50 protein-coding genes (2 of these 50 only partly in view) are annotated in these 54,673 nt (G+C 67.8%); 21 read left to right on the top strand and 29 right to left on the bottom strand.

The window, feature by feature from the left end:
- The 3 genes in view from F3I62_RS07070 to F3I62_RS07060 are tightly spaced (each overlapping or abutting the next) and all read left to right on the top strand, a layout consistent with a single transcriptional unit that may run on beyond the window.
- Positions 1 to 837: the 3' portion of a SagB/ThcOx family dehydrogenase gene (locus F3I62_RS07070; protein WP_160488937.1), read on the top strand. 777 nt of this gene lie to the left of the window's left edge; the window shows 837 of its 1,614 coding nt (coding positions 778-1,614); its start codon lies off the left edge, out of view; it ends in the stop codon at positions 835 to 837.
- Positions 834 to 1,703, top strand: coding sequence for an acyl-CoA thioesterase II (gene tesB / locus F3I62_RS07065; protein WP_160488936.1), 870 nt, complete (start codon positions 834 to 836; stop codon positions 1,701 to 1,703). Before F3I62_RS07070 ends, tesB begins: the two co-directional genes overlap by 4 nt.
- A complete protein-coding gene (locus tag F3I62_RS07060; RefSeq protein ID WP_178122495.1) occupies positions 1,700 to 2,290 on the top strand; it encodes an HAD family hydrolase in 591 nt (196 codons plus the stop codon). Before tesB ends, F3I62_RS07060 begins: the two co-directional genes overlap by 4 nt.
- Before the next feature lie 81 nt (positions 2,291 to 2,371).
- Here F3I62_RS07060 and F3I62_RS07055 read toward each other — a convergent pair whose 3' ends face one another.
- Positions 2,372 to 4,198 (bottom strand): long-chain-acyl-CoA synthetase, encoded by a 1,827-nt coding sequence (locus tag F3I62_RS07055; protein ID WP_160488935.1) that lies wholly within the window; start codon positions 4,196 to 4,198, stop codon positions 2,372 to 2,374.
- A 161-nt stretch (positions 4,199 to 4,359) separates the two neighbouring features.
- Between F3I62_RS07055 and F3I62_RS07050 the strand changes: the two genes are divergently transcribed.
- Positions 4,360 to 5,394 carry an AraC family transcriptional regulator gene (locus tag F3I62_RS07050; RefSeq protein ID WP_160488934.1) on the top strand — a complete coding sequence of 345 codons (1,035 nt, stop codon included), beginning with the start codon at positions 4,360 to 4,362 and terminating at the stop codon, positions 5,392 to 5,394.
- A 62-nt stretch (positions 5,395 to 5,456) separates the two neighbouring features.
- On the opposite strand, the gene F3I62_RS07045 is transcribed toward F3I62_RS07050, so the two are convergent.
- Positions 5,457 to 6,326 carry a neutral zinc metallopeptidase gene (locus F3I62_RS07045; RefSeq protein WP_160488933.1) on the bottom strand — a complete coding sequence of 290 codons (870 nt, stop codon included), beginning with the start codon at positions 6,324 to 6,326 and terminating at the stop codon, positions 5,457 to 5,459.
- Between the two features lie 67 nt (positions 6,327 to 6,393).
- Entirely contained in the window at positions 6,394 to 6,828 is a 435-nt protein-coding gene (locus F3I62_RS07040) for a DUF411 domain-containing protein (protein WP_160488932.1), read from the bottom strand.
- A gap of 139 nt (positions 6,829 to 6,967) precedes the next feature.
- Here F3I62_RS07040 and F3I62_RS07035 point away from each other — a divergent pair, with 139 nt between their 5' ends.
- Positions 6,968 to 7,354, top strand: coding sequence for a DUF4345 family protein (locus F3I62_RS07035; RefSeq protein WP_160488931.1), 387 nt, complete (start codon positions 6,968 to 6,970; stop codon positions 7,352 to 7,354).
- On the opposite strand, the gene F3I62_RS07030 is transcribed toward F3I62_RS07035, so the two are convergent.
- Entirely contained in the window at positions 7,340 to 7,975 is a 636-nt protein-coding gene (locus tag F3I62_RS07030) for a TetR family transcriptional regulator (RefSeq protein WP_160488930.1), read from the bottom strand. The genes F3I62_RS07035 and F3I62_RS07030 overlap by 15 nt on opposite strands.
- Before the next feature lie 150 nt (positions 7,976 to 8,125).
- On the opposite strand from F3I62_RS07030, the gene F3I62_RS07025 reads away from it, so the two are divergent.
- The 3 genes from F3I62_RS07025 to adeC are packed head-to-tail and all read left to right on the top strand — an operon-like array spanning position 8,126 to position 13,836.
- Positions 8,126 to 9,265 carry an efflux RND transporter periplasmic adaptor subunit gene (locus F3I62_RS07025; protein ID WP_160488929.1) on the top strand — a complete coding sequence of 380 codons (1,140 nt, stop codon included), beginning with the start codon at positions 8,126 to 8,128 and terminating at the stop codon, positions 9,263 to 9,265.
- 12 nt (positions 9,266 to 9,277) lie between these two features.
- The gene (locus F3I62_RS07020) at positions 9,278 to 12,412 is read left to right on the top strand and encodes an efflux RND transporter permease subunit (RefSeq protein ID WP_160488928.1); all 3,135 of its coding nucleotides are present in this window, start codon (positions 9,278 to 9,280) and stop codon (positions 12,410 to 12,412) included.
- Positions 12,409 to 13,836: an AdeC/AdeK/OprM family multidrug efflux complex outer membrane factor gene (gene adeC / locus F3I62_RS07015; RefSeq protein WP_160488927.1), complete on the top strand. Its 1,428-nt coding sequence runs from the start codon at positions 12,409 to 12,411 to the stop codon at positions 13,834 to 13,836. Before F3I62_RS07020 ends, adeC begins: the two co-directional genes overlap by 4 nt.
- A 55-nt stretch (positions 13,837 to 13,891) precedes the next feature.
- On the opposite strand, the gene trmA is transcribed toward adeC, so the two are convergent.
- Positions 13,892 to 14,977, bottom strand: a complete 1,086-nt coding sequence (gene trmA / locus F3I62_RS07010) for a tRNA (uridine(54)-C5)-methyltransferase TrmA (RefSeq protein ID WP_160488926.1) — start codon at positions 14,975 to 14,977, stop codon at positions 13,892 to 13,894.
- On the bottom strand, positions 14,974 to 16,272 hold the full coding sequence (locus tag F3I62_RS07005) for an NCS2 family permease (protein ID WP_160488925.1): 1,299 nt from the start codon (positions 16,270 to 16,272) through the stop codon (positions 14,974 to 14,976). The genes trmA and F3I62_RS07005 overlap by 4 nt, the downstream gene beginning before the upstream one ends.
- 198 nt (positions 16,273 to 16,470) lie before the next feature.
- Between F3I62_RS07005 and F3I62_RS07000 the strand changes: the two genes are divergently transcribed.
- The gene (locus tag F3I62_RS07000; protein ID WP_160488924.1) at positions 16,471 to 17,025 is read left to right on the top strand and encodes a DJ-1 family glyoxalase III; all 555 of its coding nucleotides are present in this window, start codon (positions 16,471 to 16,473) and stop codon (positions 17,023 to 17,025) included.
- A gap of 79 nt (positions 17,026 to 17,104) precedes the next feature.
- Here the strand turns inward: F3I62_RS07000 and F3I62_RS06995 are convergent, their stop codons facing one another.
- Together F3I62_RS06995 and F3I62_RS06990 are read right to left on the bottom strand one after the other, a co-directional pair.
- The gene (locus F3I62_RS06995) at positions 17,105 to 18,319 is read right to left on the bottom strand and encodes an MFS transporter (RefSeq protein WP_160488923.1); all 1,215 of its coding nucleotides are present in this window, start codon (positions 18,317 to 18,319) and stop codon (positions 17,105 to 17,107) included.
- A gap of 250 nt (positions 18,320 to 18,569) precedes the next feature.
- Positions 18,570 to 18,980, bottom strand: a complete 411-nt coding sequence (locus F3I62_RS06990) for a MerR family DNA-binding protein (protein WP_160488922.1) — start codon at positions 18,978 to 18,980, stop codon at positions 18,570 to 18,572.
- Positions 18,981 to 19,042: 62 nt separating this feature from the next.
- On the opposite strand from F3I62_RS06990, the gene F3I62_RS06985 reads away from it, so the two are divergent.
- Both F3I62_RS06985 and F3I62_RS06980 read left to right on the top strand, forming a co-directional pair.
- Positions 19,043 to 19,672 carry a cation transporter gene (locus F3I62_RS06985; protein ID WP_160488921.1) on the top strand — a complete coding sequence of 210 codons (630 nt, stop codon included), beginning with the start codon at positions 19,043 to 19,045 and terminating at the stop codon, positions 19,670 to 19,672.
- Complete coding sequence (locus F3I62_RS06980) at positions 19,665 to 20,000, top strand: DUF3703 domain-containing protein (RefSeq protein ID WP_160488920.1); 336 nt, start codon at positions 19,665 to 19,667, stop codon at positions 19,998 to 20,000. The genes F3I62_RS06985 and F3I62_RS06980 overlap by 8 nt, the downstream gene beginning before the upstream one ends.
- A 98-nt stretch (positions 20,001 to 20,098) precedes the next feature.
- Here the strand turns inward: F3I62_RS06980 and F3I62_RS20225 are convergent, their stop codons facing one another.
- The 6 genes from F3I62_RS20225 to F3I62_RS06955 form a co-directional block, all read right to left on the bottom strand.
- Positions 20,099 to 20,221, bottom strand: coding sequence for a DUF2474 domain-containing protein (locus F3I62_RS20225; RefSeq protein WP_218572746.1), 123 nt, complete (start codon positions 20,219 to 20,221; stop codon positions 20,099 to 20,101).
- Positions 20,221 to 21,225 (bottom strand): cytochrome d ubiquinol oxidase subunit II, encoded by a 1,005-nt coding sequence (gene cydB, locus F3I62_RS06975; RefSeq protein ID WP_160488919.1) that lies wholly within the window; start codon positions 21,223 to 21,225, stop codon positions 20,221 to 20,223. The genes F3I62_RS20225 and cydB overlap by 1 nt, the downstream gene beginning before the upstream one ends.
- Positions 21,222 to 22,652, bottom strand: a complete 1,431-nt coding sequence (locus F3I62_RS06970) for a cytochrome ubiquinol oxidase subunit I (protein ID WP_160488918.1) — start codon at positions 22,650 to 22,652, stop codon at positions 21,222 to 21,224. The genes cydB and F3I62_RS06970 overlap by 4 nt, the downstream gene beginning before the upstream one ends.
- Positions 22,653 to 22,828: 176 nt before the next feature.
- Positions 22,829 to 23,989 carry an iron-containing alcohol dehydrogenase gene (locus F3I62_RS06965; RefSeq protein ID WP_160488917.1) on the bottom strand — a complete coding sequence of 387 codons (1,161 nt, stop codon included), beginning with the start codon at positions 23,987 to 23,989 and terminating at the stop codon, positions 22,829 to 22,831.
- A gap of 17 nt (positions 23,990 to 24,006) precedes the next feature.
- Positions 24,007 to 25,395: an aldehyde dehydrogenase family protein gene (locus F3I62_RS06960; protein ID WP_160488916.1), complete on the bottom strand. Its 1,389-nt coding sequence runs from the start codon at positions 25,393 to 25,395 to the stop codon at positions 24,007 to 24,009.
- A 54-nt stretch (positions 25,396 to 25,449) separates the two neighbouring features.
- Positions 25,450 to 26,817, bottom strand: coding sequence for a glutamine synthetase family protein (locus F3I62_RS06955; protein WP_160488915.1), 1,368 nt, complete (start codon positions 26,815 to 26,817; stop codon positions 25,450 to 25,452).
- Positions 26,818 to 27,002: 185 nt separating this feature from the next.
- Between F3I62_RS06955 and F3I62_RS06950 the strand changes: the two genes are divergently transcribed.
- From F3I62_RS06950 to dctP, 3 genes are all read left to right on the top strand, one after another.
- Complete coding sequence (locus tag F3I62_RS06950) at positions 27,003 to 27,512, top strand: TRAP transporter small permease subunit (protein WP_160488914.1); 510 nt, start codon at positions 27,003 to 27,005, stop codon at positions 27,510 to 27,512.
- On the top strand, positions 27,509 to 28,834 hold the full coding sequence (locus tag F3I62_RS06945; RefSeq protein ID WP_160488913.1) for a TRAP transporter large permease subunit: 1,326 nt from the start codon (positions 27,509 to 27,511) through the stop codon (positions 28,832 to 28,834). The genes F3I62_RS06950 and F3I62_RS06945 overlap by 4 nt, the downstream gene beginning before the upstream one ends.
- A 140-nt stretch (positions 28,835 to 28,974) precedes the next feature.
- Complete coding sequence (gene dctP, locus F3I62_RS06940; RefSeq protein WP_160488912.1) at positions 28,975 to 30,027, top strand: TRAP transporter substrate-binding protein DctP; 1,053 nt, start codon at positions 28,975 to 28,977, stop codon at positions 30,025 to 30,027.
- A gap of 244 nt (positions 30,028 to 30,271) precedes the next feature.
- Here dctP and F3I62_RS06935 read toward each other — a convergent pair whose 3' ends face one another.
- On the bottom strand, positions 30,272 to 31,396 hold the full coding sequence (locus F3I62_RS06935; RefSeq protein ID WP_160488911.1) for a class I SAM-dependent methyltransferase: 1,125 nt from the start codon (positions 31,394 to 31,396) through the stop codon (positions 30,272 to 30,274).
- Between the two features lie 279 nt (positions 31,397 to 31,675).
- On the opposite strand from F3I62_RS06935, the gene F3I62_RS06930 reads away from it, so the two are divergent.
- Positions 31,676 to 32,452 (top strand): ferredoxin--NADP reductase, encoded by a 777-nt coding sequence (locus tag F3I62_RS06930; protein WP_160488910.1) that lies wholly within the window; start codon positions 31,676 to 31,678, stop codon positions 32,450 to 32,452.
- 259 nt (positions 32,453 to 32,711) lie between these two features.
- The gene (locus tag F3I62_RS06925) at positions 32,712 to 34,265 is read left to right on the top strand and encodes a TerC family protein (RefSeq protein WP_160488909.1); all 1,554 of its coding nucleotides are present in this window, start codon (positions 32,712 to 32,714) and stop codon (positions 34,263 to 34,265) included.
- Positions 34,266 to 34,319: 54 nt separating this feature from the next.
- On the opposite strand, the gene mscL is transcribed toward F3I62_RS06925, so the two are convergent.
- The 3 genes from mscL to F3I62_RS06910 form a co-directional block, all read right to left on the bottom strand.
- Positions 34,320 to 34,733, bottom strand: coding sequence for a large-conductance mechanosensitive channel protein MscL (mscL, locus tag F3I62_RS06920; protein ID WP_160488908.1), 414 nt, complete (start codon positions 34,731 to 34,733; stop codon positions 34,320 to 34,322).
- A 66-nt stretch (positions 34,734 to 34,799) separates the two neighbouring features.
- On the bottom strand, positions 34,800 to 35,546 hold the full coding sequence (locus F3I62_RS06915; protein WP_160488907.1) for an EAL domain-containing protein: 747 nt from the start codon (positions 35,544 to 35,546) through the stop codon (positions 34,800 to 34,802).
- Between the two features lie 119 nt (positions 35,547 to 35,665).
- Positions 35,666 to 35,920, bottom strand: a complete 255-nt coding sequence (locus F3I62_RS06910) for a YdcH family protein (RefSeq protein ID WP_160488906.1) — start codon at positions 35,918 to 35,920, stop codon at positions 35,666 to 35,668.
- Between the two features lie 160 nt (positions 35,921 to 36,080).
- Here F3I62_RS06910 and F3I62_RS06905 point away from each other — a divergent pair, with 160 nt between their 5' ends.
- A complete protein-coding gene (locus F3I62_RS06905) occupies positions 36,081 to 36,359 on the top strand; it encodes a YdcH family protein (RefSeq protein WP_160488905.1) in 279 nt (92 codons plus the stop codon).
- A gap of 13 nt (positions 36,360 to 36,372) precedes the next feature.
- On the opposite strand, the gene F3I62_RS06900 is transcribed toward F3I62_RS06905, so the two are convergent.
- The 3 genes from F3I62_RS06900 to F3I62_RS06890 all read right to left on the bottom strand — a co-directional run bounded on the left by F3I62_RS06900 (position 36,373) and on the right by F3I62_RS06890 (position 38,068).
- A complete protein-coding gene (locus F3I62_RS06900) occupies positions 36,373 to 37,026 on the bottom strand; it encodes a CHAP domain-containing protein (RefSeq protein WP_160488904.1) in 654 nt (217 codons plus the stop codon).
- 123 nt (positions 37,027 to 37,149) lie between these two features.
- Positions 37,150 to 37,647 (bottom strand): GNAT family N-acetyltransferase, encoded by a 498-nt coding sequence (locus F3I62_RS06895; protein WP_160488903.1) that lies wholly within the window; start codon positions 37,645 to 37,647, stop codon positions 37,150 to 37,152.
- A gap of 1 nt (position 37,648) precedes the next feature.
- Entirely contained in the window at positions 37,649 to 38,068 is a 420-nt protein-coding gene (locus F3I62_RS06890; protein WP_160488902.1) for an N-acetyltransferase, read from the bottom strand.
- A 61-nt stretch (positions 38,069 to 38,129) separates the two neighbouring features.
- Between F3I62_RS06890 and radA the strand changes: the two genes are divergently transcribed.
- Positions 38,130 to 39,497, top strand: coding sequence for a DNA repair protein RadA (gene radA, locus F3I62_RS06885; RefSeq protein WP_160488901.1), 1,368 nt, complete (start codon positions 38,130 to 38,132; stop codon positions 39,495 to 39,497).
- Positions 39,498 to 39,512: 15 nt separating this feature from the next.
- Here radA and F3I62_RS06880 read toward each other — a convergent pair whose 3' ends face one another.
- The 4 genes from F3I62_RS06880 to F3I62_RS06865 all read right to left on the bottom strand — a co-directional run bounded on the left by F3I62_RS06880 (position 39,513) and on the right by F3I62_RS06865 (position 42,970).
- A complete protein-coding gene (locus F3I62_RS06880) occupies positions 39,513 to 40,196 on the bottom strand; it encodes a VIT1/CCC1 transporter family protein (RefSeq protein WP_160488900.1) in 684 nt (227 codons plus the stop codon).
- 82 nt (positions 40,197 to 40,278) lie between these two features.
- Entirely contained in the window at positions 40,279 to 40,650 is a 372-nt protein-coding gene (locus F3I62_RS06875) for a PilZ domain-containing protein (RefSeq protein WP_160488899.1), read from the bottom strand.
- 306 nt (positions 40,651 to 40,956) lie between these two features.
- Positions 40,957 to 41,583, bottom strand: coding sequence for a response regulator transcription factor (locus F3I62_RS06870; RefSeq protein ID WP_160488898.1), 627 nt, complete (start codon positions 41,581 to 41,583; stop codon positions 40,957 to 40,959).
- Between the two features lie 10 nt (positions 41,584 to 41,593).
- Positions 41,594 to 42,970, bottom strand: a complete 1,377-nt coding sequence (locus F3I62_RS06865; RefSeq protein WP_160488897.1) for a cache domain-containing protein — start codon at positions 42,968 to 42,970, stop codon at positions 41,594 to 41,596.
- Positions 42,971 to 43,191: 221 nt separating this feature from the next.
- Between F3I62_RS06865 and F3I62_RS06860 the strand changes: the two genes are divergently transcribed.
- The 3 genes from F3I62_RS06860 to yjiA all read left to right on the top strand — a co-directional run bounded on the left by F3I62_RS06860 (position 43,192) and on the right by yjiA (position 46,631).
- Positions 43,192 to 45,249: a carbon starvation CstA family protein gene (locus F3I62_RS06860; RefSeq protein ID WP_160488896.1), complete on the top strand. Its 2,058-nt coding sequence runs from the start codon at positions 43,192 to 43,194 to the stop codon at positions 45,247 to 45,249.
- 54 nt (positions 45,250 to 45,303) lie between these two features.
- The gene (locus tag F3I62_RS06855) at positions 45,304 to 45,507 is read left to right on the top strand and encodes a YbdD/YjiX family protein (protein WP_160488895.1); all 204 of its coding nucleotides are present in this window, start codon (positions 45,304 to 45,306) and stop codon (positions 45,505 to 45,507) included.
- Between the two features lie 149 nt (positions 45,508 to 45,656).
- Complete coding sequence (gene yjiA, locus F3I62_RS06850) at positions 45,657 to 46,631, top strand: GTPase (protein WP_160488894.1); 975 nt, start codon at positions 45,657 to 45,659, stop codon at positions 46,629 to 46,631.
- 13 nt (positions 46,632 to 46,644) lie between these two features.
- Here yjiA and F3I62_RS20135 read toward each other — a convergent pair whose 3' ends face one another.
- The 4 genes from F3I62_RS20135 to F3I62_RS06810 all read right to left on the bottom strand — a co-directional run.
- Positions 46,645 to 50,496, bottom strand: coding sequence for a M10 family metallopeptidase C-terminal domain-containing protein (locus F3I62_RS20135; protein ID WP_178122494.1), 3,852 nt, complete (start codon positions 50,494 to 50,496; stop codon positions 46,645 to 46,647).
- Between the two features lie 368 nt (positions 50,497 to 50,864).
- Positions 50,865 to 51,503 (bottom strand): 3'-5' exonuclease, encoded by a 639-nt coding sequence (locus F3I62_RS06820; protein ID WP_160488893.1) that lies wholly within the window; start codon positions 51,501 to 51,503, stop codon positions 50,865 to 50,867.
- 100 nt (positions 51,504 to 51,603) lie between these two features.
- Entirely contained in the window at positions 51,604 to 52,857 is a 1,254-nt protein-coding gene (gene glyA / locus F3I62_RS06815) for a serine hydroxymethyltransferase (RefSeq protein ID WP_160488892.1), read from the bottom strand.
- 140 nt (positions 52,858 to 52,997) lie between these two features.
- Positions 52,998 to 54,673: the 3' portion of an EAL domain-containing protein gene (locus F3I62_RS06810; protein WP_218572779.1), read on the bottom strand. Its footprint extends 2,431 nt past the window's final position; 1,676 of the gene's 4,107 nt are visible here — the last part of the coding sequence; its start codon lies beyond the right edge, outside the window — the gene reads right to left on this strand; it ends in the stop codon at positions 52,998 to 53,000.

Here is a 54,673-nt window from a genome sequence, read left to right as displayed (position 1 = left end):
CTGGCCGCGCTGGAGCTGGCCGGGCAGCCCAATCACCTGTCGCGCCACTACCGCGACTGGCCGGAGCTGGCGCGGGTGCAGGCGCTGTGCCGCGCCCCGGCGCTGCCGCCGGCCGGCTGGACGGCGCCGGCGGGCTTGCTGGTCACGGACAACCCTGGCCTGCCGCTGCGGCCGATCCTGCACCGGCGGCGCAGCGCCCAGGCCTTCGACGGCCGTAGCGGCATCCACGCCGAGCTGCTGTTCGCCTGGCTGCGCCGCCTGCTGCCGGGCCACTCGCCGGTGCCCTTCGCCGTGCTCGGCGAGCCGACGCGGGTCGATTTGCTGCTATTCCTCCACCGCGTGCAGGGCCTGGAGCCCGGCCTGTACTGGCTGGCCCGCGGCGACGGCCAGCCGCAGCCAGACGGCCTGCGCGCGGATTTCCTCTGGCAGCGTGCGCATGCCGAGCTGCCGCTGTACCGCCTGCTGCAGGGCGATGCCCGCGGCCTGGCCGGCTTCCTCGCCTGCGGCCAGGACATCGCCAGCGACGGCTGCGTGGCCCTGGCCATGCTGGCGCGTTTCGACCAGGCCCTGGGCGAGGGCGCCTGGCACTACCCGCGGCTGTACCAGGAGTGCGGGCAGATCGGCCAGCTGCTGTACCTGGAGGCCGAGGCGGCGGGCCTGTCCGGCACCGGCATCGGCTGTTTCTTCGACGATCAGGTGCATGAATTGCTCGAACTGGCCGACAGCCGCTGGCAAAGCCTTTACCATTTCACCATTGGCCGCGCGGTGTGGGATGAGCGTCTCTCCTCGCAACCGGCTTACCCTGTATTGCGTCGCCCCGAGGGAGGGATGTCATGAGTCAAGTGCTGGACGATCTGGTGGCCCTGCTGAGCCTGGAACCGATCGAGGAGAACCTGTTCCGCGGCCTGAGCCAGGACCTCGGCTTCCGTCAGCTGTTCGGTGGCCAGGTGCTCGGCCAGTGCGTGTCGGCCGCCAGCCAGACCGTGGAGGAGGCGCGCCATGTGCACTCCATGCACGGCTACTTCCTGCGCCCCGGCGATGCCAGCCTGCCGGTGGTCTACCAGGTCGAGCGGGTGCGCGACGGCGGCAGCTTCAGCACCCGACGGGTCACGGCGATCCAGAAGGGCCAGCCGATCTTCACCTGCGCGGCGTCCTTCCAGTTCGACGAGCAGGGCTTCAGCCACCAGCTGCCGATGCCCGACGTGCCCGGCCCGGAAGGCCTGCCCACGGAAACCGAGCTGGCGCGCCAGGTCGCACAGCTGATCCCGGAACGCATGCGCGAGCGCATGACCAGCGACAAGCCGATCGAGATCCGCCCGGTGACGCGCATCAACCCCTTCGCCCCGCAGCCCTGCGAGCCGGTCAAGCACGTATGGTTCCGCGCCGCCGGCCCGCTGCCGGCCGAGCCGCAGCTGCACAAGTTCCTGCTGGCCTACGCCAGCGACTTCAACCTGCTGACCACCTCGATGCTGCCCCACGGCGTGTCGGTGTTCCAGAAGTTCATGCAGGTGGCCAGCCTCGACCACGCCCTGTGGTTCCACGGCGACCTGCGCATGGACGACTGGCTGCTGTACTCGATGGACAGCCCCTGGGCCGGCAACGCCCGCGGCTTCTCGCGGGCCAGCATCTTCAACCGCGCCGGCCAGCTGGTGGCTTCGGTCAGCCAGGAGGGGCTGGTGCGCCTGCGCGAGGACTGGAAGTGAGGCTGCGGGACGCGCGCCACTGGGTGTTCGACATGGACGGCACCCTGACCATCGCCGTGCATGACTTCGAGGCGATCAAGCGCGCCCTAGAGATTCCCGCCAGCGACGACATCCTCCATCACCTGGCCGCCCTGCCCGCGGCCGAGGCGGCGGCCAAGCATGCCTGGCTGCTGGAGCACGAACGCGAGCTGGCCCTGGCCGCCCAGCCGGCGCCGGGGGCCGTGGCGCTGGTGCGCGAACTGCAGCAGCGCGACTGCCGCCTCGGCATCCTCACCCGCAACGCCCACGAGCTGGCCCTGCTGACCCTGCAGGCGATCGGCCTCGGTGACTGCTTCGCCAGCCACGACGTGGTCGGCCGCGGCGAGGCGCCGCCCAAGCCGCATCCCGGCGGCTTGCTGCAGCTGGCCGCGCAGTGGCGGGTGGCGCCGCAGCAGCTGGTGATGGTCGGCGACTACCGCTTCGACCTGGACTGCGCGCGCGCCGCCGGTGCCTTCGGCGTGCTGGTCAACCTGGCGGAGAACCCCTGGCCGGAGCTGGCCGACCACTTCGCCGTGGACTGCCACGCCCTGCTCGGCCACCTGCAGTAGACGATTCTGTAGGGTGCGCCGTGCGCACCAGAGACCTGTGCGGTGCCGGTGGTGCGTACGGCGCACCCTATGAGGCACTCTTCAATAGCGATAGGCACCGGCGGCGATGGCCGCCTGCAGCTCGGAGGTCAGCGGCACGTAGCGGTCGCTGCCGGGTAGCCAGGCATACAGCGGGTCGCGGCAGCGTTCGAGGTCATAGGCCTGCTCCTTCAGCGGTGCCTTCTTGTGCTTGAAGGTGCCAGTGGTCTCCATCTGCGTGCTCAGACGCAGGAACAGCGGCACGGCATAGGCCGGCAGTTCCTGGCGCAGGTGCGTGAGCAGGGCGCGGAAGTCGAAATCCTCCGGCGCACAGCCAAGGCGGATGCAGGCCATGCCGGCGCGGCCGTTGGTGTTGGCTATCTCGACGCCGTAAACCACGGTTTCGCTGATCTGCGTAACACCGTCGAGTACCGCCTCGACCTGGGTGGTGGAGACGTTCTCGCCCTTCCAGCGAAAGGTATCGCCCAGGCGGTCGACGAACTGCGCATGGCGAAAACCCATGTCACGCATCAGGTCGCCGGTGTTGAACCAGGCATCGCCGGGCTCGAACACGTCGCGCAGGATGCAGCGCTCGGTGTCGCGTGCATCGGTATAGCCGTGGAACGGCGATTTCTCAGTGATCTTGCCCAGCAGCAGGCCGGCCTCGCCCTTGGCCACGCGCTGCAGATGGCCGTTCTCGCGCAGCGGCGCCTCGCGCTCCTGGTCGTAGCGGACGATGGCATAGGGGTAGGGCGAGAAGCCCACCGTATTGTCCAGATTGAGCAGGTTGGTGAAGCCGATGTTGCCCTCGCTGGAGGCGTACAGCTCGACCACTCGCTCGACCGTGAAGCGCTGCTTGAACGCCTGCCAGATGCTCGGGCGCAGGCCGTTGCCGACCATCACCCGGATCGGGTTGTCGGCGTCGGCTGGGCGCGGCGGCTGGTCGAGCAGGTAGCGGCACAGCTCGCCGACATAGCCGAAGGCGGTCGCCTGGTGGCGTTCTACGTCGTCCCAGAAGCGGCTGGCGCTGAACTTGCGCACCATGATCAGCGCCGCCTGGCCGGCCAGCACCGAGCCCCAGCACACCACCATGGCGGTGCCGTGGTAGAAGGGCAGGCTCACATACATGCGGTCCGTGCGGCCCAGGCGTACGGCGGCGAAACCGAAGGCGCCGTAGCCCTTCATGAAGCGCCCGTGGTTGAACACCACGGCTTTCGGCAGGCCGGTGGTGCCAGAGGTGTAGATGAAAAAGCAAGGGTCGTCGGCGCGCACCGCACGCTCCAGCAGCGGCGCGGTTACCGGGTAGGCGTGCAGTTCGGCCGCCGGGTTGCGCCAGCCCGCCGGCGCCTCGCCGGGGTCGCGCCAGGTCGGGCGGTCGGCGAAGTAGTGGCAGGCCTCGGCGGGCAACGCCAGCTCGTCGGCGACTTCGCCGAAGGCGGCGAACAGTTCCTCGCCGACCAGCACCATGCGTGCCTGCGCCAGGCGGATGCTGTGCGCCAGTACACGGCCGCGCTGGCTGCTGTTGATCAGCGCGCTGACCGCCCCGAGCTTGGCGCAGGCGATGACCCCGGCGAGCAGCTCGAAGCGGTTCTCGAACATCAGCGCCACGCTATCACCCTGGCGCAGGCCATGGGCTCGCAGGTAGTGCGCCAGCTGGTTGGCCCAGCGATCGAGCTCGGCGTAGCTGAGCTGCTCGTCGTCCTGGATCAGTGCCGCGCCGCCGGGGTTGTCGCGCGCCGCCGTCTCGATGCAGCTGGCCAGGCTGACGGGATAGGCGCCACGACTGCGGTTGCCGATGTGCAGGCCCTTGACGATGCCCGGCAGGTCGACGAGCAGGCGGGGCAGACGGGACAGCAGGCGGGGCAGGGTGATCAGGTCGGCATGACTCATGGTGCAGGACTCCAGGCGGTGCTAGGCACTCGATGTTGTTGTCCGGCCAATCTACCCAGCGGCGGCATGCCTGTTGATAGCCTGAGGTAGCAGGGCACTGGCAATTTGTCTCAAGGGCATCGCACAATCGACCCTCTCCCGACAGGTGAAAGGACTTCCCCATGTTGCAGGTGACCACGGCTCCCAGCGCTTCGGCGTCATTGTTGCTCGACCTCTATCAGGCCTTGCGCAGCCTGCAGCTGGCCGGGCCGGACGATCTGCTGGCGTTGGGCCTGGCGCCCGAACCGCCGCTGGACCTGGAGACGCGTATCCCGGTGGCCTGGCTGGTACGGCTCTGGCAACTGGCCCAGCAGCGTGGCGCGCCGGCCGATCTGGGCCTGCTGCTCGGTCAGCGCCGTGGCCTGCAGACGCGCGGCCCGGTGGCCAACCTGGCGGCGCTGAGCGCCACCCTGGGCGAGGCGCTGGAGCTGTTCTGCCGGCATAGCCCGGTGATGAGCGAATGCGAGAGCCTGCGGGTGGAGCGTCATGCCGGGCGTGTGCGCATCGTGTTCCTGTTCAGCGCGCCATTGGCTGGCCTGCCGCCCATCTGCGAGTACAGCCTGAGCTCGGCCCTGTGCTGGGCGCGGCAGATGAGCGGGGTGCGCCTGCTGCCGCTGGCGGTGGGGCTGCGCCATGCGGCCCTGGCCGGGCCGGCCAACTACCGTCAGGTGTTCGGCTGTGCGGTACGTTTCGGCGAGGCGCAGGACTACATCGAGATGGCCGAAGCCGACCTGCAACTGCCCATGGTCGGCGACAACGCCTACCTCAAGGGCCTGTTGCAACAGCGGGTGAGCAGCATGCAGGCACAGCTGCCGACGCACAGCAGCTTGCGCCAGCAGGTGCTGCGCCTGATCGAGCAGGGGCTGGTCAGCGGCGAGTTTTCGGTGGCGGCGGTGGCCGGGCGTCTGCAGATCAGCCGGCAGACCCTGCACCGCCACCTGCGTGAGGAGGACTGCTGCTTCTCCGAACTGCTGGCCCAGGTGCGTCGCCAGCAGGCGCTGCAGCGCCTGGCGCAGCCGGGTTGCCGGGTCGAGCAACTCAGCCGCGAGCTGGGCTTCAGTGAGCCGAGTGCCTTCTACAAGGCGTTCAAGGGCTGGTTCGGCCTGTCGCCCAAGGCCTACCAGCAGCAGGCCGGCACGATGGCGGTGATTGCGTAGGGGGCGCCGTGCGCACCAGCGGCAGCGCATCGGCCCTGGTGCGCATGGCGCACCCTACAGGCTTACAGTCGCGCCACCTTGAAGGTGTCGCAGCGGCCCACTTCGCCGCGTTCGAAGCCGGCCTTGAACCAGCGCTCGCGCTGGGCCGAAGTGCCGTGGGTGAAGGAGTCGGGCATCACGCTGCCGCGCGACTGCTGCTGCAGGCGGTCATCGCCGATGGCGTTGGCGGCGTTCAGCGCTTCCTCCAGGTCGCCGGCTTCCAGCCAGTCCAGGCGGCGCTGGGCATGGTAGGCCCAGACGCCGGCCAGGCAGTCGGCCTGCAGTTCCTGGCGCACCAGCAGGCCGTTGTCGCCCTCCACCCGCTCGCCGCGCTGGCGCGCCGCGTTGACCTTGGCCGAGACGCCGAGCAGGGTCTGCACATGGTGGCCGACCTCGTGGGCGATCACATAGGCCTGGGCGAAGTCGCCGGCGGCGGCGAAACGGGTTTCCAGTTCGCGGAAGAAGCTCAGGTCGAGATACACCTGCCGGTCGCCGGGGCAGTAGAAGGGCCCGACCGCGGCATCGGCGAAGCCGCAGGCCGAGCGCACGCCGCCGCTGAAGAGGACGAGTTTCGGGTCCTGGTACTGCTTGCCGCCGGCCTGGAACAGGGCGCGCCAGGTGTCTTCGGTATCGCCCAGCACGGCGCGGACGAATTCGCTCTGCGGGTCGTTGGCCGCCGGTGCACGCTGCTCTGGCAGCGGGGCGCCCGGCTGCACGGCCTGGTTGAGCACGTTGCCGAGGATGGTCAGCGGGTCCTGGCCCATCAGCAGGCCGACCACCACGACGATGGCGATGCCGCCGAGGCCGAGGCCCTTGCCGCCGAAGCGCATGCCGCCACCGCCGCCGCGGGCATCCACCACGTTGTCGCTGCGTCGTGCCCGTTGCCAGCGCATGATCCACTCCTTCAGTCCGTCGAGGCTGTCAGTGTCGTCGCCTCGGCGGGAGCGCGCCAGCCCGAGGTCACTCGGCCGGATAGTCGGCCAGCACGCTTTCCTGGCCGTCCTTGCCCAGGCCGATCACCTGGTAGGCGTGCACCACGCCGGTTTCCATGCCGGGCGAGCCATGCGGCATGCCCGGCACGGCGGCGCCGAGCAGGTCGGGGCGCTGGCGCAGCTTGAGGATGTCGCTGGCCGGCACGTGACCCTCGACGAACTTGCCGTCGATCACCCCGGTGTGGCACGAGGCCAGGCGCGGCGGTACGCCGAGGCGGCTCTTGACCGCGCTCATGTCGCTTTCGACATGGTCGTTGACCTGGATGCCGTTGTCGCGCAGATGGCTGATCCAGGCCTTGCAGCAGCCGCAGTTGGCGTCGCGGTGGACATCCATGCTGATGGTTTCCGCGGCCTGGCTGGTGGCGGCGACGAACAGGGTGGTGGCGAGCAGCAGGCGGCGCATGGCGGAATCTCCGGAAGGTGATTGCGGCAGGATAACGCCGCGCCGGGCATAGTCCCAGCGCGAGACTGTTTCAGTCTGCGAGTGCAGCGCCTATGCTCGCAGTCACTCATCCGAGAGCCTGTTGCGAGGGAGTTCGACCATGCTGTCCGCCCGTATCTTCCTGGCCGTGCAGGCCCTGATCCTCGCCGGCTTCGGCCTGGCCTACCTGGTCAGGCCGCACGAGCTGGCCAACCTCAGTGGCATGCTGCTGATGGCGCCGGCGGCGATCACCGATGTGCGTGCCTATTACGGCGGCCTTCAGCTGGGCCTGGCGGCCTACCTGCTGCTGGCGCTGGCCCGCCGCGACCTGCTGCGTCCGGCGCTGAGCCTGCTGGTGCTGCTCTACGCCTCCCTGGCGCTGACGCGCATGGCCGGCCTGTGGCTGGATGGCGGCGCGCAGCAGACCTTCAACCTCTACGCCATGCTGTTCGAGGTGGTCTCGGCCGGGTTGGCGTTCTGGCTGTTGCGCCGCTCAGCGGCGGCGTAGGGCGTGGCTGCAGCGCAGCATGTCGAGCAGGGCGTCGACCAGCGGCTCGGCCTGCGCCGCCAGCGAGTCGCCGCCTGGCGCCAGCAGCCAGTTGGCCTGCAGACCATGGATATAGCCGTGCAGACAGAGGGTGGCGCGGCGACAGTCGAGGTCGGTCGGTAGCTGGCCCTTGCTGACCGCGTTGCGCAGCGACTTCTCGATACGCTCGTCGCACTCCAGGTGCAGCGCCTGCATCTTCTGCCGCAGGTCGCCCAGATCATCGGTGTACTCGCACTTGTGCTGCAGGATCTCCTGGATGCGCCGGGTCTGCGCGTCCAGCTCGAGGTTGCGCAGCAGGCGGGTCAGCAGCTCGCGGGTCTGCCCCAGCGGGTTGGGCTCGTCCTCACTCTCGCTGGCCTGGGCCAGCTCCTCCAGCGGCAGGTGCAGGCGCTCGAGCATGGCCTGGAACAGGTCGACCTTGTTCTCGAAATGCCAGTAGATGGCGCCACGGGTCACCCCGGCAGCGCTGGCGATGTCGGCCAGCGAGGTGCGGGAAACGCCGCGGTCGTGGAACAGCCGTTCGGCCGCGTCGAGGATCGACTGGCGGGTTTCTTCGGCTTCCTCTTTGGTGCGTCTGGCCATGGTCGGTTTTGTGTAAAGGTTGGGAAAAGTTGGCGACGGAGTCAGTTTTGCACGTTTACAAACATTCTAGTATGTAAGTATATTCGTTAGCTAGCTAAACACTTGCCCGCCCGCTCTGCCCCGGGTCATTCAGACATGAGGTCGATTCAGATGCTGAAGCAACCAGCCTCCGCCGCTGCGGTTTCCGCGCTCGCGCTGGCCATACTGGCCCTCTCCGGTTGTGGCGAGGCGCCACCGCCGCCAGCCGCCCAGGTGCCGCAGGTCGGCGTGGTCACGCTCGCCGCCCAGCCCTATACCCTGACCACCGAACTGCCGGGGCGTACCGCCGCCTTCCGCATCGCCGAGGTGCGCCCGCAGGTCGACGGCATCATCCAGAAGCGCCTGTTCACCGAGGGCTCCGAGGTCAAGGCCGGCCAGCAGCTGTACCAGATCGACGCCGCCAGCTATGCCGCCAGCCTGAAGAGCGCCGAGGCCAGCGTGGTCTCGGCCCGCTCGCTGGCCGCGCGCTACAAGGAGCTGGTGGTGGACAAGGCGGTCAGCCAGCAGGCCTATGACGAGGCCGAAGCCGCCCGCCTGCAGGCCGAGGCGGTGCTGGAGAAGGCGCGCATCGACCTGCGCTACACCCGCGTGCTGGCGCCCATCGGCGGCCGCGTCGGGCGCTCGGCGGTGACCGAGGGGGCGCTGGTCAGCAACGGCCAGAGCACGGCCATGGCCACCATCCAGCAGCTCGACCCGATCTACGTCGACGTCACCCAGTCCAGCGCCGAACTGCTGCGCCTGCGCCGCGAGCTGGCCGCCGGCCAGCTGGAACAGGCCGGCAAGGCCGCCAAGGTGTCGCTGACCCTGGAAGACGGCAGCACCTACCCGCACAGCGGCATCCTGGAATTCTCCGAGGTGTCGGTGGACGAGGGCACCGGTTCGGTGACCCTGCGCGCGGTGTTCCCCAACCCCGCGCACGACCTGCTGCCGGGCATGTTCGTGCATGCCCGCCTCAATTCGGCGGTCAAGCAGCAGGCCATCCTCGCCCCGCAGCAGGGCGTGACCCGCGACCTCAAGGGCCAGGCCACCGCGCTGGTGGTCGGCGCCGGCGACAAGGTCGAGCTGCGCCAGCTGCAGGCCGAGCGCACCAGCGGTGATCGCTGGCTGGTCAGTGCCGGCCTGCAGGCCGGCGACCGGCTGATCACCGAGGGCCTGCAGTACGTGCGCCCGGGCGACCCGGTCAAGGTCGCGCCGGCAGGCAACGTGGCCGGCGAGCCGACCGAGCAGAGCGGCCTGGCCAAGCGCCACTGAGGAGAGCAGTAGATGTCCCGATTCTTCATCGACAGGCCGATCTTCGCCTGGGTGATCGCCCTGGTGATCATGCTGGCCGGTGGCCTGGCCATCCTCAAGTTGCCGATCAACCAGTACCCGAGCATCGCCGCGCCCGCCGTCGGCATCCAGGTCAGCTACCCTGGCGCCTCGGCACAGACGGTGCAGGACACCGTGGTGCAGGTGATCGAGCAGCAGCTCAACGGCATCGACGGCCTGCGCTACATCAGCTCGGAGAGCAACGCCGACGGCAGCATGAGCATCACCGCCACCTTCGAGCAGGGCACCAACCCCGACATCGCCCAGGTGCAGGTGCAGAACAAGCTGCAGCTGGCCACCCCGCTGCTGCCGCAGGAGGTCCAGCAGCAGGGCATCCGCGTGACCAAGGCGGTGAAGAACTTCCTGCTGGTGCTCGGCGTCGTCTCCGAAGACGGCAGCATGGACAAGAACGACCTGGCCAACTACATCGTCTCCAACATCCAGGACCCGATCTCGCGGGCCAAGGGCGTGGGTGACTTCCAGGTGTTCGGTGCGCAGTACGCCATGCGCATCTGGCTCGATCCGGCCAAGCTGAACAACTTCCAGCTGACCCCGGTGGATGTGAAGAGCGCCATCGTCGCGCAGAACGTGCAGGTGTCCTCCGGCCAGTTCGGCGGCCTGCCGGCCTCGCCCGGCAACCAGCTGAACGCCACCATCATCGGCAAGACCCGCCTGCAGACGGCCGAGCAGTTCGGCGCCATCCTGCTCAAGGTCAACCGCGACGGCTCGCAGGTGCGCCTGCGCGACGTGGCCAAGGTCGAGCTGGGCGGCGAGAACTACAGCATCAGCGCCCAGTACAACGGCATGCCGGCCTCCGGCATGGCGATCAAGCTGGCCACCGGCGCCAACGCCCTGGACACCGCGCAGGCGGTGCGCGACACCATCAAGGAACTGGAGCCGTTCTTCCCGGCCGGGATGAAGGTGGTGTTCCCCTACGACACCACGCCGGTGGTCTCGGCCTCCATCGAGGGGGTGATCCACACCCTGGCCGAGGCCATCGTCCTGGTGTTCCTGGTGATGTTCCTGTTCCTGCAGAACCTGCGCGCCACCCTGATCCCCACCCTGGCGGTGCCGGTGGTGCTGCTCGGCACCTTCGGCGTACTGGCGATGTTCGGCTTCACCATCAACACCCTGACCATGTTCGCCATGGTCCTGGCCATCGGCCTGCTGGTGGACGACGCCATCGTGGTGGTGGAGAACGTCGAGCGGGTAATGGCCGAGGAAGGCCTGTCGCCGCTGGAGGCCACGCGCAAGTCGATGGGGCAGATCCAGGGCGCGCTGGTCGGCATCGCCCTGGTGCTGTCGGCGGTGTTCCTGCCGATGGCCTTCTTCGGCGGCTCCACCGGGGTGATCTACCGCCAGTTCTCCATCACCATCGTCTCGGCCATGGCCCTGTCGGTGCTGGTGGCGCTGATCTTCACCCCGGCACTGTGCGCCACCCTGCTCAAGCCCGTCGCCCCCGGCCACGCGCAGAAGCGCGGCTTCTTCGGCTGGTTCAACCGCAGCTTCGAGCGCGGCGTGCAGGGCTACGAGCGCGGCGTGCGCGCCATTCTCACGCGCAAGGCGCCGTACCTGCTGCTGTACGTGGTGATCCTCGGCGTGATGGCCTGGATGTTCACCCGCATCCCCACCGCCTTCCTCCCCGAGGAAGACCAGGGCGTGCTGTTCGCCCAGGTGCAGACGCCGGCCGGCGCCAGCGCCGAGCGCACCCAGGCGGTGGTCGACCAGATGCGCGAATACCTGCTGGACGACGAGAAGGACACGGTGAAGTCGGTGTTCACCGTCACCGGCTTCAACTTCGCCGGCCGCGGGCAGAGCTCGGGCATGGCCTTCATCATGCTCAAACCCTGGGGTGAGCGCACCGCCGCCGGGCAGAGCGTGGCCGAGCTGGCGCAGCGCGCGCAGCAGCACTTCTTCGGCCTGCGCGACGCCATGGTGTTCGCCTTCGCCCCGCCGGCGGTGATGGAGCTGGGCAACGCCACCGGCTTCAACCTGTTCCTGCAGGACCGTGCCGGGGTCGGCCACGAGGCGCTCAACGCCGCCCGCGACCAGTTCCTCCAGCTGGCCAAGCAGAACCCGGTGCTCAACCGCGTGCGCGCCAACGGCCTGCGCGACGAGCCGCAATACCAGCTGCTGATCGACGACGAGAAGGCCCGTGCCCACGGCCTGGCCCTGGCGGAGATCAACGCCACCCTGTCGATCGCCTGGGGCGCCAGCTACGTCAACGACTTCATCGACCGCGGGCGGGTGAAGAAGGTCTACCTGCAGGGCGAGTCGGAGGCGCGCATGGGGCCCGAAGACCTGAACAAGTGGTACGTGCGCAACGATGCCGGGCAGATGGTGCCGTTCAGCGCCTTCGCCAGCGGCGAGTGGACCTACGGCCCGCCCAAGCTGTCGCGCTACAACGGCGTGTCGGCGGTGGAGATCCTCGGCGAGCCGGCCCCTGGCCACAGCTCCGGCGAGGCCATGGCCGCGGTCGAGGCAATCGCCCGGCAACTGCCGGCCGGCGTCGGCTACTCCTGGACCGGGCTGTCCTACGAGGAACGCCTGTCCGGCGCCCAGGCCCCGGCGCTGTACGCCCTGTCGCTGCTGGTGGTGTTCCTCTGCCTGGCGGCGCTGTACGAGAGCTGGTCGATCCCGTTCTCGGTGATGCTGGTGGTACCGCTCGGGGTGATCGGCGCGCTGCTGTTCACCAGCCTGCGCGGGCTGTCCAACGACGTGTTCTTCCAGGTCGGCCTGCTCACCACCATCGGCCTGTCGGCGAAGAACGCGATCCTCATCGTCGAGTTCGCCAAGGAGCTGCACGAGCAGGGCAAGAGCCTGTTCGACGCGGCGCTGGAAGCCTGCCGCATGCGCCTGCGGCCGATCATCATGACCTCGCTGGCGTTCATCCTCGGCGTGGTGCCCCTGGCCATCTCCAACGGCGCCGGCTCCGGCAGCCAGCATGCGATCGGCACCGGGGTGATCGGCGGCATGTTCACCGCCACCGTGCTGGCGATCTTCTGGGTGCCGCTGTTCTACGTGCTGGTCTGCTCCCTGTTCAAGGACAAGCGCAGCAAAGATGTCATCAGAGAGGAGGCCGTCCAGTGAGGCGTTCCCTGATTTCCCTGGCCATCGCCGCGAGCCTGCTCAGTGGCTGCTCGCTGATCCCCGACTACCAGCGCCCCGCGTCCCCGGTGGACAGCGCCTGGCCGAGTGAGGCCGGCACCGCGCAGAGCGCGAGCGTCGCCGCCGACCTGGGCTGGCGCGCGTTCTTCAGGGACCCGGCGCTGCAGGGCCTGATCGACACCGCCCTGGCCAACAACCGCGACCTGCGGGTGGCCGCGCTGAACGTCGAGGCCTATGCCGCGCAGCGGCAGATCCAGCGCAGCGCGCTGTTCCCCAGCATCTCGGCCGATGGCGGCGCCAGCCGCCAGCGCCTGCCGGGCAGCCTGTCCGACAGCGGCGAGGCGGGCATCAACAGCCAGTACAGCGCGACCCTGGGTGCCAGTGCCTGGGAGCTGGACCTGTTCGGCCGCCTGCGCAGCCTCGACGAGCAGGCGCTGCAGCAGTACTTCGCCAGCGAGGAGGCGCGCCGCGCCACGCAGATCGCCCTGGTGGCCAGCGTGGCCAACGCCTGGCTGACCCTGCAGGCCGACCAGGAACTGCTGCAGCTGACCCAGGACACCCTCAAGACCTACCAGCAGAGTTTCGCCCTGACCCGGCGCAGCTTCGATGTCGGCGTGGCCGACGCGCTGGCCCTGGCCCAGGCGCGCAGCGCGGTGGAGAGCGCCCAGGTCAGCCTGGCGCAGTACAGCCGCCAGGTGGCCCAGGACCGCAACGCCCTGGTGGTGCTGCTCGGCAGCGGCAAGGCCGGCGGCCTGCCGGCGGGTCGGGCGCTGGCCGACGACCTGCTGCTGGAGGTGCCGGCCGGGCTGCCGTCCGACCTGCTGCAGCGCCGTCCGGACCTGCGCCAGGCCGAGTACCAGCTCAAGGCCGCCAACGCCAACATCGGTGCGGCGCGCGCGGCGTTCTTCCCCAGCGTCAGCCTGACTGCCAACGCCGGCAGCCTCAGCCCGGACCTCGCCGGCCTGTTCGACGCCGGCTCCGGCAGCTGGCTGTTCCAGCCCAGCATCAGCCTGCCGCTCTTCAACGCCGGCAGGCTCAAGGCCAGCCTGGACTACGCCGAGCTGCAGCAGGACATCCAGGTGGCCAGCTACGAGAAGGCCATCCAGGTCGCCTTCCAGGAGGTGGCCGACGGCCTCGCCGCGCGCGCCACCTACCAGCAGCAGCTGGACGCCCAGCGCGCCCTGGTGAAGACCAACGAGGAGTACTACCGCCTGGCCGAACGGCGCTACCGCACCGGGGTGGACAGCTACCTGACCCTGCTCGACGCCCAGCGCCAGCTGTTCAGCGTGCGTCAGCAACTGATCGGCGACCGCCTGGCCCAGCTGGCCAGCGAGGTCGAGCTGTACAAGGCCCTGGGCGGCGGCTGGTACGAGCAGACGCAGCTGGCCGCCGCACCGGCCGACTGAGTGCCGGCCTGAAACGAAAAAGCCCCGGCATGCCGGGGCTTTTTTGTGGGTGCGATCAGCGCCTGACCAGCAGCACGCCCGCTTCCATGTGGTGGGTCCAGGGGAACTGGTCGAACAGGGCGCAGCGCTCGATGCGATGGGTGTCGTCGAGCTGGGCGATGTTGGCGGCCAGGGTCTGCGGGTTGCAGGAGATGTACAGGATGTTGTCGAAGCGCCGGGTCAGCTCGCAGGTGTCCGGGTCCATGCCGGCGCGCGGCGGGTCGACGAACACGGCGCCGAAGTCGTAGGACTTCAGGTCGATGCCGGCCAGGCGGCGGAACGGCCGCACCTCGTTGAGGGCCTGGGTCAGCTCCTCGGCACTCAGGCGCACCAGCTCGATGTTGTCGATGCCATTGTCGGCCAGGTTGGCCAGGGCGGCATTTACCGAGCTCTTGCTGATCTCGGTGGCCAGCACCTTTCTGACCCGGGTGGACAGCGGCAGGGTGAAGTTGCCGTTGCCGCAGTACAGCTCCAGCAGGTCATCCTGGCGCTCGCCGAGGGCATCAAAGGCCCACTGCAGCATCTGCTGGCAGACCAGGCCGTTGGGCTGGGTGAAGGCGCCCTCCGGCTGGCGGTAGCGGAAGCTGCGCCCGGCCACCTGCAGTTCTTCCTGCACATAGTCGCGGCCGATCACCAGGCGCTGGCCGCGCGAACGGCCGACCAGGCTGACGCCCAGGCTGGCCGCCAGCTGCTCGGCCTCGGCCTGCCAGGCGGCGTCCAGCGGGCGGTGGTAGCACAGGGTGATCAGTGCATCGCCGGCCAGGGTGGTGAGGAACTCGACCTGGAACAGCTTGAACGACAGCACCCGGCTGGCCTGCCAGGCCGCCTTCAGTTGCGGCATCAGCTGGTTGATGCGCAGGCTGGCGATGGGGAAGTCGTCGATCAGGATCGGCGTGTGCTTGTCGCCGGCGGCGAACATCGCGTAGTGGCGCTCCTCCTGTTCGCGCCACAGGCGGAACTCGGCGCGCAGGCGGTAGTGCTCGCCCGGCGAGGCAAACACCTGCGGCTCGGGCGCGGCGAAGGGCGCCAGCAGCTCGCGCAGGCAGGCGACCTTGTCGTTCAGCTGGGCGGCGTAGGCCGCCTGGTCTCGGTTCTGGCTCATGCGCTGGCGGTCAATCCGAATTTGATGACGAAGATCGCGGCGAGGATCACCAGCGCCGGGTTGAGCTCCTTGAAGCGCCCGGCCAGGGCCTTGATCAGCACCCAGCTGATGAAGCCGAAGGCGATGCCGTTGGCGATGGAGAAGGTCAGCGGCATGGCCAGGGCGGTGATCACCACGGGGGCGGCGACGGTGATGTCGTCCCAGTCGATCTCGGCCAGGCCCGAGGTCATCAGCACGGCGACGAACAGCAGCGCCGGCGCGGTGGCGAACGCTGGTACGGTGCCGGCCAGCGGGGCGAAGAACAGCGCCAGCAGGAACAGCACGGCGACCACGCAGGCGGTCAGGCCGGTACGCCCGCCGGCGGCCACGCCCGAGGCCGATTCAATGTAGCTGGTGGTGGTGCTGGTGCCCAGCAGCGAGCCGCCCATGGCGGCGGCGCTGTCGGCGATCAGGGCGCGGCCCATCTTCGGCAGGTGGCCGTCCTTGCTCATCAGCCCGGCGCGCTTGGCCACGCCGATCAGGGTGCCGGTGTTGTCGAACAGGTCGACGAACAGGAAGGCGAAGATCACGCTGATCATGCCCACGTCCAGCGCGCCCATGATGTCCAGCTGGAGGAAGGTCGGTGCCAGCGACGGCGGCATCGACAGCACGCCGCCGAACGGGGTGACGCCCAGGGCGATGGCGATGGCGGTGACCGCGAGAATGCCGATCATCACCGCGCCGGTGACGCGACGGGCTTCCAGGGCAACGATCAGGAAGAAACCGAGGATCGCCAGCAGCGGGCCGGGCGCGTGCAGGTCACCGAGGCCGACCAGGGTGGCCGGGTTGGCGATCACCAGGCCGGCTTCCTTCAGCGCGATCAGCGCGAGGAACAGGCCGATGCCGGCGGCGATGGCCGAGCGCAGCGGCAACGGGATGCTGTTCACTATCCACTCGCGGATGCGGAAGATCGACAGCAGGAAGAATAGCGTGGCGGAGATGAACACCGCGCCCAGTGCCACCTGCCAGCTGTGGCCCATGTGCAGGACCACGGTATAGGTGAAGAAGGCGTTGAGGCCCATGCCCGGGGCGAGGGCGATCGGGTAGTTGGCGATCAGGCCCATCAGCGCCGAGCCGATGGCCGCGGCCAGGCAGGTGGCGACGAAGATCGCGCCCTTGTCCATGCCGGTTTCGCCGAGAATCGCCGGGTTGACGAAGAGGATGTAGGCCATGGTCAGGAAGGTGGTCAATCCCGCCAGGATCTCGGTGCGCACGTTGGTGCCGTGCGCCTTGAGTTGGAACAGCTTTTCCAGCATGTTGGCTCCCATGAGACCGGTGCGTAAGTAAGGTGCGGACTGCGCGAAAGCAAAGCACAAAGGCCGCCGGCGTGAAGGAAAACGCCGGCAGATTCGAGCCAGATCCGGAAAAGCGGCGCATCATACCAGCTCACCTGCGAACGGTGAATTTATGACCGGACGGACAGCATTGGTCGCCGTCCGCCAAGGAGAACCGCCATGACCCTGCGTGCCCTGATCGCCGTCGCCGACGGCGTGGAAGACATTGAAACCGTGACCCTGATCGACGTGCTGCGCCGCGCCGAGATCGAAGTGCTGGTGGCCTGCATCGAGAACCGGCGCATGTTCACCTGCGCCCGTGGCTCGCGGATGACCGCCGACGCCATGCTGATCGACGTGCTGGCCCAGGACTTCGACCTGATCGCCCTGCCCGGCGGCATGCCTGGCGCCCAGCACCTGGCCGACCACGGCCCGCTGGCGCAGAAGCTCCAGGAGCAGGCCAAGGCCGGCAAGCTGTTCGCCGCCATCTGCGCCGCCCCGGCCCTGGCCCTGCAGGGCTACGGGGTGCTCAAGCAGCGCCGCATGACCTGCTACCCGGCGTTCAGCGATCGCCTGTCGGGCTGCACCTTCGTCGATCAGCCGGTGGTGGTCGACGGCAACTGCATCACCAGCCAGGGCCCGGCCACCGCGCTGGAATTCGCCCTGACCCTGGTCGAGCAACTGGCGGGCAAGGCCAAGCGCAAGGCGGTGGCCGAGGCGATGCTGGTGCCCTGAGCGCCTTGAGGGCCGCGCCTAGGGGGCGCGGTGCGCACTGCAAGCCATGTGCAGGCCTTGGTGCGCACGGCGCGTCCTGCTAGAGGCTCTTGTGCAGGCGGTCGCGCCGCGCCAGGGTCGGGAACAGCTTGATCCAGGTGCCGCAGATCAGCAGGGTGCCGGCGCCGCCGATGACCACCGCCGGCACCGTGCCGAACCAGGCCGCGGTGACCCCGGACTCGAACTCGCCGAGCTGGTTGGAGGCGCCGATGAACAGGCCGTTCACCGCGCTGACCCGGCCGCGCATGGCGTCCGGGGTTTCCAGCTGCACCAGGGTGCCGCGGATGACCATGCTGATCATGTCCGCCGCGCCCAGCAGCACCAGTACCGCCAGGCTGAACCAGAACGAGGTGGACAGGCCGAAGGCGATGGTGGCTACGCCGAAGATCGCCACCGAGCCGAACATGATCGGCCCGGTACGCCGTTCGATCGGGAAGTGCGCCAGCCACAGCGACATCAGCAGCGCACCCACCGCCGGCGCCGAGCGCAGCAGGCCGAGGCCCCAGGGCCCGGTGAGCAGGATGTCCTTGGCGAACACCGGCAGCAGCGCGGTGGCGCCGCCGAGCAGCACGGCGAACAGGTCGAGGGAGATCGAGCCGAGCACGTCCGGCTTGCTGCGGATAAAGCGGATGCCGGCCAGCAGCGACTCCAGGGTGGCGGGCTCCTTGCGCAGCACCTGGCCGCTGGCACTCAAGCCGAGCATCAGGGCGCAGGCCATGACGTAGAGCAGCACGCCGGGGCCGTACACCCAGTTGGCGCCGAAGGCATACAGCAGGCCGCCGAGGGCCGGGGCGACGATGGTCGCCGCCTGCATGGCCGAGGCCGAGGCGGCCACGGCACGGGGGAACAGCTCGGCCGGCACCACGTTGGGCAGCAGCGCCTGGGTCGCCGGCATCTCGAAGGTGCGGGCCAGGCCGAGGAGGAAGGCCAGGACGAAGATCAGCTCGCGGCTGACGCTGTCGGTACTGCTGCCCAGCAGCAGCGCCAGCGCCACCAGGGCCTGCAGGCCCTGGCAGGCGGCGGCGATCTTGCGCCGCTCGAAGCGGTCGGCGACATGCCCGGCATGCAGCATGAACAGCAGGCGCGGGAGGAATTCGGCGAGGCCGACCAGGCCCAGGTCGAGCACGCTGCCGGTGAGCTGGTAGAGGTGCCAGCCGATGGCCACGGTGAGCATCTGGAAGCCACTGGCGGTGAAGACGCGGGCCAGCCAGAAGGCCATGAACGGCTTGTGCTGGCGCAGGAGGAGGTCGGACATGACGGGTGGATGCTTAGGCGGCTAACGAGGTTCGCCAGCCTAGCACGGCTGGCGGCTGCCGCCGTTGCCAATGGCGAACGCAGTGTTCGCCGATCGAACGCTGGGTACGCCCAACGATACCTCGGCGGGGCGACGCAACCTCGCCAGGCAAGGCTGGCATGAGGGGGCGTAGGGTGTGCCGTGCGCACCATGTTCGCCGTGCCGGCCCTGGTGCGCATGGCGCACCCTGTGGATTTGTCGTGCCGGCCAGTCAGGCGCAGCAGTCGCGGCTGTCCAGGGCCTCCAGCAGGCGGCAGTGTTCGGCGTGGCCGCTCTGGCAGCCGGCGATCTTGTTCAGCTCGGCCTGCATGTTCTGCAGGTCGCGGATGCGCGCCGCGATGGTGTCCAGGTGTTCGCGCACCATCTGGTCGGCGCTGGCACAGGGGCTGTCGGGACGGGCGGCCAGGTCCAGCAGGCTGCGGATTTCCTCCAGGCTGAAACCCAGTTCGCGGCCGCGGCGGATGAAGCGCAGGCGGCGCACGTCCATCGCCTGATAGTGGCGGTAGCCGGCGCTGCTGCGTTGCGGTTCGGGCAGCAGGCCGGAGCGCTCGTAGAAGCGGATGGTCTCCAGGTTGACGCCGCTCGCGCGGCTGAGGGCGCCGATGGTAAGAGGCTTGTCCATGCTTGACTCCGTAGCGACTACAGGCTTTAGCCTAGTCTGCACCTGAACCAAGGAGATGCCAAATGGGTGCTCATTGCTGCAATCATGACCGGGACATCAGTCGTTCGCGGCGCTACCGCAAGATCCTGTGGGTGGCGCTGGCGGTCAACTTCGCCATGTTCGCCGTGGAGATCGGCGCCGGGCTGCGCGCCGGCTCGGTGTCGCTGCTGGCCGACTCGCTGGACTTCCTCGGCGATGCCGGCAACTACGCCATCAGCCTGTGGGTACTCGGCCTGGGCGTGGTGCTGCGTGCCCGGGCGTCGCAGTTCAAGGCGCTGTGCATGCTGCTGTTCGGCGTCGGCGTGCTCGGCACGACGATCTGGCAGCAGCTGCAGGGCGGCGTGCCGAGCGCGCCGACCATGGGCGCGGTCGGGCTGCTGGCGCTGTCGGCCAACGTCGGGGTGGCGGCGCTGCTGTATGCCTACCGCGAGGGCGACAGCAACATGCGCAGCGTCTGGCTGTGCACGCGCAACGATGCCCTGGGCAACCTGGCCGTGCTACTTGCGGCGCTGGGGGTTTTCGGTACCGGTAGCGCCTGGCCGGACCTGCTGGTGGCGGCGATCATGGCGGCGCTGGCGATCAGCGCGGCGATCCAGGTGCTGCGCCATGCCCGCGAGGAGATCAGCGAGGAGCGGGGTTCCAGCCATGCGTAGCGCCGCCCGCGCCGCCCTGGCGGCTGCCTTCGCCGAGGCCGGCCAAGCCCTGCGCGCGGGCGAGGCGCAGGCCGCGCTACTCAGCCTGGAGCGGGCGCATATCCTCGGTCAGCGCCTGCCGCTGGCCCATGCCCGCGCGCACTGGCTGATGCTGCGTGCCGGCTGGCAGGCGCGCGACTGGCGCGAGGTGGTGGGGCAAGTGCCGCGCATCGTCGCCGCGCTGCTGTTCTCGCGGATCTGGGTGCCGGTCGGCAACAGCGGGCGGGCACGGGTCAGTGCGTTTAAACCCATGCCGCTTAGCGCCGAGCTGAAGCGGTTGCTGGAATAACCGTGGCTTCACGGTGGAAAACGCTGCGCGGTTTTCCACCCTAGGCATGGGCCATGTTTTGTAGGGAGGATAACGCTCTGCTTATCCACCAGCAGGGCTCAGGCCAGGCCCATGCCCCACTTGATCGCATAGGCCAGCAGGCTGACCGCCGCCACGCCGCCCAGCCACAGGACGGCGAACCAGGCCAGGCGCCGGGCCAGGGGCTGCTTCGGCGCGTCCATCAGTGGTAACCCTCGCCGACCTTAACCTTGCCGCGGAACACGTAGTAGCTGTAGGCGGTGTAGATCAGGATGATCGGCACCATGATGGTCACCCCGACCAGGGCGAAGGCCTGGCTGCTGTGCGGCGCCGAGGCGTCCCAGATGCTCAGCGACGGCGGCACGATGTTCGGCCACAGGCTGATGGCCAGGCCGGTGTAGGCCAGGGCGATCAGGGCCAGGGTCAGCACGAAGGGCTGCTTGTCCTTCTTCAGCTGGATGGCGCGGACGATGCCGAGCACGGTCACCGCCACCAGGGTCGGTACCGGGATGAAGTAGAACAGGTTGGGCAGGGTGAACCAGCGCTGGGCAATGGCCGGCTGGGTCAGCGGCGTCCAGATGCTCACCGCGCTGATGAACAGCAACAGCAGACAGGTCAGCGGCAGCATCAGCTGGTACATCTTGTGCTGCAGGCGGCCCTCGGTCTTCATCAGCAGCCAGGCGCAGCCGAGCATGGCGTAGCCGACCACCAGGCCGGCGCCGCAGAACAGCGGGAAGGGCGCCAGCCAGTCGAAGGCGCCGCCGGCGAACTGCCGGTCCGTCACCTTGATCCCTTCGACAAAGGCGCCGAGCACCACGCCCTGGGCGAAGGTGGCCAGCAGCGAGCCGCCGATGAAGGCCGCGTCCCACACATAGCGGGTGCGCTTGGCCTTGAAGCGGAACTCGAAGGCCACGCCGCGGAAGATCAGGGCGATCAGCATGATCACCAGCGGCAGGTACAGCGCCGTGAGCACCACCGAGTAGGCCAGCGGGAAGGCGGCGAACAGCCCGGCGCCGCCCAGTACCAGCCAGGTCTCGTTACCGTCCCAGATCGGCGCCACGGTGTTCATCATGGCGTCGCGCTCGTCCTTGTCGCGGAAGAACGGAAAGAGGATGCCGATACCGAGGTCGAAACCGTCCATCACCACGTACATGAAGATGCCGAAGGCAATCACCCCGGCCCAGATCAGCGGCAGGTCGATAGTCATGGGCGTTGCTCCTGTTCGTCTTCGACGCTTTCTTCGGCGGCGGACAGCGGCCGCGACGGCGTGCGCGGGTGGCCGGGGCCGGCGTCTTCTTCAATTGCATGGCTGTGCAGCAGGCCGAGCACCGGGCCCTTGCGCATCATGCGCAGCAGGTAGGTGATGCCGACGCCGAACACCGCCAGATAGACCACCACGAAGATGCTCAGGGTCGCGCCCATCTGCCCGGCGCTGTGGTTGGACACCGCGTCCGAGGTGCGCAGCAGGCCGTAGACCACCCAGGGCTGACGGCCGACTTCGGTGGTGACCCAGCCGGCGAGCAGGGCGACCAGCCCGGCCGGGCCCATCAGCAGCACGAAGCGCTGCAGCCCCGGCGACTCGTACAGCCGCCCGCGCAGGCGCAGCCACAGGCCGAGCACGCCGGCGAGGATCATCAGCAGGCCGAGGCCGATCATCACGCGGAAGCTCCAGAACACGATGGGCACATTGGGCCGGTCCTCTGGCGCCCACTCCTTGAGGCCCTTGATCTCGCCATCGAGGTCGTGGGTGAGGATCAGGCTGGCCAGGCGCGGGATGCCGATGGCGTACTTGGTTGTCTCTGCCTGCATGTCGGGGATGCCGAACAGCAGCAGCGGCACGCCTTTCTCGGTGTCCCAGTGGCCTTCCATGGCGGCCACCTTGGCCGGCTGGTACTTGAGGGTGTTGAGGCCGTGCAGGTCACCGATAAAGGCCTGCACCGGCGCTACCAGCAGCGCCATCCACAGCGCCATGGAGAACATCATGCGGGTGGCCGGGTCGCGCTTGCCCTTGAGCAGGTGCCAGGCCGCGGTGGCGCCGACGATGAAGGCGGTGCTGAGGAAGGCCGCCACCGCCATGTGCGCCAGGCGGTAGGGGAAGGACGGGTTGAACACGATGTCCCACCAGCTTTCCGGGTAGAAGATGCCGTCGACCAGGCTATGGCCCTGCGGGGTCTGCATCCAGCTGTTGGAGGAGAGAATCCAGAAGGTCGAGATCAGCGTGCCGATGGCCACCATCAGGGTGGCGAAGAAGTGCAGGCCCTTGCCCACCTTGTTCAGGCCGAACAGCATGATGCCGAGGAAGCCGGCCTCGAGGAAGAACGCGGTGAGCACCTCGTAGGTCAGCAGCGGCCCCATGATGCTGCCGGCGGCAGTGGATAGCTGGCTCCAGTTGGTGCCGAACTGGTAGCTCATCACCACCCCGGAAACCACGCCCATGCCGAAGGCCACGGCGAAGATCTGCAGCCAGAAACGGAACAGGTCGTAGTAGACCTCGTTTTTGGTCTTCAGCCACAGCCCTTCGAGCACAGCCAGGTAGCTGGCCAGCCCGATACTGATGGCGGGAAACACGATGTGGAAGGAGATGGTGAAGGCGAACTGGATTCGAGCCAGTTCCAACGCGTCCAGGCCAAACATAAAGGGCCCCTCGATAAATTGATCTGGGTCAATCATCCGCCCCTTACGACTTTCGTCCTAGTCGGCGGATTGTCGCACCGGGCAATATGTCGCAGGGGCCGTGCCATGGGGGCTCGCGGGCAGGTTCTTGTGCAGGGTGCGCAATGCGCACCCTACGGCTGATCGTGAACCGGCTCTTACAACTGGCCCTTGAGTGCGGCGCTGAACAGCGCGGCGCAGTCCGCCTCGCTCAGCGGTTGCGGGTTGCCGCCGGCGGACGGATCGACCACCGCCATCTGCGCGATCAGCGCGGTCTGGCTGTCGTCCACGCCCAGTTCGGCCAGGCTGTGCGGCACGCCGGTGTCGCGGCGCAGGTGCATGACCAGTTCGAGGAAGCTGTCGAAGCCGGGGTTGAACAGGCCCAGGTAGGCGGCCAGGCGGCTGATGCGTTGCTCGATCACGCTGCGGTTGAACTTCAGCACATAGGGCATCAGTACCGCGTTGGTCATGCCGTGGTGGGTGTCGTACAGCGCGCCGATCGGGTGGGCCAGGGCGTGCATGCCGCCGAGGCCCTTCTGGAAGGCGGTGGCGCCCATGGCCGCGGCGGCAAGCATGTCGGCGCGGGCGTCGAGGTCGTCCGGGTGCTTGACCGCGCGCACCAGGGCGCCGGCCACCAGGCGCATGCCTTCTACCGCGATGCCGTCGGCCAGCGGGTGGAAACCCGGCGCGCAGTAAGCCTCCAGGCAGTGGGAGAAGGCGTCCATGCCGGTGCCGGCGGTGATGAAGGCCGGCATGCCGACGGAAAGCGCCGGGTCGCTGATGACGATCCTGGGCATCATCTGCGGGTGGAAGATGATGCGCTTGGTGTGCGTGCGCTCGTCGGTGAGGATGCCGGCGCGGCCGACTTCCGAGCCGGTGCCGGCGGTGGTCGGCACGGCGATGATCGGCGCGATGCCCTTGGGGTCGGCGCGGGTCCACCAGTCGCCGACATCCTCGAAGTCCCACACCGGGCGGCTCTGTCCGCTCATGAAGGCGATCAGCTTGCCCATGTCCAGGCCGCTGCCGCCGCCGAAGGCGACCACCCCGTCGTGCCGGCCGGCGTGGTAGGCGATGAGGCCGGCGGCCAGGTTGCTTTCCACCGGGTTCGGCTTGAGCTCGCTGAAACAGGCGGCGCCGAGGCCGGCGGCCTGCAGCGAGGCGAGGGCGGCGGTGGTGATCGGCGCGCTGGCCAGGCCGCGGTCGGTGACCAGCAGCGGGCGCAGCATGCCCAGGCTCCGGCACAGCTCGGGCAGCTCCTGGATGCGGCCGACGCCGAAGCGTACCGAGGTGGGGTAGTTCCAGTTGGCGGTCTTGCTCATGGCTGGGCTCCCTGAGGTCAGAGTTGATGACGCAGGTGGAAGGACTTGGGCCGGGTCAGGTGCTCGTAACCGAGGCTGGACAGGGTGGCGCCACGGCCGCTGTGCTTGACCCCGGTCCAGGCCAGGGCCGGGTCGAGGTAGTCGCAGCGGTTCATGAACACCGTGCCGGTGTCGAGCTGCTGGCCGATGCGCTCGGCGGCGTCCAGGTCACTGCTCCAGATCGCCGCGCTGAGGCCGTAGGGGCTGTCGTTCATCAGGGCGATGGCCTCCGCGTCGCCGGCCACCGGCATGATGCCGACCACCGGGCCGAAGCTTTCCTCGCGCATCACGGCCATGTCGTGATTGACCTGTACCAGCACCTGCGGCGCCATATAGGCACTGCCGGGGGCGTCGGCGGCGAAGCTCTTGGCCTCGATCAGCGCCCTGGCGCCCTTGGCCCTGGCCTCGGCGATCTGCCCGCGGACGAACTCGGCGGCCTCGCTGCGCACCAGCGGGCCGAGGGTGGTGGCCTCCTGCAGCGGGTTGCCCAGCACGTACTGCTTGGTCAGCTCGACGAAGCCGTCGACGAAGGCCGGATACAGCGCCTGGTCCACATAGATGCGCTCGATGCCGCAGCAGCTCTGCCCGGAGTTGAAGAAGCTGCCGTCGACCAGGTTCTCCACCGCGTGGGCCAGGTTGGCGTCGCCGCGCACATAGGCCGGGTCCTTGCCGCCCAGCTCCAGGCCGACGCCGATGAAGTGTCCGGCTGCGGCGCTTTCCATCAGCCGGCCGCCTTCCACCGAGCCGGTGAAGTTGACCTGCTGCACATGCCCGGAGGCGATCAGGGTGGCGGTCTGGCCGTGGTCCAGCACCAGGTTGCGGAACAGCCCGTGGGGCAGGCCGGCGCGCTCGAAGGCCAGGGCGAAGCGCTCGCCGACCAGCAGGGTCTGGCTGGCGTGCTTGAGCAGCACGGCGTTGCCGGCCATCAGCGCCGGGATGATGGCGTTCACCGCGGTCAGGTAGGGGTAGTTCCATGGCGCGATGACCAGCACCGTGCCCAGCGGCTCGCGGCGGACATAGCGGCGGAAACCGTCCTTCGGCGGCGGCACCACATCGGCCAGGGCGCGGGCGGCGATGCCGATCATGTAGCGGGCGCGTTCCTCGAAGCCGCGCAGCTCGCCGGCGCCAAAGCGCACCGGGCGGCCCATCTGCCAGGCCAGCTCGGGGACGATCTGGTCGGCCATCGCCAGCATGGCGTCCACGGCCTTCAGGCAGTAGCCGGCACGCTGCTCGATGCTCAGCTCGCGCCAGGCGCGCTGGGCCTCGCGGGCGCTGCTCAGGGCCTGTTCCAGCTGGCTGGAGCTGGCGTAGGGGCGTTCGGCATACAGGCTGCCGTCGACCGGGGAAATCAGGCGAATGCTGTTCATCGGATCTCCTTTTCATCAATGGGGGAAACGGCGGAGGCTGTTCCATCCAGGCGGCTAGTAGCGTTCGAAACCGCGGTGCAGTTCCCAGTCGGTCACCCGGCGGTCGTACTCGGACTGCTCCCAGCGCGCGGTGTGCAGGTAGTGTTCGATCACCTCGTCGCCGAAGGCCGCGCGCAGCATGGTCGAGCGGGCCAGGGCATCGGTGGCGCCGCGCAGGGTCTTGGCCACCTCGGGCAGCTCCTCGTGCTGGTAGGCGTCGCCGGAGAAGGGCGCCGGCAGCTCCAGCTGCTCGTCGATGCCGGCCAGGCCGGCGGCGATCAGGGCGGCGAAGGCCAGGTAGGGGTTGAGATCGGCGCCACCGATGCGGCATTCGATGCGGATGCCCTTGCCGCCCTCGCCGCACAGGCGAAAGCCGGCGGTGCGGTTGTCGTTGCTCCACACCGCGCGGGTGGGGGCGAAGGTGCCGGCCTGGAAGCGCTTGTAGGAGTTGATATAGGGGGCGAGGAAGTAGGTGATGTCGCCGGCGTACTTGAGCTGGCCGGCGACCCACTGGCGCATCAGCCTGGACATGCCGAACTCGGCCTGGGCGTCGAAGAACAGCGGCTGGTTGCCGTCCAGGCTCCACAGCGAGTTGTGCACGTGGCTGCTGGAGCCGGCCAGATTGTAGTTCCACTTGGCCATGAAGGTGATGGCCTTGCCCTGCAACATGGCGATTTCCTTGCAGGCGTGTTTGATCAGGCTGTGGTTGTCGGCCATGGTCAGCGCGTCGGCGTAGCGCACGTTGATCTCTTCCTGGCCGGGGCCCCACTCGCCCTTGGAGTTCTCCACGGCGATGCCGGCGGCCTGCAGGTGCTTGCGGATGGCGCGCAGCACCGGCTCGTCGCGGATGGTCTGCAGGATGCCGTAGTCCTCGATGTGGTAGTTGGCCGTGCGCGGCTCGCGGTAGTGCTGGGCGTGGATGCTCTCGTAGCTCTGGTCGAACAGGTAGAACTCCAGCTCCGAGGCGAACATGCCTTGGTAGCCGCGCTCGGTCAGGCGGGCGATCTGCCGCTTGAGGATGGCCCGCGGGCTGTGCGGCAGGTCCTGCTGGTGATGGTCCTGCACATCGCACAGGACCAGGGCGGTGCCCTCCAGCCAGGGCACCAGGCGCAGGGTGGAGAGGTCGGGCTTGAACACGAAGTCGCCGTAGCCGCGCTGCCAGCTAGCGGCGGCATAACCGGGTACCGGCTCCATGTCGATGTCGTCGGCCAGCAGGTAGTCGCAGCCGTGGGTTTCTTCATGGGCGCTGTCGAGGAAGAACTCGATCTGGAAGCGCTTGCCGATCAGGCGGCCCTGCATGTCGACCATGCAGGCCAGGACGGTATCCACGGTGCCGGCTTCGGCGTGCTGGCGCAGCTGGGCCAGGGTGAGGGGGGCAGTCATCGCAGTTCTCCGCAGGCGCGGCCGCTGCCGCGGCCTGTTGTTTTTGTGCTGTGCGTGAGCGAGTCCCGCAGGGCGGGATGCTTCTGACTCTAGTCGATTTTCCGCGCCTGCCCGGGCGGTCAGGTTGGCAAGTGACGAAGCTGGTCTAGGCTGTGCCAGATAAGGACAACTCGGCGGGCGGGCTCATGCACAAGGCAATCCGCGGATACGTGCGCGTGGTGGAGCGGATCAACCGCTGGGTTGGTCGCTGCGCCATGTACCTGATCTTCGCCATCCTCGGCGTGCTGTTCTACTCCTCGCTGAGCAAGGTGGCGTTCGAACCGGCGATCTGGACCCTGGAGGTCGCGCAGTTCCTCATGGTCGCCTACTTCCTGCTGGGCGGCGCCTACTCCATGCAGCTCGACGGCCATGTGCGCATGGACCTGCTGTACAGCCGCTGGACCCTGCGCACCCGCGCCTGGGTCGATGTGCTGACCGTGGGCTTTCTGCTGTTCTACCTGGGGCTGTTGCTGTACGGCGGCATCTCCTCGACCTGGTACGCCTTCGAGTACGACGAGACCAGCTACTCGGCCTGGTCGCCGCGCATGGCGCCGATCAAGGTGCTGATGACCCTGGGCGTGGCGCTGATGCTGCTGCAGACGATCGCCACGCTGTTCAAGGACCTGGCCCACATCCGCGGGGAGCCTATCGAATGAGCGAGTCGCCCATCGCCCTGCTGATGTTCTCCTCGATGATGCTGTTGCTGCTCACCGGCAAGCGGGTGTTCGGCGCCATCGGCTTCGTCGCCGCGGCGGCGGCCCTGCTGCTGTGGGGCGACGGCGGGGTGGAGCTGCCGTTCAGCGCGGCGATGAAGCTGATGAAGTGGTACCCGCTGCTGACCCTGCCGCTGTTCGTGTTCATGGGCTACATGCTGTCCGAGTCGGGCATCGCCGAAGACCTCTACCGCATGTTCCATGTGTGGATGGGACCGCTGCACGGCGGGCTGGCCATCGGCACCATCCTGCTGATGGTGGTGATTTCGGCGATGAACGGCCTGAGCGTGGCCGGCATGGCCATCGGCGCCAGCATCGCCCTGCCCGAGCTGCTGCGCCGTGGCTACGACAAGATCATGGTCACCGGGGTGATCCAGGCCGGCAGCACGCTGGGCATCCTGATCCCGCCCAGCGTGGTGCTGGTGCTGTACGGCATGATCGCGCGCCAGCCGGTCGGCCAGTTGTGGCTGGCCGGGGTGTTTCCCGGCCTGCTGATGGCCAGTCTGTTCATCCTCTACATCGTCATTCGCTGCTGGCTGAAGCCCAGCATGGGCCCGGCGCTGCCCATCGAGGAGCGCGCGCAGATCAGCCTGGGCGAGAAGGTGATCCTGCTGCGCGCCGGGCTGCTTCCGCTGCTCATCTTCTTCGCCATGACCGGCCTGTTCATGCTCGGCTACACCAGCCTGGTGGAAAGCTCGGCGGTGGGCGCGGTGTCGGCCTTGCTGGCGGCCCTGGTCAAGGGCCGGCTGAACCGCCAGGTGATGGAAGACACCCTGCGCAAGACCCTGGTCATCACCTGCATGTTCATGTGGATCATCCTCGCCGCCCTGTGCTTCGGCGCGGTGTTCGACGGCCTCGGCGCGGTCAAGGCGATCGAGGACTTGTTCGTCGGCAGCCTGGGCCTGGGGCCCTGGGAAATCCTCATCCTGATGCAGCTGTCGTTCATCATCATGGGCATGTTCCTCGACGACACCGCCATGCTGGTGATCGTCGCGCCGCTCTATATCCCCCTGGTGGGCAGCCTGGGCTTCGACCTGGTGTGGTACGGCGTGCTCTACACCATGACCTGTCAGATGGCCTACATGACCCCGCCATTCGGCTACAACCTGTTTCTCATGCGGGCCATGGCGCCGCCGGAAATCAGCCTGCGCGACATCTATGCCTCGGTAACCCCCTTCGTCCTGGTCATGGTGCTGACCCTGGCGCTGGTGATGATCTTCCCGCAGATCGCCCTGTGGCTGCCGCAGCTGCACTACGGGCGTTGAACGCTTTCTAGCTTTCGGGGCGGCGCCTCCGGTTGTCTCTTGTTGCGCGCGCTGACCTGGAAAACGGGACGGGCCCTGCCGGCCGGCCCGCAACGATGCGCAGGCTTGGCATCTGAGTCGACAGCCTTGGAGATGACAGCATGACTACGAGACGCAACTTCCTGAAGACCGCCGCCGTCACGGGGGGCGCGGTCGGTACCGCGGCCCTGGGCGCGGCGCATATCTATGCGGCCGAACCGAAGAAGATCACCTGGCGCCTGCAGACCTATGCCGGTGCGGCACTGGCCGAGCATGTGATCAAGCCTTCGATCGAGGCCTTCAACAAGGTCGCCGAGGGGCAGATGGAGATCCAGCTGTACTTCGCCGACCAGCTGGTGCCCACCGGCGAGCTGTTCCGCGCCATGCAGAAGGGCACCATCGATGCGGTGCAGAGCGACGACGACTCGATCGCCGCGCCGGTGGATATCGCCGTGTTCGGCGGCTATTTCCCCTTCGCCAGCCGCTACAGCCTGGATGTGCCAGTGCTGTTCGAGCAGTACGGCCTGCGCAAGATCTGGGAGGAGGCCTATGGCGAGGTCAAGGGCGTGACCTGGCTCGGCGCCGGCTCCTGGGACCCGTGCAACTTCGCCACCGTGGAGCCGGTCAAGTCGCTGGCCGACCTCAAGGGCAAGCGCATCTTCACCTTCCCCACCGCCGGCAAGTTCCTCACCCGCTTCGGGGTGATCCCGGTGACCCTGCCCTGGGAGGATGTCGAGGTGGCGATCCAGACCGGCGAACTGGACGGCATCGCCTGGTCCGGCATCACCGAGGACTACACGGTGGGCTGGGCCAACGTCACCAAGTACTTCCTCACCAACAACATCTCCGGCGCCTGGATCGGCTCATACTTCGCCAACTCCGAGCGCTGGGCCGAGGTGCCCGAGCAGCTCAAGACCCTGTTCAAGCTGTGCATGGACAGCTCGCATTACTACCGCCAGCACTGGTACTGGGGCGGCGAGGCCAAGCTGCGGGTGGAGGGCGACAAGCTCAAGCTGACCACCATCCCCGCCGCGGAGTGGAAGACGGTGGAGGACGAGGCCCGCAAGTTCTGGGAAGAGATCGCCAAGACCAGCCCGCGCTGCGCCAAGGTGGTGGAGATCTTCAAGCAGTACAACGCGCTGATGGAGAAGGCCGGGCCGCCCTATCGCTACTGAGTGGCTTGGAGGCTCCCCTCTCCCACTTGTGGGAGAGGGCTTGGGGGAGAAGGCATTGGCCCATTCATTCTTTCCCGTGAACGGAAACTCGCATCTGCCTGGACTCAAGGGTGGAAAACGCTACGCGGTTTTCCACCCTACGCGCCGGGGGGTGGGGCGGCAGCTTTGTAGGGTGGATAACGCTCTATTTATCCACCAAGCCGGCAGCGCGGTGCATACCTGGGCAAAGTCGGGCGAAAAACCCTCAGCGGGTCGCCTTGAGGATGACGAACTTGGGCGTGGCCGCCACCTGCTCCACGCCGCGGAACAGGCGCTTGAGCTTGGTGTGGTAGCCCAGGTGGCGGTTGCCGACTATCCACAGCTCGCCGCCGGTCACCAGGGCCGCGCGGGCCTGCTGGAACATGCGCCAGGCGAGGAAGTCGCCGACCACCTGCTGCTGGTGGAAGGGCGGGTTGCACAGCACCAGATCCAGGGATTCGGCGGGCTGCTCGGCCAGGCCGTCGTCGGCGCGAATGGTCACCGTGCGTTCACCCAGCGCCGCGCGCCAGTTGTCGGCCGCCGACTGCACGGCCATGTACGACTCGTCGACCAGGGTCAGCTGCGCCTCGGGGTTGCCCAGGGCGTAGACGATGCCGAGCACGCCGTTGCCGCAGCCGAGGTCGGCCACGCGCAGTGGCAGCAGGCTCTTGGGCAGGTGCGGAAGGAAGGCGCGGGTGCCGATGTCCAGGCCTTCGCGGCAGAACAGGTTGGCCTGGTTGCTCAGTTCCAGCTTGGGTTTGTCCAAACTGTAGCGAGTCGGATAGGGCGAGGTCGGCGCCGGCTTGTCCTGCACGCTGGCGCTGAGCAGGCGCGCCTTCTTCACCGCCAGCGAGGCCTGCACCGGGCCGATGTACTGCTCCAGCAGATCGCCGGCGCTGCGCGGCAGGTGCTTGAGCATGGCCCCGGCGATCACCCGCGCACCGGGGGCGAGCCGGCCGTGCAGGCGGATCAGCTGTTCCTCCAGCAGGGCCAGGGTCTTGGGCACACGGATCAGCACCAGGTCGAACGGCCCCTCGGCCACGGTGCTGGCCGGCACGAAGCGCACGGCGTCGGCGGCCAGGCCGTTGCGCGCCAGGTTCTTCTGCAGGGCCAGCTGGCCCAGGTGCGAGTCGCCGCTGCTGGTGACCCGGCAGTGCGGCGCCAGGCTGGCGGCCAGCGCGCCGAAGCCATCGTTGAGCAGCAGCACGCGACTGTCTGCACTCAGGCCCTGCTCGTGCAGGTGGTTGAGCAGGTACTCGTCGGCCGCATCGAAGGCCTGCAACGGCTCGTTGGGCATCTCGGGTTGGCGGATCAGGTCGAGCTGGGCGAAGGGCGTGGCGAGAATGGGCATCGGCAGTCGGTCGGCAAGGCGCAGTGGCAACCGGCGCATTGTCCGGGATGGGGCGGCAAATGTCTTGAGGTGCGATGGGCCGGCAGGCGGGCGGTGGCTGCTCTGGCTGTTTGTGGGAGCGAATTCATTCGCGATCGGGGGTTGCTCGGCGTTGCCTGCCTATCGCGGCTAAAGCCGCTGCCACGTAGAGCGTGCCGCGCTTAAACCCTGCGATCTGGCGGTGTTTGTCCGCCGCGCTTTGCGCGAAACTGGTAGTCCACCCCGCTTGAGGCGTGCGTCATGACTGCCAGCGAAGACAAGTTCACCTGTCAGACGCTGACCGAGGTCAAGGTCTGGTCGCCGACCCTGTTCAGCCTGCGCTGCACCCGTGAGCGCGGGTTCCGCTTCCGCGCCGGTCAGTTCGCCCGCCTCGGCGTGCGCAAGGCCAGCGGCTGCATCGTCTGGCGTGCCTATTCGATGGTTTCTGCGCCCCATGACGAGTTCCTCGAGTTCTTCTCCATCGTCGTCCCGGGCGGCGAGTTCACCAGCGAGCTGAGCCGGCTCAAGGCCGGCGACACGCTGCTGGTGGACCGGCAGCCCTTCGGCTTCCTCACCCTCGAGCGCTTTGCCGACGGTCGCGACCTGTGGCTGCTCGGCACCGGCACCGGCCTGGCGCCGTTTCTCTCGATCCTGCAGGATTTCGAGGCCTGGCAGCGCTTCGAGCGCATCGTCCTGGTCTACAGCGCGCGCACGGCCAGCGAGCTGGCCTACCAGCAACTGATCGAGGAACTGCCACGACGCGACTACCTGGCCGAATACGGCCACAAGCTGACCTACCTGCCGACCGTCACCCGCGAACAGCTGCCGGGTACCCTGCATGGCCGGGTCACCACGCTGCTCGCAACGGGCGAGCTGGAGTGCGCCGCCGGCCTGGCCCTGGCCCCGGCGCACTCGCGCATCATGCTCTGCGGCAACCCGCAGATGATCGAGGACACCCGCCAGCTGTTGAAGGCCCGCGACCTGCAGCTGAGCCTGACCCGGCGCCCCGGGCAGGTGGCGGTGGAGAACTACTGGTAGGGGCGGAACCCGCGGGCTCTAAAATCCGGTAACGGTTTCGTCCTTACCCTTGCCCGCCTGTGCGGTTAGCATATCTGTCGGTTTTTTTCCGACAAGGCCCAATGGACAGCGATTGTTGCAAGCCACCCCCGGTGGCCACTTCCCCCGCAATACCCCACCCACGCCACGCGTGCGGTAACCCCTCTGTTATGTCTGATGACCTGGCGCCCGCACTGCGGCACGCCCGTCTCCCCGTTCGCACTGGAAATCACTGACCGCTATGGAATGGATCGCCGATCCCACGGCATGGCTTGGCCTGCTGACCCTGATCGTCCTGGAAATCGTCCTGGGCATCGACAACCTGGTGTTCATCGCCATCCTCGCCGACAAGCTGCCGCCGGAGCAGCGCGATCGCGCGCGGCTGATCGGCCTGAGCCTGGCGATGATCATGCGCCTGGGCCTGCTGGCCAGCATCGCCTGGCTGGTGACCCTCACCGAGCCGCTGCTCGAGGTGTTCGGCAAGAGCTTCTCCGGGCGTGACCTGATCATGCTGTTTGGCGGCGTGTTCCTGTTGTTCAAGGCCACCATGGAGCTGCACGAACGTCTCGAAGGGCGCTCCCATCAGCCGGGGGGCAGCAAGGTGTATGCGCGCTTCTGGCCGGTGGTGGCGCAGATCATCGTGCTCGATGCGGTGTTCTCCCTGGATGCGGTGATCACCGCCGTGGGCATGGTCGAGCACCTGCCGGTGATGATGATCGCCGTGGTCATTTCCATGGGCCTGATGATGGTGGCGAGCAAGCCGCTGACCGCCTTCGTCAACGCGCGGCCGACGGTGATCATGCTGTGCCTGGGCTTTTTGATGATGATCGGCTTCAGCCTGACCGCCGAAGGCCTGGGCTTCCACATCCCGAAAGGCTACCTGTACGCGGCGATCGGCTTCTCGATCCTCATCGAGCTGTTCAACCAGCTGGCCCGTACCCGGCGCAAGCGCAGCCTGCAGGGCGAGCGCGGCCTGCGTGAGCGCACCGCCCATGCGGTGATGCGTCTGCTCGGCGGCAAGGTGCAGGCCGACGAGGTGGGCGAGGAGATTGCCGATATGCTCGAAGGGGGGGATGGCGAGGCGGTGCTGTTCGACCGACGCGAGCGGGTGATGATCAGCGGCGTGCTGAGCCTGGCCGAACAGTCGATCCAGAAGGTCATGACCGACCGCATGGATGTCGACCGGATCAACCTCGACGCCCCTCTGGCGGCCATCCACCAGGCCCTGCTGGAGTCGCCGCACTCGCGCCTGCTGGTGTCGCGTGGCGATGCGGCGGATGAGCCGCTGGGCTACATCCACAAGAAGGAGCTGTTCAAGGAGCTGCTCAAGGGCGAGCAGCCGGACATCGAAAGCCTGGTACGGGCGCCGCTCAACCTGCCGGACAGCGCCTCGGTGCTCAGCGCCCTGGAGCAGATGCGCCTGGCCTCGACCCACGTGGCCTTCGTGGTCAACGAGTTCGGCGGTTTCGAGGGCTTGCTGACCCTGACCGACATCCTCGAAGCGATTGCCGGCGAGCTGCCGGACGCCAGCGAGGTGGACGGCCCGGATATCGAACCGCTGGACGGTGCTTATCGGGTCAGCGGCGCGCTCAACCTGGCGGTGCTGCGTGAGCGCCTGGGCTTCTCGGCACGCCCGACGGACGACTACCAGACCCTGGCCGGCCTGGCCATGAGCCTGCTCGATCGCCTGCCGATGACTGGCGATCAGCTGGAGTTCGCGGGCTGGCGCCTGACCGTCACCGAGGTCAAGGACCGTCGCGTGGCCAAGCTGCTGCTCAAGCCGCTGGCCGATTAAACGTGGCCCCAATGAAAAAGGCACCCGAGGGTGCCTTTTTTGTTGGCTCAGGACTCAGTCCTTGGCCTGTTGCGCCTTCAGCAGGTCGCGGATCTCGCCGAGCAGTTCCTGCTCCTTGGTCGGTGCCGGCGGGGCTTCCGGGGCGGCAGCTTCCTCGCGCTTGAGCTTGTTGATCGCCTTGACGCCCATGAAGATGGCGAAGGCGACGATGATGAAGTCGAGAATGGTCTGGATGAACTTGCCATAGCTCAGCACCACCGCCGGCAGGTCGCCTTCGGCGGCCTTGAGGGTGATCGCCAGGTCGGTGAAGTCGACCCCGCCGATCAGCAGGCCGATCGGCGGCATGATCACGTCGCCGACGAAGGAGGTGACGATCTTGCCGAAGGCCGCACCGATGATGATGCCCACGGCCATGTCGACCACGTTGCCCTTCATGGCGAAGGCTTTGAATTCGCTGACGATGCTCATGTTTCACTCCCTGAGGTTGCTGTTATGCGTCGAGTCTACTGCACTCCCCAAACGCTGCCAGCCGGGCTAGTGCGGATAGTTCACCGCCGGCAGGGTCTCGAAGCCGGGCTTGGCCAGCAGGTAGCCCTGGAACAGCTCGACACCCATGTCCTGCAGGGTCTGCAGTTCGGCCTGGGTCTCGATGCCTTCGGCAATCACTCGCACCTTGAGCTTGCGGCACATGTCCAGGGTCGACTCGACGAGGATCTGCCGCACGCTGTCGCGGTCGATGTTGCGGATCAGCTCCATGTCCAGCTTGATCAGGTCGGGCTGGAAGTCGGCGAGCAGGTTGAGCCCGGCATAACCGGCGCCAAAGTCGTCGATGGCGGTCATGAAACCCTGCTTGCGATAGGCCTGGAGGATGCCGCTGAGGTGGTCGATATCCAGCACCTGCTCCTGCTCGGTGACTTCGAAGATGATCCTGTCGAGGGGGAAGTTGAAGCGCTGCGCGGCCTCCAGGGTGGCGCGGATGCAGGTTTCTGCCTGGTACACGGCATTGGGCATGAAGTTGATCGAGACCATGGCCGGCACCTGCAGGCGCGCGGCCAGCTCCACCGCCTTGATCCGGCAGCTCTGGTCGAAGGCGTAGAGGTTTTCCGGCGTGACCCTGGCCAGCAGACTGCCGGCTGACTCGCCGTTGACCCCGCGCACCAGGGCTTCATGGGCGAAGACCTGGCGCCGCGCGACATCGACGATGGGCTGGAAGGCCATGCTGATCGGGAAGTCCAGTCCCTTGCCATCACGGCAAGCGGAACAGCCTGGAGAGTTCGTCATGGGTGGTTCTCATGGTGGCGTCCCGCCAAGATAAGCAAAAAACCTCTCGGCTGTCTCGTTCGGCACGGGTTCGGCAATGGAACAGTGCATGGGCTTTCGGCGTTTCGCCTGCCTCCGGGCTAGTTCCCGGCGCCGTTGGCCTTGCGCAGGCGCTCGGCGATCTGGTCCTTGAGGATGACCCGCTCGTTCTTCAGCGCTTGCAGGGCCAGGTCATCCGCCGCCTGGCGGCCGTCCTCCACTTCATAGATGCGCTTGTCCAGCGCCTCGTAGTTCTGTGCCATGTGGGCGAACTGGGCGTCGCTGGCATGCAGGGCCTGCAGTTGCTGGCGGTATTCCGGAAACTCGCGGGACAGGGGATGGTGTTCGAGGGGCATGGCGGTCACTCCCGGTTGAGGGCTCGTCTTTTCAGACTAGCTCAGTGGGCGCGGCACAGATGGCCGCCCGGCGGGATGCCCGATGCGCCGTTGACCCGGGTCAATGGCCGCCGCGCGCCGGCCCGTTAGGGTAGGGGCACCCAACCGAGGAGCGTTTTCCATGCATGTCGACCACCACCCGCTGATCAAGGATTTCCCCGAACTGCGCGCCGAACTGCAGCGCCTGCGCCAGGAAGACGAGCATTTCTCGCGCCAGAGCGATGAGTATGAGGCGCTGGACAAGCGCATCTGCCGCATCGAAGACGGCATCGAGCTGCTCGACGACGTGGCTTTGAACCAGCTCAAGCAGGGCCGGGTCGCGCTCAAGGACGACCTGGCGCGCCAGCTGAAGATCGCCGCCGGACAGTGCTGCGGCTGCGGCAACGGCTGCGGAGCCTGACCGGGAACGGCGCCTAGCGGCTCGCGGCCGCGGCTTGCGCGGCTGATGCCGGCGCGTCGGCCGGCACCGGCTCGGCCCGGCGCAGCCAGCCCAGCACCCGCTCGTCGCTGATGCGCACGCCGCCATCCGTCAGGCGATAGGGCAAGGCCTCGCGCGACGACAGCAGCGGCCCGGCATTCTGCTGCACCACCGCGACCATGTGCGCATTGACCTCGCTGACGATGGCCACATGGCCGTAGGGGTTGAGCAGCGATGGCCCGAATACCAGGATGTCCTCGGCGCGCGGCGCGGTCGGCGAACCGTTGGCGAACTGCAGCAGGTCGCGGGCGCCGTTCAGCTGGCCGTCGGCCAGGCTGCGGTCGAAGAACTCCCTGGCATGGCCGCGGGCCTCCGGCATGCGGTGGCCGAAGCGCTCGAAGTAGTAGCGTTTGACGAATTCCACGCACTGGTAGCGCAGGCCCAGGTTGTAGCCATCCGCGCTCAGATTGCGGCCGAAGGTCTGGTTCACCCCGCCGTTGTAGAACACGCTGACGCCGTTGAACTGGTCGATCACCTGGCCGGCCTCGAACTGCGGGTGCAGGTTGAGGCGCGTGCCGAGGTAGTGGCTGCCGAGCACCAGGCTCAGGCCGAGGCCGCTGCCGAGGAGGAGTTTGCGTAGGGGCTGCATGCGGTGGGTGGGCGACCGACGGCAGAGCCGGCTGACATTCCATGTCGCCCGTATCGATCCTGATTGACGGGAGTCGCAGGCTAGCGCCGTGCCGCCGGTCTGTCCAGCCGGGGGCGCTGGCCGTCAGTGCGCCTGTCGTTCGAGCAGGTAACTGTGCAGCTCGGGCTGTTCGGCATCCACCAGTCGCTCCACCACGCGCAGCGGCAGCTCGGCCAGCAGGCGCTGCCAGAACTGCCGGGCCAGGACGTCCTGCTCGTAGAAACTGACCAGCCAGCGGCCGCCGCCGGCGATCATCACCTGTTCCACCAGGGCCCGGCCGATGCCCAGGCGGCGGTATTTCTTGAGGATGAACAGGTCGGCGAACTCCAGGGCATCGACGCCCGGCAGCTCGCTGCGCTCGACCAGCAGGAAGCCGGCGATGAAACCGTCCACCAGCACCAGGCTGGCGCTCCAGTCCGGCTCCTGCCAGTAGCGCTGCAGGTGCGGCTCATGGATATAGAAGCGCCCATCGACCTCGACATCCTCCTGTTCCCAGTCCGACGACTCGTAGGCATAGAACTGGTAGAGGTTGGCGATCAGCGGCAGTTGGTCGGCGGTGGTGGGGAGCAATTCGATGTGCATGTCAGTCCAGGCGCTTCTTCATGTGGTACAGGTGGGTGCCGCGCGGGCGGTCTTCCAGCACGCCGAACAATTGGTAACCCTGTTTCTCGTAGAAAGCCCTGGCCTCCACCGTCTTCAGGTAGGCCACCAGGGCGCCATGGCGCCGCCCGTGTTCCTCGGCACGGCGCAGCAGGTCGGCCGCCAGGCCTTGGCCGCGCTGCGCTTCAGTCACCCACAGCGTGTCGATCTCCAGGCCATCCCAGTAGGCGTTGGCCAGTATGCCGGCAATCAGCTGGCCGTCGTCGTCGCGCAGGTTGATCAGTAGCGGCTTGTCGGCCGACTCATCCGGCAGGTCCAGGCGCTGGGCTACGAATTCCTGGAATCGCTGCAGCAACTCGGCACTCTGTGCGGTGCTTGGAGACTCGATGATTTCTTGCTGCATGGTGGGCTCCTCGTTGCGGTAAGGGCGTTATTATCGCCATTTTTCCAGCGGGGAGATTTCCATGGCAAAGGCCAAACGCATGTATGGCTGCACCGAGTGCGGCGCCACCTTTCCCAAGTGGGCCGGGCAGTGCGGCGAGTGCGGGGCCTGGAATACCCTGACCGAGACCATGATCGAAAGCGGCGGTGCCGGCGCGCCGTCCGGGCGCGGCGGCTGGGCCGGGCAGCAGGCGCAGATCAAGACCCTGGCCGAGGTCAGCGTCGAGGAAGTGCCGCGCTTCTCCACCGTCTCCGGCGAGCTGGACCGGGTGCTCGGCGGCGGCCTGGTGGACGGCTCGGTGGTGCTGATCGGCGGCGACCCCGGCATCGGCAAGTCGACCATCCTGCTGCAGACCCTGTGCAATATCGCCCAGCGCCTGCCGGCGCTGTACGTCACCGGCGAGGAATCCCAGCAGCAGGTGGCCATGCGCGCGCGGCGCCTGGAGCTGCCGCAGGACAGGCTCAAGGTGATGACCGAGACCTGCATCGAGTCGATCATCGAGGTGGCGCGGCGCGAGCAGCCCAAGGTGATGGTGATCGACTCGATCCAGACCATCTTCACCGAGCAGTTGCAGTCCGCCCCCGGCGGCGTGGCCCAGGTGCGCGAGAGCGCGGCGTTGCTGGTGCGCTACGCCAAGCAGAGCGGCACGGCGATCTTCCTGGTCGGCCACGTCACCAAGGAAGGCGCCCTGGCCGGGCCGCGGGTGCTGGAGCACATGGTCGACACCGTGCTGTATTTCGAGGGCGAGTCCGATGGCCGCCTGCGCCTGCTGCGCGCGGTGAAGAACCGCTTCGGCGCGATCAACGAACTGGGCGTGTTCGGCATGACCGACAAGGGCCTGAAAGAGGTCACCAACCCCTCGGCGATCTTCCTCACCCGTGCCCAGGAGGAAGTGCCGGGCAGCGTGGTGATGGCCACCTGGGAAGGCACCCGGCCGATGCTGGTGGAAGTGCAGGCGCTGGTCGACACCAGCCACATGGCCAACCCGCGCCGCGTCACCCTGGGCCTGGACCAGAACCGCCTGGCCATGCTGCTGGCCGTGCTGCACCGGCATGGTGGTATCCCCACCTACGACCAGGACGTGTTCCTCAACGTGGTCGGCGGGGTCAAGGTGCTGGAGACGGCCTCCGACCTGGCGCTGATGGCGGCGGTGATTTCCAGCCTGCGCAACCGGCCGTTGCCGCACGACCTGCTGGTGTTCGGCGAGATCGGCCTGTCCGGCGAGATCCGCCCGGTGCCGAGCGGCCAGGAGCGCCTGAAGGAGGCGGCCAAGCACGGCTTCAAGCGTGCCATCGTGCCCAAGGGCAACGCGCCCAAGGAGGCGCCGGCCGGTCTGCAGGTGATCGCGGTGACGCGCCTGGAACAGGCGCTGGATGCGCTGTTCGAGTAGTTGCGTTCGGGCCTGTCAGCCGCCCAGGGCAATGGTCGCGGCGACCAGGGCTACGCCCAGCACGGTAAACAGCAGCGAGGCCAGCCAGGGCCGGCGTGCGCCGGCATAGCGGCCAAAGCCCAGGCCGAGCAGCATGAGCATGACCAGCGCCACGCCGTTGGAGGTTCGCAGGGCCTGCTCGGCCTGCTCGATCAGGACGAAGGGCAGCACCACCGGCAGGGTGGACAGGAACACCAGCAGGAACACGCCGAAGGCCGCCCGCAGGTCGTGCCAGTTCAACAGCAGGCGCGATCGCGGCAGCCGCAGGTTCAGCAGGCGCTGATGCAGGCTCTGCACCTCCTCCGGGCGCATGACCTGGACAATCGCCTGGGGCAGGTTGTCGTTGAACAGTTCGATGGCGCGTGGCGAGCCGGGTGCAGTCCGCTGGAGCGTTTCCAGCAGGTGCACGCCATGGCCGCGCTCGGCCAGCCGGTTGAGCAGCAGCACCACGGCGTCCACCAGGCCCCAGGCGAGGTTGCAGCCGATGCTGGCAATCAGCAGTTCACGCACCTCGGCCTGGCCGTCGCTGACCACGCTGAAGGTGCAGCTGAAGGTCAGTACCATGAGCAGACCGAAAAGAATCTCCGACAGGCGCGACAGCGGGTCCAGCACCTGATGCTTTGCCCCCGGATCGACTGTCTGCGCTTCTGGATGAGTCATGGCGGCGTTGGCCTTGGTGTGCGGTTGACGAGTTGGCAACAGGCGCCGCAGGGGCCGTTCGATTAGCCGGGCGGGGCTGTTCTCAGTGCTCTTCGCCCAGTGCCGCCAGCTCGCGCTCCAGCAGGCTCTCGTCGCCGAGGTTGAGCTCCACCAGGCGGCGCAGGTGGCTGATCGAGTCCAGGTCGATATGCCGGCAGACGAAGCCGAGCAGGCCGTCGTGGGTGCGGGTCAGCACCACTTCCATCTGCAGGCGGGTTTCGCTGTCCAGGGTGATGGTCGCGCTGAACGGCTGGTCCGGGTCGCCGTTCCAGTCGCGCGGGCGTTTCACCAGCAGGCCCTTGAGCGACAGGTCGTGCAGTTCCACCGTCCAGCGGCGCTCGCCCTGGGCAAGCTCGGTGGCGGCGTCGAAGGCGATGCGCTGGAAGCGCCGACGCTCGGTACGGGGGGCACTCATTGCGTGATTCCTCTACGGTTTTGTCCACTATAGCCAAGCCTGCGCCTCGGCGCCGCCAGTAGATGAGCCCGGCGAGCGCGCTCCGGCGCCGATCCTGGTTGGGATATTTCGAGCTAGAGCCAAGCAAGGCGCAATTGGGCGAGGACGCGGAGTTTGCGAGGTATAAATGAGCAGTACTCCTCGCCCTTCGGGGCGCACTGCAGCGCGTGAGCCGCCAGCAGCTTTCCGAGTCCGATTGAGCGACCTGCGGTTGATACGGCGTTGCAACGCAGCATGGCCGGCGATCACGGGAGTCGAGACAGGTCCTCAGGGCTGGGTGATGGTCAGCGCGTACTTCATCAGCGCCGCCGAGCCGTCGATGTTCAGCTTGCGGCGGATGCTCAGCCTGTGGGTTTCCACCGTGCGCACACTGATGTCGAGCTCGCGGGCCATGGCCTTGCTGTCCAGGCCGCGGGCGAGCATCTGCAGGATCTGCACCTCGCGCGGGCTGAGGCTGTGCGACTCCAGGCTCTGGTCGGCCAGGCGGCGGGCAATGTCCGAGCTGTAGAAGGTGCCGCCGGCGGCGATGGCGGCGATGGCGGCGATGATTTCCCGCGAGGGGGCATCCTTCAGGACGTAACCGCGGGCGCCGGCGCGGATCGAGCTGCGCACGTACTCGAGGTTGTCGTACATGCTCAGGATCAGCACCCGGACACCGGGGTACTGCTGGCTGAGGGTGCGGGTCAGCTCCAGGCCGGTGCTGTCTTTCAGGCCGATGTCGACCAGCAGCACGTCCGGCTGTACCCGTTCGAGCAGGCTGAGGGCCTCGGTCGCGCTTTCCGCTTCGCCGACCATCTCGAACTGCGGCATCACGCCCAGCAAGGCGCGGATTCCGTCGCGGATCAGGGCGTGATCGTCGACGAGGGCGATCCGCGTTGGGGGGGCGGAGGTCATGGGGCGGCCCTTAGGTCGGGAGCGACAGTTCGGCGGTACGGCCGGTCGGGACGGGCAATACTACACGCATCCCGGTCTGCCCAGTGTTGGACGAAAGGCTGAACTGGCCGCCGAGGTGCTCGACCCGCTCGCGGATGTTGCGCAGGCCGATGCCGCCAGGCATCTGCTCGATCTTGCGCGGGTTGAAGCCAACGCCGTCGTCGCGCACTTGCAGTTGCACGCCCAGCGCGTCGGTGTCGAGGTCGATATGCACGGTGCTGGCCCGGGCATGCCGTTCGATATTGGTCAGCGCCTCCTGCACGATGCGAAACAGCGCTACCGCGGTGGCGTTGGGCAGCGGGGCGTCGCCCAGCCGGTTGCGGTAGATCACCGCCAGGCCGCAGCGCTGCTCGAACTCCGTGGCCAGCTGGCCGATGGCGGCCGCCAGGCCAAGGGTGTCGAGCAGCGAGGGGCGCAGGTCGTGGGAGATGCGCCGGATCTCGCCGATGGCATCGCCCAGGCGCCCGGTGGCCTGGTGCAGGCTGTCGAGGCCGCCGCTGGCGCCGGCTTCCAGCTGGTGACCGGCCAGTTCGAACTGGAACTTGATCGACGCCAGCAGCTGGCTGATGCCGTCATGCAGCTCGCGCGACACCCGCAAGCGTTCCTCCTCCTGCAGGTGGATGATGCGCTGGTTGAGTGCCTGCAACCTGCTGTCGGCCAGTCGGTGTTCCTCGATGCTCAGGGTCAGGCCGCCGGCGAACACCAGCAGGACCGCGATCAGCGCCACGCTGGCGATGGCGATCATGGTGGTGAGGATGCCGCCCTCGACCTCTGCGCGCACCTGGCGGGTCGCCTGCTCGACATCTTCCAGGTAGATGCCGGTGCCGAGCATCCAACCCCAGCCCTCCAGCATCACCACGTAAGCCAGTTTGTCGGTCTCCTGACCGCTGGAGGGCTTGCGCCAGGTATAGCGCTGGAAGCCGTCTCCGCTGGTGGCGCTGTTCAGCAGCGCCTGCACGGCGGGCAGGCCGCGGGCGTCGGTCATGCTCCACAGGTCCTTGCCCACCAGTTCGGCCTGCCGCGGGTGCATCAGGTTGCGCCCCTTGGCGTCGTAGACGAAGAAGTAGCCGTCCTGGCCGAAGTCGATCTTGGCCAGCGTCTCCAGGGCCTGCTGCTGCGCCCGGACATCGCCATGGCCGCCGGCATGCAGCGGGGCGATGACGCTCAGCGCCATGGCCACGTAATTCTTCAGCTCGGCCCGCTTGCTGGAGAGGATGGCGCTTTCGATCAGTTGCGCCTGCTGCTCGCCCAGCCTCTGGTTCTGCACGATGACCAGTGCGCAGATGACCGCCACGGCCAGTAGCATCGGCAGGATACCGAGGGCGACGATCTTGTGCTTGAGTTGCATAGGGGCTCCTCGGGAAAACGGTGCCAGAGGGATGGATGGCAGCGCCAGTTGCAACTGGCCGTTGGTGCGGCTACGTAGTTCTACGTAGTGGCCCTGAGTAGCTCTGCGAATACCGGTGGCGGGGCGTTGCGCGGATAGTAGCAAGGCTCCGTCTGCGGAGCGCGACACTCCAATAACAATAGCGCCGTAGGCCGACCTGGCCCGACGGCAGGAGAACTTAAATGCCTCGTTTGGTCAGTCAGATCGGCTGGTTTGCCTTGGCGCTGCTGGGCGCGCTCGCCCTGGGCGTCGTCGCCTTGCGCCGCGGCGAAGCCATCAACGCCTTGTGGATAGTGGTGGCCGCGGTGGCCCTCTATCTGGTCGCTTATCGTTACTACAGCCTGTTCATCGCCACCAAGGTGATGCAGCTGGACCCGCATCGGGCCACCCCGGCGGTGCTCAACAACGACGGTCTGGACTTCGTGCCGACCAACAAGCACGTGCTGTTCGGCCACCACTTCGCCGCCATCGCCGGCGCCGGCCCGCTGGTCGGCCCGGTGCTCGCCGCGCAGATGGGCTACCTGCCCGGCACCCTGTGGCTGATCGCCGGGGTGGTGCTGGCCGGCGCGGTGCAGGACTTCATGGTGCTGTTCCTCTCCACCCGCCGCAACGCCCGCTCGCTGGGCGACATGGTGCGCGAGGAGATGGGCCGCATCCCGGGCACCATCGCCCTGTTCGGCTGCTTCCTGATCATGATCATCATCCTCGCGGTGCTCTCGCTGATCGTGGTCAAGGCCCTGGCGCACAGCCCCTGGGGCATGTTCACGGTGATCGCGACCATCCCCATTGCCATGTTCATGGGCATCTACATGCGCTACCTGCGCCCCGGGCGGATCGGCGAGATCTCGCTGATCGGCGTGGTGCTGCTGCTGGCCTCGATCTGGCTGGGCGGGGTGATTTCCCAGGACCCGTACTGGGCGGCGGCGTTCACCTTCACCGGTGAGCAGATCACCATGATGCTGGTCGGCTACGGCTTCGTCGCCGCAGTGCTGCCGGTGTGGCTGATCCTCGCCCCGCGCGACTACCTGTCGACCTTCCTCAAGATCGGCACCATCGTCGCCCTGGCCATCGGCATCCTGATCCTCGCCCCCGACCTGAAAATGCCGGCGCTGACCCAGTTCACCGATGGCACCGGACCGGTGTGGAAAGGCGCGCTGTTCCCCTTTCTGTTCATCACCATTGCCTGTGGCGCGGTTTCCGGCTTCCATGCCCTGATCAGCTCGGGCACCACGCCCAAGCTGCTGGCCAATGAATCCCACGCGCGCTACATCGGCTACGGCGGCATGCTGATGGAGTCGATGGTGGCGATCATGGCCATGGTCGCCGCCTCGATCATCGAACCGGGCGTGTACTTCGCCATGAACAGCCCGCCGGCGATCGTCGGCAGCGATGTCGTCAGCGTGGCCGCCGCGGTCAGCAGCTGGGGCTTCGCCATCACCCCGGAAGCCTTGGAAGCAGTGGCCCGCGATATCGGCGAGACCACCATCCTGGCCCGTGCCGGCGGGGCGCCGACCCTGGCCGTGGGCATCGCGCAGATCCTCCACCAGGTGCTGCCGGGCGAGAACACCATGGCCTTCTGGTACCACTTCGCCATCCTGTTCGAAGCGCTGTTCATCCTCACCGCGGTGGACGCCGGCACCCGTGCCGGGCGCTTCATGCTGCAGGACCTGCTCGGCACCTTCGTCCCGGCGCTCAAACGCACCGAGTCGTGGGGCGCCAACGTGCTGGCCACCGCCGGCTGCGTGGCGCTGTGGGGCTACCTGCTGTACCAGGGCGTGATCGATCCGCTGGGCGGCATCAATACCCTGTGGCCGCTGTTCGGCATCTCCAACCAGATGCTGGCCGGCATCGCCCTGATGCTGTGCAGCGTGGTGCTGATCAAGATGAAGCGCCAGCAGTACGTCTGGGTCACCCTGCTGCCGGCGGCCTGGCTGCTGATCTGCACCACCACGGCGAGCCTGATCAAGCTGTTCGATGCCAACCCGGCGGTCGGCTTCCTCGCCCTGGCCAACAAGTACGAGGCGGCCCTGGCCACCGGCCAGGTGCTGGCCCCGGCCAAGGACCTGGCGCAGATGCAGAACGTGATCATGAACGCCTACACCAACGCCGGGCTCAGCGTGCTGTTTTTGGTGGTGGTGTTCAGCGTGCTGTTCTACGCGCTGAAGGTTGGCCGCGCGGCCTGGATTCGTCCGGACCGCAGCGACAAGGAAACCGCGTTCAAGGCCATGCCGGACGTCTGAGTGACTAGCGGCGGGCCGGCCTGGCCGGCCCGCTGCCAGCGGGAGGAATGCACGGTGTTCAATGATCTCAGCCGCATGGGCAAGTACCTCGGGCAGGCCGCGCGCATGCTGGTGGGCATGCCCGACTACGACACCTATGTCGAACATATGCAGACCCAGCACCCGGACCAGCCGGTGATGAGCTACGAGGCGTTCTTCCGCGAGCGCCAGGAAGCCCGTTATGGCGGGGGCAAGGGCCGCCCGGTACGTTGTTGCTGATAGCCTTGCATGCAATACCCGCACGCCACGCTAGCCGTGGCGTGTTTCTTTCTCGGGTGGATGAGACCTTGCTCATCTACCGCTAACCGCTCGGTGGCTCGCTAAGGCGCGAGCTGCGCGCCCCGAACCACCCTACGCAGGACGACTTCATGGCCCATGAACCCATCCCCGTCACCGTGCTCAGCGGCTTTCTCGGTGCCGGCAAGACCACCCTGCTCAAGCACCTGCTGCAGGCCGAGCACGGCCTGAAACTGGCGGTGATCGAGAACGAGTACAGCGACACGCCGATCGACGGCCAGCTGCTCGGCGGCGCGCCGGTGGAGGTCATGACCCTGGCCAATGGCTGCGTCTGCTGCTCGATCCATGTCGAGCTGGAAAAGGCCCTTTACCTGCTGCTGGACAAGCTGGATGCCGGCGAGCTGGCCTTCGACCGCCTGGTGATCGAGTGCACCGGCCTGGCCGACCCGGCGCCGGTGGCGCAGACCTTCTTCGCCGACGCCGAACTGTGCGAACGCTATGTGCTGGACGGCATCCTCACCCTAGTGGACGCAGCCAATGCCGAGCGCCACCTGACCGAGACCATCGCCCAGGCCCAGGTCGGCTTCGCCGACCGCATCCTGCTGAGCAAGACCGACCTGGTCGACGCCGCCCACATCGAAGCGCTGAGCCTGCGCCTGCAGCGGATCAACCGCCGCGCACCGCTGCGCGTGGTCGAGCACGGTCGCATCGACCTGGCCGAGCTGCTGGATATCCGCGGCTTCAACCTGAATGCCGATATCGCCCCGGTGCCGACCCTGCGCCCGCTGCTGCCCGCCGCGGCCACGCCGGACCGCATCGCCACCCTGGTGCTTAAAAGCGAGCGGGCGCTGGATCTGGATAAGCTCAGCGCCTTCATGGAAAACCTGCTGGAGCAGCACGGCAACGCGCTGCTGCGCTACAAGGGCGTGCTGAGCATCGCCGGCGAGGAGCGGCGCATGGTGTTCCAGGGCGTGCTGCGCCTGTACGGCTTCGATTTCGACAGCCCGTGGCCGGTGGGCGAGACGCGCGAGAGCGTGATCGTGTTCATCGGCGACAACCTGCCGGAGGACGACATCCGCGCGGGCTTCGCCGCGCTGCAGGCCTGAGGGGCGCGGCCGCTCAGACCAGCAGGTCGTTTGCCGAGAGGTCCGTCACCCCGAGCAGCTTGATCATGAACTCTGCCGCGCTGTCGGCATTGCTGCTGCCGTACAGCACGCCGTCGGCGAAGCGCAGCTGGCCGCTGGCATCGCTGTCGCTGAAGGCCGCGCCGTCCAGGTAGCTGAAGGCCTCGCGGGCGGCGGTCAGCGGGTTGCCATCCAGGGCAGACAGGTCGATGCGGTCGCCCTCGCCGGCGTTGAAACCGTAGATCAGATCGGCCAGCTCGCCCAGGCCCAGCTCTTCCAGTGTGCCGAACACATAGCGGTCGGCGCCGCTACCGCCGTTCAGGGAGTCGGCGCCGGCACCGCCGTCGAGCACGTCGTTGCCATCGCCGCCATTCAGCACATCGTTGCCGGCCAGGCCCTGCAGGCTGTTGTCGGTGCTGTGGCCGCCCAGGGTGTCGGCGTAGTCGCTGCCGATCAGGTTTTCCAGGTTGCGCAGGGTGTCGACGCCCGAGCCGCCTGTCGCCTGGGCCTGGGAGGTGGACAGGCGCACGACCACGCCGGCCCCGGCCTGGGCATAGGACAGGGTGTCGTTGCCGAGCCCGCCGTTGAGCACGTTATCCCCGGCGCCGGCGAACAGGAGGTTGTCCAGGGCATTGCCCGTGCCATTGGCGTTGCCCGGCGCGGTCAGCACGAGGATTTCAATGTTGTTGGGCAGCAGGTAGTCGGCCAGGCTGCTGAGGACCCGGTCGATGCCGGCGTCGGCGCCTTCCACGACCCGGTCGCCGCCATCGTCGACGATATAGCTATCGGCGCCGGCGCCGCCGAGCAGGACATCCGCGCCGGCGCCGCCATCCAGCAGATTGTCCGCGGCATTGCCGCCGATGATGTTGTTCAGGCCGTTGCCGGTGCCGTGGCGCGCTTGCGTGCCGACCAGGCTGAGGTGCTCCAGGTTGTCGCCGAGGGTCCAGTCCACCGACGATTCGACCGTGTCGTATTCCTCGCTGTCGGTACTGAGGTCGGTTTCGCTCACGCTATCGCCGGTGCTGTCGACGATATAGACGTCGCTGCCGGCGCCGCCCGCCATGTGGTCGTCGCCCGCGCCGCCATCGAGGGTGTCGCCGCCGGCGCTGCCGAGCAGCAGGTCGTCGCCGGCGCCGCCCAGGATGCGGTTGGCGGGGTACCGGGAGATCGCGCCGGGGTCGTCGTTGTCGCCGGCATCGCCCTGGTAGCCGAGGTCGCCGGCGATGAAGTCGGCCAGGCGCTGGCCGATGATCTCGCTGGCGTCGCCGTGCAGGTGCCAGACGTCGTCGTAGTAGGTCAGCGGGTCGACGGCGTAGCGCAGCGGCAGGTCGCCGTAGTCCACGGCGATTTTCACGTCGTCGCGGCTGGCGGCCATCGCCTGCTGGGCCTGGCGGATGGCTTCGGTGCCGGCGACTATCGCGGTGATCTCGCTCGCGCTCAGGCCGCGCAGGGCGGCGGCCTCCTGCTGGTAGTGGCCGGTCAGCATCAGGTAGAAGGTCGCGTCCGGGGTGCCCAGCTGGGCCTTGAGGTAGTCGAAGACTTTCAGCGTATTGCTGGTGTACAGGTCGATCTCGGCCTGCTTGTCCGTGGCGCTGGCGTAGGCCATGGCGTTGTCCTCGCCCTGGCCCCAGACCAGGGCCAGGGTCACGCTGCCCTTGGCCTGCAGCGTCGCCAGCTGGCTGCGCAGGTTGCCGACGGCCTGCAGCAGCGCCTCGCCGGGCTGGTCGGTGTCGCTGTACCACCAGGCCTTGGCCTTCTCCGCATCGGTGGCCGTCGAGCGGCCGGTGACGGTGCTGCCGCCGACGGCGAGGTCCACCGGCTCGCCGTTGGCGTCGAAGAACAGGCTTTCCACCTTGTCGAAGTCGGTGTAGTGCTGCAGCTGGCGCAGCATTTCCGTGATCCCCGACTCCTCGTCGCCGGAGAACATGCGCAGTATCCGCGCATTGGACTGGCCCAGCGTGGGGACGAACAGGGTGTTCTGCGGCGTCGGCGCGGCGAAGATGAAGTCAGCTGCGCTCAGGCTGTTCAGGTGGTTGCCGCTCAGCGCGACCTCGAAGGTGTTGCCGTCGGCGTCCGGCTCGCGGGACTTCAGCGAGGTCTTGCTGCCGGTGTCGTTGAGGGTCATGTACAGGCTGTGGTCGTAGCCGTTGCCCAGCCCGGTGATGCCCAGGGCCGAGAGGTCGATCTTGTCCGTGCCGACGCTGAAGTCGCTGATGGTGTCGGCCGCGCCGATGTCGGCGGGGCCGTAGTTGCGGTAGCTGTCGAGCAGGCTGGTGAAACGGAAGATGTCGCTGCCGCTGCCGCCCGTCAGCGTGTCCTTGCCGGCGCCGCCGTCGAGCAGGTCGTTGCCGCCGCCACCATCGAGCTTGTCGGCGCCGGCATCGCCCAGCAGCACCTCGTCGGCGGCGCTGCCGCTCAGGCTGTCGTTGCCGGCGGTGCCGATGAGGTCGAGGACCACCGGTGGTGGCGGTGGCGGCGGGGCGTCGAAGAACAGGTTGCCGGGGTTGAGGACCGCCAGCTGGTTGCCGCGCATGCCCAGCTCGAAGAAGTTGCCGCTGGCATCGGACTGGTAGGACTTCAGGTAGGTGCGGTCGCTGGCGCTGCTGTAGCTGAGCAGCAGGGTGCCGTTGTAGCCGCTGCCCAGGCCGCTGAAACCGAGGCCGGAGAGGTCGATGCGGTCCTGGCTGCCATCGAAGTCGCGGATGGTGTCGCTGTAGAGGGTGGTGCTGGTGCGGTAGCTGTCGGTCAGCGCGGCGAAGCGGAAGGTGTCGGCACCGTCGCCGCCGCTGAGGCTGTCGCGCCCGGCGCCGCCCTCCAGCAGGTCGTTGCCGGCGCCGCCATCGAGCGTATCGTCGCCGCCCAGGCCGCGCAGCGTTTCGTCGGCCGCAGTGCCGGTCAGGCTGTCATTGCCGGCGCTGCCCGAGAGGGTCGAGGCGCCGGCCGGGGCATCGCTCACGCTGAGCTGGAAGATGTCGCTGACCAGGCCGCCGCGGCCGTCGCTGGCGCTGACCTTGATCGCGTAGAGCCCGGCCGCCTCCAGCCCCGGCATGCCGCTGAAGGTGCGGCTGGCGGCGTTGAACGCCAGCCAGGCCGGCAGCGCCGTGCCGTCGCTCAGGCTGGCGCTGTAGCTCAGGCTGTCGGCGTCCGGGTCGGTGAAGCTGGCGGCGGCAAAGCTGTAGCTGAAGGCGCTGTTTTCGCTGGCGTACTGGTCCGCCAGCGGTTCGTTCAGCAGCGGTGCGCCGTTGCTGTCGGGATTGGCGTTGAAGAGCACGTTGCCGGCATTCAGCAGGCCCAGCTGGTTGCCCTGGATGGCCAGCTCGAAGCGATTGCCGTTGCCGTCGGGTTCGAGGGACTGCAGGTAGGTGCGGTCGCTGGCGCTGCTGTAGCTGAGCAGCAGGGTGCCGTTGTAGCCATTGCCCAGGGCGCTGAAGCCGAGGCCGTACAGGTCGATGCGGTCCTGGGTGCCGTCGAAGTCGAGGATGGTGTCGTTGTAGCGGGTGCTGCTGGTGCGGTAGCTGTCGCGCAGCTCGGCGAAGCGGAAGGTGTCCGCGCCGTCACCGCCGCTGAGTTTGTCGCGGCCGGCGCCGCCCACCAGGATGTCGTTGCCGGCGCCGCCGCTGAGGCTGTCGTCGCCGGCCAGGCCGAGCAGCAGCTCGTCGGCCGCGCTGCCGAGCAGCAGGTCATTGCCGCCACTGCCCTCCAGTTGCACCAGCAACTGGCCGCTGGGCTCGCTGGAAGCCAGGCTGTCGCTGAGCATGCCGTCGATCTGCTCGGCGTGGCTGCTGTCGTTTTCCTCGCTCAGGCCATTGCCTGTGGCCCCGAAATCCTTCGCATCGTAGATCATCATGTCCCCTTTGCCAGCTGTCTTGAGCGGCGCCTGGACCCGCTACGGTCGTGCATGGCGTGTGCGGCTCGGCAGGCGATGTCGCAGTGCGCCGGCAAAGGCGCGCCGTGACCGGCTGCGTTGAGCGTCAAGGGCAGGGAGGAAAGGCTGGACTGCTGAAACCCACGGGCGGCTGGAATACCGCTTCTCTACCGGCGACATTGCGGGCCGGCTGTTCTACTGCGCTGCATAAGGTGATGCACTTCACAAAAGAATGCCTGCATCGAAGAAGCACGGCATGCGCTAACCGACGAGCGGTGTGGCTGCCTGGCCTTGGCCGGCTGCGCCGTTATGCGCGCACCAGCGGGTGCCACCGGGGGCGAGATCCCCGGCTAACTCGGCGGGTTGTCGGCCATGCCCAGCGCATAGAACACCGCCAGCGCGGCGAAGGCGTCCTCCCCGGCATACTGCACCTGGTTTTCCGACAGGTGCGTGGCTGCCCAGTTGGAGGTGGTGGCCGCCTTGGACTTGCGCAGTCGCCGGCCCAGGGCGATGGCCACCGCGGTGCGCACGCCGACCGCCTGCTTGTAGCCGAGCTTGCGCATGGCGTTCGCCAGATCGACCGAGGCGCCGAGTTTCAGGCCCAGTTTGCGCTGCAGCGGGCCGCGGTCGGAGCTGAGGCCGAAACCGACCTTGACCATGTGCCGGGACTCGATCACCTCGCGCAGGAAGTCGCGCGGTGGCTCGCCGTTCAGTTGCACGATGAACGCCCGCTCGCGGCTGGCGAACTGCAGGACATGCGGGCCGGTACGCGGCGCATCGCTGGTGAAGCAGGGCTTGGATTCGGTATCGAAGCCGATGAACGGCTCCTGGCGCAGCTGCTCCAGGGCGAATGCGTAGTCGGCTGGCGTGCGCAGGACGTGGATGCGCTGCAGCGGCAGGGCATCGAACGGCGGCAGCAGCCTGATCAGCTCCTTGCTCGGGCGCTCGAGGTGGCGGCGTGCGGGCTTGGGCGGCTGATCCGTGCTCATGGCGATCTTCTCCGAGGGGGCATGGCGCACCCTACGGCAAACGCCGGGCATAAAAAACCCGGCCTGAGCCGGGTTTTTCGTGCCGCGCGGGCGTCGACGCTTAGTTGCCGTATACCGGCAGCTTGGCGCAGACGGCCTTGACCTTCTCGCGTACCGCGTCGACCACGGACTCGTCGCCCATGTTCTGCAGGATGTCGCAGATCCAGCCAGCCAGTTCCTTGCACTCGGCTTCGCCGAAGCCGCGGGTGGTGACGGCCGGGGTGCCGATGCGCAGACCGGAGGTGACGAACGGCGAACGCGGGTCGTTCGGCACGCTGTTCTTGTTCACGGTGATGAAGGCACGACCCAGGGCGGCGTCGGCGTCCTTACCGGTGATGTCCTGCTTGATCAGCGAGAGCAGGAACAGGTGGTTCTGCGTGCCGCCGGAGACCACGTCGAAACCGCGCTCGATGAACACCGCGGCCATCGCCTGGGCGTTCTTCACCACCTGCTGCTGGTAGGTCTTGAACTCGGGCTGCAGGGCTTCCTTGAAGCACACCGCCTTGGCGGCGATGACGTGCTCCAGCGGGCCACCCTGGCCGCCCGGGAATACGGCGGAGTTGAGCTTCTTCTCGATCTCTTCGTTGGCCTTGGCCAGGATCAGGCCGCCACGCGGACCGCGCAGGGTCTTGTGGGTGGTGGTGGTGACCACGTCGGCGAACGGCACCGGGTTCGGGTACACGCCGGCGGCGACCAGGCCGGCCACGTGGGCCATGTCGACGAACAGGTAGGCACCGACCTTGTCGGCGATGGCGCGGAAACGCGGGAAGTCCAGCACCTGGGAGTAGGCGCTGAAGCCGGCGATGATCATCTTCGGCTTGTGCTCGACGGCCAGGCGCTCGACTTCGTCGTAGTCGATCAGGCCGGCATCGGTGATGCCGTACTGCACGGCGTTGTACATCTTGCCGGAGAAGTTGACGCTGGCGCCGTGGGTCAGGTGGCCGCCGTGGGCCAGGCTCATGCCCAGCACGGTGTCGCCCGGCTTGACCAGGGCCTGGAACACCGCGGCGTTGGCCTGGGAACCGGCGTGCGGCTGGACGTTGGCGTAGTCGGCGCCGAACAGCTGCTTGGCGCGGTCGATGGCCAGCTGCTCGACGATGTCGACGTACTCGCAGCCACCGTAGTAGCGCTTGCCCGGGTAGCCTTCGGCGTACTTGTTGGTCAGGACCGAGCCCTGGGCTTCCATGACCGCCGGGCTGGTGTAGTTCTCCGAAGCGATCAGCTCGATGTGCTCTTCCTGGCGCTGGGCTTCTTGCTCCATCGCGGCAAACAGGTCGGCGTCGTAACGGGCGAGGGTCAAATCACGGCTGAACATGGCAGTCCTCTACGGAGCGGTGCGGGAAAAAGGCGCGCATTCTAACCCATACGCCGGGTACTGGCATATGAAAGCCAGTCATGTGGCGGACAAGTGGCGCTCACCCGGGCTCGCCGGCCCCGCCGTGGCGGCCTCGCCGCCTAGTTGAGGACGAACAGCGCGGCGCCGCTGAACTGGGCGGCGAACTGGGTGGCCGGCATGGGTTTGCCGAACAGGTAGCCCTGCACCTCGTCGCAGCCGTGCTCGCGCAGGAAGTCGAGCTGGGCCTGGCTTTCCACGCCTTCGGCGATCACCGCCAGGCCCAGGCTGTGGGCCATGGCGATGATGGCGCGGGCGATCTGGCCGTCGCGCTCGCCCTCGGGCAGGCCGTCGACGAAGCTGCGGTCGATCTTCAGCACGTCGATGGGGAACTGCTTGAGGTAGTTCAGCGAGGAGTAGCCGGTGCCGAAGTCGTCCACCGCGATGCACAGGCCGAGCTTCTTCAGGCTGACGAGGATCTGCAGGGTTTCGTCGACGTCGCGCATCAGGATGCTCTCGGTCAGCTCCAGCTCCAGGCAGGCCGGCGGCACGCCGCTGTCGGCCAGCATGCGCGCGATGCGCGTGCCCAGCTGGCCGTCGGCGAACTGGCGGGCGGACAGGTTGACCGAGATCTTCGGCACCCGCACCTTGGCGCCGTGCCAGGCCTTGAGCTGGCGGCAGGCCTCCTCGATCACCCAGTCGCCGACCTGCACCACCAGGCCGAGCTCTTCCAGCACCGGGATGAACTCGCCCGGCGCCACCAGGCCGCGCACCGGGTGCTGCCAGCGCAGCAGCGCCTCGACCCCGGTCAGGCGCTTGCCGTCGCCGCTGAACTGCGGCTGGTAGTAGAGGCGGAACTGGTCCTGCTCGAGGGCGTGGCGCAGGTCGCTCTCCAGCTCCAGGCGCTGCAGGGCGGTGGCGTTCATGTCCGCCTGGTAGAACTGGAAGTTGTTCTTGCCGCGTTCCTTGGCGTGGTACATGGCGGTGTCGGCGTTCTTCATCAGCTGGCTCAGCTCGTCGCCGTCCTGCGGGGCCAGGGCGATGCCGATGCTGGCGGTGACGAAGAACTCGCGGCCCTGCAGGACGAACGGCTGGGCCAGGCTGGCGAGGATCTGCTCAGCCACGTGGATGGCGCGGTTCAGCGCGCCTTCGCGGCTGCCGCGCGGCTGCAGGAGCAGGGTGAACTCGTCGCCGCCCATGCGCGCCACGGTGTCGTCCTCGTTGACGCAGGCGGCCAGGCGCACGGCCACGTCCTTGAGCATGCGGTCGCCGGCGGCGTGGCCGAGGGAGTCGTTGATCGGCTTGAAGCGGTCGAGGTCGAGGAACATCAGCACCACCCACTCCTCGTGCCGTTCGGCGTGCTGCAGGGCGGTGTGCAGGCGGTCCTGGAACAGGGTGCGGTTGGGCAGCAGGGTCAGGGCGTCGTAGTAGGCCAGGCGGTGGATGCGCTGTTCGCTGGCCTTGCGCTCGCTGATGTCGTTGAAGAAGCACACGTAGCTGACCAGGTCGCCCTCGTCGTCATGCACCGCGGTGATGCCGACCCAGGCCGGGTACTGTTCCTGGTTCTTGCGCTTGAGCCAGATCTCGCCTTCCCAGCTGCCGCTCTTGTTCAGCTGGGTGAGCACGTAGTTGAGCTGGCCGGCCTGCTGGCGGTCGGCGGTGAGCAGGCCCGGCAGCTGGTCGAGCACCTCGCGGGTGGCGTAGCCGCTGATGCGCTGGAAGGTCTCGTTGGTGCGCACGATGTAGCCGGCCGGGTCGGTGACCAGGATCGCCGCGGTGGAGTGCTCGAACACCGTGG

Source organism: Pseudomonas sp. R-28-1W-6 (assembly GCF_009799925.1).
GTDB lineage: Bacteria > Pseudomonadota > Gammaproteobacteria > Pseudomonadales > Pseudomonadaceae > Aquipseudomonas.
Note: the sequence above shows the minus strand (reverse complement) of the source record. Positions and strands in the feature narration are given on the sequence as shown.

What these genes read in the sequence shown, in the direction of transcription:
- tesB (WP_160488936.1), top strand. Translation starts at nt 834, where the DNA reads ATGAGTCAAGTGCTGGACGATCTGGTGGCCCTGCTGAGCCTGGAACCG.
- F3I62_RS07055 (WP_160488935.1), bottom strand. Translation starts at nt 4,198, where the DNA reads ATGAGTCATGCCGACCTGATCACCCTGCCCCGCCTGCTGTCCCGTCTG.
- F3I62_RS07050 (WP_160488934.1), top strand. Translation starts at nt 4,360, where the DNA reads ATGTTGCAGGTGACCACGGCTCCCAGCGCTTCGGCGTCATTGTTGCTC.
- F3I62_RS07045 (WP_160488933.1), bottom strand. Translation starts at nt 6,326, where the DNA reads ATGCGCTGGCAACGGGCACGACGCAGCGACAACGTGGTGGATGCCCGC.
- F3I62_RS07040 (WP_160488932.1), bottom strand. Translation starts at nt 6,828, where the DNA reads ATGCGCCGCCTGCTGCTCGCCACCACCCTGTTCGTCGCCGCCACCAGC.
- F3I62_RS07035 (WP_160488931.1), top strand. Translation starts at nt 6,968, where the DNA reads ATGCTGTCCGCCCGTATCTTCCTGGCCGTGCAGGCCCTGATCCTCGCC.
- F3I62_RS07030 (WP_160488930.1), bottom strand. Translation starts at nt 7,975, where the DNA reads ATGGCCAGACGCACCAAAGAGGAAGCCGAAGAAACCCGCCAGTCGATC.
- F3I62_RS07025 (WP_160488929.1), top strand. Translation starts at nt 8,126, where the DNA reads ATGCTGAAGCAACCAGCCTCCGCCGCTGCGGTTTCCGCGCTCGCGCTG.
- F3I62_RS07020 (WP_160488928.1), top strand. Translation starts at nt 9,278, where the DNA reads ATGTCCCGATTCTTCATCGACAGGCCGATCTTCGCCTGGGTGATCGCC.
- trmA (WP_160488926.1), bottom strand. Translation starts at nt 14,977, where the DNA reads ATGAGCCAGAACCGAGACCAGGCGGCCTACGCCGCCCAGCTGAACGAC.
- F3I62_RS07005 (WP_160488925.1), bottom strand. Translation starts at nt 16,272, where the DNA reads ATGCTGGAAAAGCTGTTCCAACTCAAGGCGCACGGCACCAACGTGCGC.
- F3I62_RS07000 (WP_160488924.1), top strand. Translation starts at nt 16,471, where the DNA reads ATGACCCTGCGTGCCCTGATCGCCGTCGCCGACGGCGTGGAAGACATT.
- F3I62_RS06995 (WP_160488923.1), bottom strand. Translation starts at nt 18,319, where the DNA reads ATGTCCGACCTCCTCCTGCGCCAGCACAAGCCGTTCATGGCCTTCTGG.
- F3I62_RS06990 (WP_160488922.1), bottom strand. Translation starts at nt 18,980, where the DNA reads ATGGACAAGCCTCTTACCATCGGCGCCCTCAGCCGCGCGAGCGGCGTC.
- F3I62_RS06985 (WP_160488921.1), top strand. Translation starts at nt 19,043, where the DNA reads ATGGGTGCTCATTGCTGCAATCATGACCGGGACATCAGTCGTTCGCGG.
- F3I62_RS06980 (WP_160488920.1), top strand. Translation starts at nt 19,665, where the DNA reads ATGCGTAGCGCCGCCCGCGCCGCCCTGGCGGCTGCCTTCGCCGAGGCC.
- F3I62_RS20225 (WP_218572746.1), bottom strand. Translation starts at nt 20,221, where the DNA reads ATGGACGCGCCGAAGCAGCCCCTGGCCCGGCGCCTGGCCTGGTTCGCC.
- cydB (WP_160488919.1), bottom strand. Translation starts at nt 21,225, where the DNA reads ATGACTATCGACCTGCCGCTGATCTGGGCCGGGGTGATTGCCTTCGGC.
- F3I62_RS06970 (WP_160488918.1), bottom strand. Translation starts at nt 22,652, where the DNA reads ATGTTTGGCCTGGACGCGTTGGAACTGGCTCGAATCCAGTTCGCCTTC.
- F3I62_RS06965 (WP_160488917.1), bottom strand. Translation starts at nt 23,989, where the DNA reads ATGAGCAAGACCGCCAACTGGAACTACCCCACCTCGGTACGCTTCGGC.
- F3I62_RS06960 (WP_160488916.1), bottom strand. Translation starts at nt 25,395, where the DNA reads ATGAACAGCATTCGCCTGATTTCCCCGGTCGACGGCAGCCTGTATGCC.
- F3I62_RS06955 (WP_160488915.1), bottom strand. Translation starts at nt 26,817, where the DNA reads ATGACTGCCCCCCTCACCCTGGCCCAGCTGCGCCAGCACGCCGAAGCC.
- F3I62_RS06950 (WP_160488914.1), top strand. Translation starts at nt 27,003, where the DNA reads ATGCACAAGGCAATCCGCGGATACGTGCGCGTGGTGGAGCGGATCAAC.
- F3I62_RS06945 (WP_160488913.1), top strand. Translation starts at nt 27,509, where the DNA reads ATGAGCGAGTCGCCCATCGCCCTGCTGATGTTCTCCTCGATGATGCTG.
- dctP (WP_160488912.1), top strand. Translation starts at nt 28,975, where the DNA reads ATGACTACGAGACGCAACTTCCTGAAGACCGCCGCCGTCACGGGGGGC.
- F3I62_RS06935 (WP_160488911.1), bottom strand. Translation starts at nt 31,396, where the DNA reads ATGCCCATTCTCGCCACGCCCTTCGCCCAGCTCGACCTGATCCGCCAA.
- F3I62_RS06930 (WP_160488910.1), top strand. Translation starts at nt 31,676, where the DNA reads ATGACTGCCAGCGAAGACAAGTTCACCTGTCAGACGCTGACCGAGGTC.
- F3I62_RS06925 (WP_160488909.1), top strand. Translation starts at nt 32,712, where the DNA reads ATGGAATGGATCGCCGATCCCACGGCATGGCTTGGCCTGCTGACCCTG.
- mscL (WP_160488908.1), bottom strand. Translation starts at nt 34,733, where the DNA reads ATGAGCATCGTCAGCGAATTCAAAGCCTTCGCCATGAAGGGCAACGTG.
- F3I62_RS06915 (WP_160488907.1), bottom strand. Translation starts at nt 35,546, where the DNA reads ATGACGAACTCTCCAGGCTGTTCCGCTTGCCGTGATGGCAAGGGACTG.
- F3I62_RS06910 (WP_160488906.1), bottom strand. Translation starts at nt 35,920, where the DNA reads ATGCCCCTCGAACACCATCCCCTGTCCCGCGAGTTTCCGGAATACCGC.
- F3I62_RS06905 (WP_160488905.1), top strand. Translation starts at nt 36,081, where the DNA reads ATGCATGTCGACCACCACCCGCTGATCAAGGATTTCCCCGAACTGCGC.
- F3I62_RS06900 (WP_160488904.1), bottom strand. Translation starts at nt 37,026, where the DNA reads ATGCAGCCCCTACGCAAACTCCTCCTCGGCAGCGGCCTCGGCCTGAGC.
- F3I62_RS06895 (WP_160488903.1), bottom strand. Translation starts at nt 37,647, where the DNA reads ATGCACATCGAATTGCTCCCCACCACCGCCGACCAACTGCCGCTGATC.
- F3I62_RS06890 (WP_160488902.1), bottom strand. Translation starts at nt 38,068, where the DNA reads ATGCAGCAAGAAATCATCGAGTCTCCAAGCACCGCACAGAGTGCCGAG.
- radA (WP_160488901.1), top strand. Translation starts at nt 38,130, where the DNA reads ATGGCAAAGGCCAAACGCATGTATGGCTGCACCGAGTGCGGCGCCACC.
- F3I62_RS06880 (WP_160488900.1), bottom strand. Translation starts at nt 40,196, where the DNA reads ATGACTCATCCAGAAGCGCAGACAGTCGATCCGGGGGCAAAGCATCAG.
- F3I62_RS06875 (WP_160488899.1), bottom strand. Translation starts at nt 40,650, where the DNA reads ATGAGTGCCCCCCGTACCGAGCGTCGGCGCTTCCAGCGCATCGCCTTC.
- F3I62_RS06870 (WP_160488898.1), bottom strand. Translation starts at nt 41,583, where the DNA reads ATGACCTCCGCCCCCCCAACGCGGATCGCCCTCGTCGACGATCACGCC.
- F3I62_RS06865 (WP_160488897.1), bottom strand. Translation starts at nt 42,970, where the DNA reads ATGCAACTCAAGCACAAGATCGTCGCCCTCGGTATCCTGCCGATGCTA.
- F3I62_RS06860 (WP_160488896.1), top strand. Translation starts at nt 43,192, where the DNA reads ATGCCTCGTTTGGTCAGTCAGATCGGCTGGTTTGCCTTGGCGCTGCTG.
- yjiA (WP_160488894.1), top strand. Translation starts at nt 45,657, where the DNA reads ATGGCCCATGAACCCATCCCCGTCACCGTGCTCAGCGGCTTTCTCGGT.
- F3I62_RS20135 (WP_178122494.1), bottom strand. Translation starts at nt 50,496, where the DNA reads ATGATGATCTACGATGCGAAGGATTTCGGGGCCACAGGCAATGGCCTG.
- F3I62_RS06820 (WP_160488893.1), bottom strand. Translation starts at nt 51,503, where the DNA reads ATGAGCACGGATCAGCCGCCCAAGCCCGCACGCCGCCACCTCGAGCGC.
- glyA (WP_160488892.1), bottom strand. Translation starts at nt 52,857, where the DNA reads ATGTTCAGCCGTGATTTGACCCTCGCCCGTTACGACGCCGACCTGTTT.